The organism is Aeromonas ichthyocola (assembly GCF_046087985.1).
Lineage (GTDB): Bacteria > Pseudomonadota > Gammaproteobacteria > Enterobacterales > Aeromonadaceae > Aeromonas > Aeromonas rivipollensis.
Genome location: NZ_JBJSWH010000001.1, coordinates 913,900 through 970,623, shown reverse-complemented (window position 1 = coordinate 970,623; position 56,724 = coordinate 913,900). Strand labels below are relative to the sequence as shown.

Sequence of the window (56,724 nt, the reverse complement as noted above, 5' to 3'; positions counted from 1 at the left end):
GGGCGCTTTCGTTCCCCCAGGGTCAGAGTGCCGGGAACATGGGGTCTATGCCCTTGGCCGACTCAGGCGCGCCGAAGGCGGTGACGGCAGGCGCCTGTCCACTGAACTTCTCGATCTCCACCAGTGCTGTGTGGGCCGTGGTGGCCTGCGCCAGGCTGGAGGAGCCGATGTCGGCGGTCAGTACATTGGGATCCCCATAGGTACAGAGGGTGCCGACCTTACCGCCCTCCTGCGGGCCATACCAGGCCCCCTCCTGGATCCTGACCACCCCGGGGGCGTAGTCCTCGCTCACCACCAGACCGGCCAGCACCTGACCGCGACCGTTGAACACCCGCACCAGATCCCCGTCCTTGAGGCCACGGGAGTGGGCATCCTGCGGGTTCATATAGACGGGCTCGCGGCCCTGCACAGTGTAAGTGGCGCGGTAGTTGTCAGAGGAGCAGAGCTGGCTGTGCAGCCGCTTGTCCGGGTGGCAGGATTGCAGGTGCAGAGGATACTGCTTGCTGCCCGGCCCGCCGTGGGAGCGCTCGTAGGGTTCGATCCAGACCGGGTGGCCCGGGCAATCCCCATAGCCGTAGTCGGCTATGGTCTTGGAGTAGATCTCGATGAGGCCTGACGGGGTGCCCAGCGGTTCCAGATCCGGCTCCTGACGGAACGAGGCGTGACGCACCCAGGGCTGGCCCGCCGGGAAGGTGACGAAGCCTTCGCCGTGCCAGAACTGGCTGAAACGGGGCAGACGGATGCCGATGCCGCGACCCTGCAGGCGTGCGTCGTCATAGATGCTCTGGATCCACTCCAGCTTGCTCTTGCCGCCGGTGAACTCGGCCTCGCGACCGAAGCGACGGCAGAGATCGGCGAAGATGTCGTAGTCATCGCGCGCCTCGAACAGCGGCTCTACCACCTTGTACATGGCCAGAATGCCCGCGTTGGAGTGGGAGCCCCACTGCTCGATGTCATCCCGCTCATAGGTGGTGGTGGCGGGCAGCACTATGTCGGCGAAGCGGCAGCTGGCGGTCCACTGGTGATCGATGCTGACCACGGTTTCCAGCTTGCGCCAGGCCGCGACCATTTTGTTGCGATCCTGCTGGTGATGGAACGGGTTGTTGCCGCAGAACACCGCCATCTTCATGTGGGGGTAGGTGATGGTCTGGCCGTTGAAGGCGATCTGCTTGCCCGGATTGAGGATGCAGTCGACGAAGCGGGCCACCGGGATGAATTTGGAGTAACCCTTCCAGTCGCCGTCATGGATCGGCTTGACCCCGGGAATGACAGAGCTGAAACCGGACATGATGGGGCCGCTGGAGGTGATGGTGCCCGCCCCGTTGTAGTGCCAGCCAAAGCCGTAACCGCCCCCCGGCAGGCCGATCTGTCCAATCATCGAGGCCAGTACCACCAGCATCCAGGCGTACTGCTCGCCGTGGTGCATGCGCTGCACACACCAGCCGCCGATGAGCTGGGTACGGCCACTGGTCATGGCGCGGGCCAGCTCGCGTATGGTCTCGGCAGGGACGCCACAGATGGCGGCGGCCCACTCTGCATCCTTCACCTGACCGTCGCTGGTGCCCAGCAGGTAGGGCAGGAACTTGTCAAAACCTGTGGTGTAGTTCTTGAGGAAGGCCTCGTCGTGGCGCTTCTCGCTGTAGAGGGTGTGGGCTATGCCCAGCATCAGGGGCACGTCGGTCTGCGGGTTCAGGGTTATCTGATCGCAATTGAGGTACTTCTGGGTCTTGGATTTGACCGGATCGACGCTGATGACCCGGATCTCGCCCTTGGCCACCTTCTCTTTCAACTCTGCCCAGTAGTCGTAGACGCTGTGATCCGGCACCAGCCAGCCCACCTGCAGGTTCTTGATGGGGTCAGACCCCCAGATGACTATGGTCTTGCTGTGCTCCAGCACCAGTGGCCAGGAGGTCTGCTGCTCGTAGACTTCCATGGCCCCCGCCACGTGGGGCAGGATCACCTGGGCGGCGCCGGTGGAGTAGTCACCGGCCTTGGCCAGATAGGTGCCGTGCAGGTTCATGGCACGCCCCAGCATGGCGCCGGCGGAGTGCAGCTTGCCCACCGACTGCCAGCCGGAGTGACCGGCATAGAGGGCGCTCGGGCCATGGGTTTTCTGCACCCGTTCCAGCTCGTGATAGAAGAAGTCCAGCACCTGGGACCAGGTCACCCGCACGAAGCGGTTCTGGCCGCGCTCGCTGGTGTCGGACTGGTGGCCCTTGCGCAGCCAGTCCAGCCGTACCATGGGGTAGCGGATGCGGGAGGGGTTGTAGACCACTTCACTCAAGGCCTTGAGCATGTCGGTTGGGTGCTTGTCATGCTCGAACGGCAGGGTCTCGACCCAGCGGCCATCGACGACCCGGGCACGGAAGGCGCCCCAGTGGGAGCCGGACTGCACCAGCTTGTCGCCGGACTCGGCGGCCATCACGGCGCGACCGAGCAGGGAGGGGCCGATCAGGGCAGAGGCACCGCTGGCCAGCAAGCCACCCAGAAAACCACGACGGGAAATGTTGATCATCTTGTTATTCCTCTTTCGAATCCGGACTTAGTGGCTGCCCTGACCACCGGTATCGGCGGCATGGTTTTGCAGGTACTTGAGCAGGGTGCGCTCCTCTTCCTTGCTGAGGCGGTAGTAGGCAGACATCGCCTTGAGCCCCGAGATCCAGCCGTTGGCGGTGAAGTGAGCCGGGTCCGGCGCGCCGTGGCAGGAGTTGCAGGTGGACTTGTACATCTCGCCGGCATAATCCCAGATGGGCTTGAGGGAGGGCTCGAGCCCCTTGCCATCGACCCAGGCCTGCACCTGCACCTGCTCCCACTGGATATGGGTGGCGCTGTCGGTTTCCTGCTTGAGGACTTTCTCGTTCGCTTTCAGCTCGTCACGGACTGTGGCCACGAAGACCCGCTTGCCCATGTATTCGCTCAGCACCCGGCCTTTGCCTTCGCGCTCGCGCCAGCCCTCTATGGTCACCTTGAGGCGATCGCCGCTGCGGGCCACGACATCGATGCGGGAGGCGGGCAGCAGCTTGCCGACGGGATCAGTGCTCTGCTCGCTGGCGTAGAGATCCTTCTCACCCAGGGTGTAGAGGGTGTTGCCGGTCGGCGCCTGCTGGGCTTCGCTGGCCAGGGTGGCGTAGGTGGCCCTGAAGCCCCCCGCCATATTGGGCAGCTCGTGGGCTATGCCCTTGTGGCACTCGATGCAGTTCATGTTCTTCGCCGCCGCATCCTTCATGGCCAGGGCGGCGGCGGGGGATTGCTTGGCGTGATCCATGTTGTCGTAGCTGTGGCAGGACTTGCAGGTCTTGGAGTTCTGACTGCTCATCCGGGCCCACACCTTCTCGGCCAGGTGCAGGCGCCTGTCCTCGAACTTCTCCTGGGTGTCGATGCTGTGGCCTATGTACTCCTGATAGAGGTCGTTGGCCGCCTCCATCTTGCGGGCCACCTTGCCGACAAAGTCTTTCGGCTGGTGACAGTCGGTACAGACAGCCTGGACGCCGGAGGCATTCTTGAAGTGGATGGACTCCTTGTACTCCGGATAGACGGTGTCCTTCATGGAGTGGCAGGAGATGCAGAACTCGAGGCTGCTGGTCTTCTCGAAGCCGTAATGCAGGCCGACGGTACCGGCCAGGGTGACCCCGACGCCGGCCAGAACCAGCGCCAGCACCGACCAGCGGCGGCTGGGTGTGCGCAGGAAGTGCCACAGTTTTTTCATAGCTGTCTCTCATCATCATGACTTTTTGATGAGGGCCATGATAGGGAGAGGCTGTGAACAGGGTTGCCGCCACAAATTAACGAAATAGGGGTATTTATGACAAAATGTGAATAGAATAATCCTCCCTTGTCGACCTTCGTGAACCCTGCCCATGAGCTACCACATTCTGGTTGTTGAAGATGATGCGGTTACCCGCGAGAAGCTGACCGGCTATTTCGAGCGGGAGGGCTATCGGGTGACGGCGGTGGAAAACGGCCAGGAGATGCGTGCCGTGCTGGCACAGCAGGAGGTGGATCTGGTGATGCTGGACATCAACCTGCCGGGGGAGGATGGCCTGCTGCTGACCCGCGAGCTGAGGGCGCGCAGCACTGTCGGGATCATACTGGTCACCGGCCGCAGCGATGCGGTGGACCGGATAGTCGGCCTGGAGATGGGGGCCGATGACTATGTCACCAAGCCGTTCGAGCTGCGGGAGCTGCTGGTGCGGGTCAAGAACCTGCTGTGGCGGATCTCGTTGGCGGCGCCTGCCACCAGAGTCGCCGAGCCCCTCGACGACGCTGTCTATTTCGGCCCCTGGCGCTTCGATATTCCCCGCCGCCAGCTCAGCAAGGACGGGGTGCCGGTGCGCCTGACCAAGGCCGAATACGAGGTGCTGGTGGCCTTCGTCGCCCACCCCGGGCGGGTGCTGAGCCGGGAGCGGATCCTGACCCTCATCAGCCACCGTGGCGATGGCCCGAGCGATCGCACCATAGACGTGCTGATCCGGCGGTTGCGGGGCAAGATGGAGCTGGATCCCCGGGATCCCCAGCTCTTTGTCACCGTCCACGGGGAAGGCTATCTGTTTGCCGGCGAGCTGGCCCCCTGAGTCAGCTGGCGTTGCTAGCTGGCGGGTATCAGACCGGCGGGCGGGTATCAAATTGCGGGCAGTCGTCGCCAATCTGGTGCCAGGGCGCCTTGGAGCCGACAAAGATGTGAAACGCGGGTCGCTGGCTGTACATCGTCCAGGCGCACCCGCTGCTTAGCTTGCGCAGACGGCTGCTGCTCTTCTGGCTGAAAGGCTGGAGCCGCAGTGACATGGTCTGCTGGAGAGGGATGGCCTCTTCTCCCTTAACTTTTCAATGCCTTGGTCCAGTCGCCGCCAGGGGGCCATTCGCTGCAGTGGCAGTTCCCCAGAACTGATCCGGCAGGCCCCATCACCTTTCGCGGGCACTTTGCTGCTCGCCCGATAGACGGGACTCGGGGATGCGGGGTCGCCAGCGCAGACGGCCCCTGTGGGCCACGGCATCCGGGTGTTGCAGCAGGCTGGCCCTGCAAGGCGCCCTGCAGCCGCATCTGATCGCTGTTGGCGGCCAGCATCTTGCCCCGGCGCAGGCCCCGCTGCACCCCGTGACTGAAGTAGGTGCTCAGCACTTGGGGCCTGTCGAGATGGCGCTGCGCCAGCTCGTTGACCGCCACTTCGGCGGCGATGGCCCCCCCCACCAGATAGTCGAGGTCCGGGATAGCGGGCCAGACGTGCTGCTGCACCAGAGTGCGCTGGATTTCCCGGCTGTTGTCGCCGCGCTCGTGGTCACCAGCTTGATGGCGCTCCCCTTGATGGCATCGGCAAAGCCCGGCTCGACGAAGTTGTTGCCGCCGCTCGCCTGCGGGCCGGGGAAGAGGGCGACCGAGACCGGCTTGCTACCGGCCGGGTGGCGCTGCGCCAGCCAGTGGCCGATTTGCCAGCCCATCTGGTACCAGGAGACCCCCACCTTCGCCTGCACCTGCTCGCTTCGGGCAGGGCATTGACCAGGCCAAAGACCGGCAGCGGCGTGGCCTTGATGGCCTCGCGCAAGCCCTGATAGCTCACGGCGCCAAGCAAGATGGCGTCGCTCCCTCCTGCACGCAGCGCTGCAACTGGCGGCGCTGCTCGACGAGGGCGCCATAGCCCCCCGCTTCGTGGATCTGCAACCCGACCCCCAGCCGCTTCGCCTCGTCCACCATGCCCTGATTGACCGAGAGCCAGTAGGCGTCGCGCAGATGGGGGTAGAGGGCACAGAGGGTCAGCGGTTTGGTTGCGGCGGCGGGTTCCGGCCACTGCTGGCGCAGTGGCTGGCCGCTGAATTCGCCGCCGGGCCAGATATCGACCGCAAAGGCGAGGGCGGGTGCAGGTCGCATTAGCAAAGGTGAGCAACAACGGCAGAGATAGACGCTTCGCATGGTGGGGTTTTGTTAAAGTGTGAGGCCATATTATCCGGTCAAAGCCGTGACAACCAAGGGACTTCCCGTGCGAATCTTTTCCGGCCTGGGGTGGCAAGTTGCTGCTCGCCTTCTCCCTGATGGCCCTGCTGACCCTGACCGCCTCCCTGCTGGGCTGGGTGGGGCTTAGCCATCTGCGCCAGTTGGAGCAAGGGGTGCAGCAGACCTGCTGACCCTGGACGGTGCCCGTGACGCTGGCCCAGCCTCAGCGGCGACATCCAGAGCGCGTCGCGGCTGCTGGCCACCGCAACCAGCGAGGCGGAGCGGGAGCATCAGGGGCGCTTGCTCACCCTGCAGGGGCAGCAGATGCAGCGCCTGCTGGCAGCTTGGCGTGGGCAGGGTTCAGGAGCAGCTCTCGATCAGCTCAGTCAGAGCATATCGGGCAACCTGGGACAGCAGGGCTGGCTGGTGGGGGAGCGCCTGACCCTGATGGCGCAGGGGAGGCGCAGCGGGCCCGAACTGGTGGCGGCGGCGGGCGAGGTCGCCGAGCTGGCCCGCAGCCAGATGGAGAATGCCGAAACCGTGACGGTGGCCAACATCGGCGGCCTCTACCGCCTGAGGGGGGCAGGCCGCCCGCTCAGGACGCTTGATACCCTGCTGGAGCAGGATCTCGACTGGCTGGAGCAGATGACGGAGCTGCGTCATCGCACCCTGATGCAACAGCAGCGCATCGAAGAGTTGTGGCGTGCCGAAGTCCGGAACAATTGCAAACGCCTATTGGTTGAGGGGCAGCGGGAGCTGGCGGTGATCCAACTGCGGGCCGGGGCAGTGACCGATCCGGCCCGCCGGCAGGCGGTGGAGCAGGCGCTGACCGTGCTGGCGCAGAGTGCCAAGTTCGTGCAACTGCGCCGTCAATGGCTCGGCAAGTGGGGAGGCGCTGCGGGTGCTGGCCAGCCAATGAGGCCCTGATGAGCAGCCTCAACCAGCAGGTCGGTGAGCTGGTCGATGACGCCCGCGATTCACTGGGGCAGAGCCAGCAGGCGCTAAGCCAGCGCCTCAGGCTGCTGGAGCAGGCCCTGATGGGGATAGGCCTGCTCACCCTGGTACTGCTGATGCTGTTGATGTGGCGCATGGTCTACGGCCGCATCGTCTGGCCGCTGCAACACGCGGTGGCGGGGATGAGCCGGTTGGCGCGTGGGGATCTGGCCCCCCTTGCCCCTGTCGCCAGCACCGGGCGCGATGAGCTGGCGGAGCTGGGCCGGGCCCTGCAGGTGTTTCGTGACAACGCGGTCGAACTGGGTCGCTACCAGCGGGAGCTGGAGTCGCGGGTGGTGGAGCGCACCCGCCAGCTCAGCCATGCCAACCTGCGCCTCAACGAAGAGGTGGAGAACCAGCGCCTGGCCCGCGCCGAGGCGGAGCAGGCCAATAGGGCCAAGTCGGTCTTCCTCGCCACCATGAGTCATGAAATTCGCACCCCCATGAATGGCATTCTGGGGGGCCTGACCCTGCTGGAGGATACCCATCTCAGCGAGACACAGCGGCGCTATCTGGCCGCCATAGAGCACAGCGGCGAATCTTTGCTGGAGATCCTCAACGACATCCTCGACTACTCCAAGATTGAAGCGGGTCACGTGGAGGCGCGCCGGGAACCCTTCCCGCTGCATCAGTTGGTGGATGAGCTGAGCGCCCTGTTCAGGCCCAAGGCAGAGGCCAGGGGAGTGGCTCTGGTGCTGGAATATGCCCCCGGCCTGCCCCCCGTGGTGGAAGGGGATCTGGGCAAGCTGCGCCAGGTGCTCGGGAACCTCTTGGGCAACGCGGTCAAGTTCACCGCCAGGGGGCGGATCTGCCTCGAGGTCAGCCCCCTCCCATGCGGTGGCCCCTGCGCCGAGCCCTGCATCCTGTTCGTGGTGAGCGATACCGGCCCCGGCATTCCGGAGCATGAGCAGGAGGCGGTGTTCGAGGCGTTCCGCCAGCGCAAGCGGGACATGGGGCACCAGGGGGGCACAGGGCTCGGGCTTGCCATCAGTCGCAAGCTGGTGGCCGCCATGGGGGGCGAGCTGCGCCTCGACAGCCGGCCCGGGGAGGGTTGCCGCTTCAGCTTCAGCCTGCCCCTGCAACGCTCGGCCGCTCAGCTGCCGGCCGCGGCCCAGCCGCTGCATCTCGGCCAGCCTCGCGACATCCTGCTGGTGGAGGACAACGAGATCAACCGGCTGGTGGCGCAGGGCATGCTGGTGCGCCTAGGCCACAGTGTCACCCTGGCGGAAGACGGGCGTTCGGCCCTGGCGCGGGTGACAGAGCGGGGTTTCGATCTGGCGCTGCTCGACATCAACCTGCCGGACATGGATGGCCTGACCCTGCGCGAGGATCTGGCCGCCATCAGCGAGGAGGTGCACGAGCGTCCCCTGCCGGCCATCGCCATCTCGGCCCAGATGTACCCCGAGGATATCCGTCTCTGTCTGGAGGCGGGCTTTGCGGACTTTGTCGGCAAACCGGTGCGTCTGGCGGCGCTGGCCAGCGCCATCGACCGGCAGTTCCAGGGAGAGACAACGCAGGCCCCGCCGGGCGCGAGGGAGGGCACCGTCAACCCGCCCGCCCCGCAGGCCGCCAACCCAGTGCTGGACGCGGATCTGGCCTTGCTCGGCAGCCAGCGCATCCGTCAGCTCATCGGATTGTTTGAATCCCAGGGGGCGGCCCTGGTGGCCGCGCTGGTGCGGTGCGAGGGGGAAGAGCGCAAGGGGATGGCCCACAAGCTCAAGGGCAGTGCCCTGGCACTCGGGTTGGATGACTTTGCCGCGCAGTGCGCCGCCCTGGAGGCGGGGGAGGGTGATCCTGCGGGGCTGGCCGGGGAGTTTGATACGGCGGTGGCGACGCTCAAGGCGTGGCAGGAGAGGCAGCTGTCGGCCCCGGCATGAGCCTCAGCCTGGTCTGCTGCCGACGGTTTCTCCGCCGCTTTCTTCCTGCTCCTCGTCTCTATAGAGCGCCTGTTTGCAGCGGGGGCAGATGTGCTGGCGCCGGTAGTCGGCCTGGTGCACCACCCCCACCTCGAGCTGCTGATGGTGGCCGCAATGGATGCAGAAGATGATATCGCCATCGACGGCCTCGGGGTGGGCCGCCAGGTACTGCGCCCGGGTGGGCAGCGCCTCCCAGCTGGTGGGGCAGGCGCCCTTGCGACTGCCGGTGTAGTAGACCCAATAGAAGATGGCAAAGACAGCGACAATCACAAACAGCATCAGATGATCCATGGTGGAGTTCCCCCTTGTGGTGAGAGAGGCAAATGCAGGGCTCTGGTGTGACCCTGTGCGCCAAAGGGCCCTGCCGTTGCCAGCCCATGGCCGCTCGCCAGGCTTCGCAACCGCTGCGCTGTCTAAAGATGTTATCTGTTAGTAAATTCTATATCCATGATCTGGCTCTGGTTTTTGCCCTTCACTGGGGAAGACTCGGAGGGCGGGTCAGGCAGGAGCGTCGGGCGCCTGAGGAGGGGGCAAGTCGGCGCAGGGCGTACGGGCCCCGCGAGAGGCAAGGGGGAAGAGGGGCGTCCGGCTTCGAAAATTGCGACGTATTTTACATTTTATAAACAAGTTTTTGGGTGGTTGGACTGTCTCTTTGATCCAGCTCACGTTACAATGCGCGGGCCCACTTCACCTATCGCGCAAACGATTTTCAGGAGATAAACGGATGTTGAAACGTGACATGACCATCGCCGGCTATGATCCAGAGCTGTGGCAGGCCATCACAGACGAAACCCGTCGTCAGGAAGAACATATCGAGCTGATCGCGTCTGAGAACTACACCAGCCCCCGCGTCATGGAAGCCCAGGGCTCCCAATTGACCAACAAGTACGCTGAAGGCTACCCGGCCAAGCGTTACTACGGCGGTTGCGAGTACGTCGACGTGGTCGAAACCCTGGCCATCGAGCGCGCCAAGGAACTGTTTGGTGCCACCTATGCCAACGTGCAGCCGCACTCTGGTTCCCAGGCCAACAGCGCCGTCTACATGGCCCTGCTGCAGCCGGGCGACACAGTGCTGGGCATGAATCTGGCCCACGGTGGTCACCTGACCCACGGCTCCCCCGTCAACTTCTCCGGCAAGCTGTACAACATCATCCCCTACGGCATCGATGAGTCCGGCAAGATCGACTATGACGAGATGGAGCGCCTGGCCGTCGAGCACAAGCCGAAGATGATGATCGGTGGCTTCTCCGCCTACTCCGGCATTGTCGACTGGGCCCGCATGCGCGAAATCGCCGACAAGATCGGTGCTTACCTGTTCGTCGACATGGCTCACGTGGCCGGTCTGATTGCCGCAGGCGTCTACCCGAACCCGGTGCCCCACGCCCACGTGGTCACCTCCACCACCCACAAGACCCTGGCCGGTCCCCGTGGTGGTCTGATCCTCTCCGCCGCTGACGACGAAGATCTGTACAAGAAGCTGAACTCCGCCGTCTTCCCGGGTGGTCAGGGTGGCCCGCTGATGCACGTCATCGCCGGCAAGGCCGTGGCCTTCAAGGAAGCGTTGGAGCCAGGGTTCAAGACCTATCAGGCCCAGGTCGTGAAAAACGCCAAGGCCATGGCCGCCACCTTCATGGAGCGCGGCTACAAGATCGTCTCCGGCGGTACCGACAACCATCTGATGCTGGTGGATCTGATCGGCCGCGAGCTGACCGGTAAAGAAGCCGATGCCGCCCTTGGCAAGGCCAACATCACAGTCAACAAGAACTCTGTGCCGAACGACCCGCGTTCCCCCTTCGTCACCTCGGGTGTGCGGATCGGTACCCCGGCCATCACCCGCCGTGGTTTCAAGGAAGCCGAGTCCATCGAGCTGACCAACTGGATCTGCGACGTGCTGGACAACCACGACAACGACGCCGTGCTGGCCACAGTTCGCGAGAAGGTGCTGGACATCTGCCGCCGTTTCCCTGTCTATGCCTGATCGGCCAGACAGTCTGGTTTGAGACCAATGCCACCTTAGGGTGGCATTGTTTTTTCTGGGCTTTTACCGGCTTTGGATGGCCGTGCTACACTGGCCGGCCAAGATCCTGACCCCGCGGGGCAGGTGCCTTTTCCGTTAACGCCGGAGGTCAGATGCATTGCCCTTTCTGTAGTGCCGTTGATACCAAGGTGATCGACTCCCGTCTGGTGGCAGAAGGCCATCAGGTGCGCCGCCGTCGTGAATGCCTGCTCTGCCACGAGCGCTTCACCACCTTCGAGATGGCCGAGCTGGTGATGCCCCGAGTCATCAAGTCCAACGGCTCCCGCGAGCCCTTCAATGAAGACAAGCTGCGGGCCGGCATACTGCGGGCCCTGGAGAAGCGGCCGGTGAGCATGGAGGCCATCGAAAAGGGGGTCAATCACATCAAGTCCCGGCTGCGTGCCACCGGCGAGCGCGAAGTCGCCTCCCAGCTGGTGGGCAACCTGGTGATGGATGAGCTCAAGAGCCTGGACAAGGTGGCCTATATCCGCTTCGCCTCCGTCTATCGCAGCTTCGAGGACATCCGCGAATTCGGCGAAGAGATCGCCAAGCTGGAGAAGTAATGCTATCGGGTGGGCAAGGTGATATCCGCTTCGTTTCCACCTATCGCAGCTTCGAGGACATCCGCCTTGTTTATGACAAGAAGCGGTGAAGAGATCGCCAAGCTGGAGAAACAAGCTTCCCAATGTCCGATCACGCTGCGCTAATCGAACCTGCAACGCCCATTTTCTCGCTTTGAACGGGAGCCCAGATGTTTAGTCAAGATGATTACCAATGGATGAGTCGGGCCCTCGAACTGGCCCGCCGCGGCCGTTACACCACGGCCCCCAACCCTTGCGTCGGCGCCGTGCTGGTGAAGGCCGGCGTTGTGGTGGGGGAGGGCTGGCACCAGCGTGCCGGTGAACCCCATGCCGAGGTCTATGCCCTGCATGCCGCCGGTGAAGAGGCCCGCGGCGCCACCGCCTATGTGACCCTGGAGCCCTGCTCCCATCACGGTCGCACCCCTCCCTGCGCCGAGGCGCTGATCAAGGCCGGGGTGACCCGGGTGGTGGCGGCCATGGTGGATCCCAATCCCCAGGTGGGGGGGCGCGGCCTGCGCATGCTCTCCGAGGCGGGCATCAAGACCGACTTCGGCCTGCTCAGCGCCGAGGCCGAGGCCCTCAATCCGGGCTTCTTCAAGCGGATGCGCACCGCCTTCCCGCAGGTGACGGTCAAGCTCGGCGCCAGCCTGGACGGTCGCACGGCCATGGCGAGCAGCGAGAGCCAGTGGATCACCTCTCCGGAGGCGCGCCGCGACGTGCAGCGGCTGCGTGCCCGCCACGATGCCGTGCTCTCCAGCGCCGAGACTGTGCTGGCCGACGGCGCCTCCCTCAACGTGCGCTGGGACGAGCTGCCGGCCTCGGTCAAGGCAAGCTATCCCAGGGAGACCCTGCGCCAGCCGCTGCGGGTCATCGTCGATTCCCGGAACCGGCTCACCCCTGACCTGCCCCTGTTCCAGAGCGAGAGCCCCGTGCTGCTGGCCCGTCACAAGGTCGACGGGGACTGGCCTGCCTGGGTGCAGCAGCTGACCCTGCCGCTGCTGGATGGCAAGCTGGATCTGGTCAGCCTCTTCATGCTGCTGGCCAAGCAGAACATCAACTCTGTGCTGGTGGAGGCGGGCCCCAGGTTGTGCGGCGCCCTGCTGGCCAAGGGGCTGGTGGACGAGCTGGTACTCTATCAGGCCCCCAAGCTGCTGGGGGATGAGGGGCGCGGCCTGTTCCACCTGCCGGAGTTGACCAAGCTGTTCCAGGCCCCCAAGCTCCAGCTCAAGGATGTGCGCCTGGTGGGGCAGGACATTCGCATCACAGCGAAAATTGCCTGATTTTTCACTGTCTATCGGGGCCGGTTCGGCCCCGTCATCATCAAGGTGATCTGCATGTTTACCGGAATTATCGAAGCCATGGGCACCCTGGCCGCCCTGCGCCGCCAGGGGGATGACATGGCCCTCACCGTCCATGCACCGACCCTGGACTTTGGCGACGTCAAGCTGGGCGACTCCATCGCCACCAACGGCGTCTGCCTCACAGTGGTGGCCCTGGGGGACAAGAGCTACACCGCGGACGTCTCCCTTGAGACCCTCTCTCGCACCGGTTTTGCCGAGGCCAAGGTGGGGGATCCGGTGAATCTCGAGAAGGCGCTGATGCCGAGCTCCCGCCTCGGTGGCCACCTGGTCTCGGGCCACGTGGATGGCATAGGCGAGGTGAAGAGCAAGTCCAGCAGCGGCCGCGCCATCGAGTACTGGATCCAGGCGCCACAGGAACTTTCTCGCTACATAGCCGAGAAGGGGTCGATTGCGGTGGATGGCATCAGTCTGACGGTCAACGCCGTGCAGGGGGATCTCTTTCGCCTGACCATAGTGCCCCACACCGCCCAGGAGACCACCATAGCCCGCTGGAAACCGGGCCACAGGGTGAACCTGGAGGTGGATCAAATCGCCCGCTATCTGGAGCGGCTGATGCAGGGCAGGGCGCAGGAGCAGGGCGGATCCAGCCTTACCCTGGAGACCCTGGCCCGATCCGGTTTTCTGTGATGGTGGCGCTCGGCTGGCCACCAAAACGAGGTTCTGTGATCCCGCTCCGATTGAAATGGGGCCCCGCGCCCCCATCTAGCACACAATGATGCAGTATCAAGCCGAGCCGGCAGGCTCAATCCCCAAGCATGTTGATGGAGTAGCCCATGGCGCTGAGCACAACCCAGGAAATCATTGCCGATATCAAGGCGGGCAAAATGGTGATCCTGATGGATGACGAAGACAGGGAGAACGAAGGGGACCTCATCATGGCCGCCTCCTGTGTCCGTCCGGAGGATATCAACTTCATGGCCCGTTACGGCAGGGGCTTGATCTGCCTGACCCTGACCCGGGATCGCTGCAAGCAGCTGGCGCTGCCGCTGATGGTGGACAGGAACAACGCCCAGTTCTCCACCGCCTTCACCGTGACCATAGAAGCGGCCGAGGGGGTGACCACCGGCATCTCAGCCGCCGATCGTGCCGTCACCATACAGGCCGCCGTCGCACCGAACGCCAAGGCCGCCGATCTGGTGCAGCCTGGCCACATCTTCCCGCTGATGGCCCAGGATGGCGGTGTGCTGACCCGTGCCGGCCACACCGAAGCGGGCTGCGATCTGGCCCGTCTGGCCGGTTACGAGGCGGCCTCCGTCATCGTCGAGATCCTCAACGAGGATGGCACCATGGCGCGCCGTCCCGACCTTGAGATCTTCGCCGAGCAGCACGGCATCAAGCTCGGCACCATCGCCGACCTCATCGAGTATCGCAACCAGCACGAGACCACGGTGGAGAAGGTGGCCGAGTGCAAGCTGCCCACCGAGTTCGGGGAATTTGATCTGGTCACCTTCCGCGACACCATAGACAACCAGGTGCACTTCGCCCTCAAGAAAGGCGAGGTGAAAGCCGACCAGCCGACCCTAGTTCGGGTCCATCTGCACGACGTGCTGAGCGATCTGCTGCTGACGGATCGCCACAGCGCCCGCAGCTGGCCGCTGCCCAAATCCATGGCCCGCATCGCCGAAGAGGGCGGTGTGCTGGTGATCCTGGGGGCCGAAGCCCAGGGCGCCGAGCTGCTGGCCCGGGTCAAAGGCTTTGAAGCCGCCGACAAGGGACTGGCACCGGAAGGGGCCAAGTGGCAGGGCACCTCGCGCCGGGTCGGCGTGGGTTCCCAGATCCTCAAGGCGCTCGGGGTCGGCAAGATGCGCCTGCTGAGCTCGCCGAAGAAATACCATGCCCTAGGCGGTTTCGGCCTTGAAGTGGTGGAGTACGTCGGCGAGTAAGCGCCCTGGTACTCGCTAGATGAAGTACACCACCCTCTTACAGCGGCTTCGGCCTTGAGGTGGTGGAGTACGTCGGCGAACAAGTCCCTGATGGCTTGAATGACTATCATGGCCGCTCGTTGCGGCCATGGTTTTTTGTCGCGGCTCTGTTGTGCTAGAATGCGTGCACTTTTGGCCCCGGCCCCTATTGATTGCACAGAGACAGGATTTCCAATGAAGATTATCGAAGGGAATATCGCCGCTCCCGAGGCGCGTGTTGCTATTGTCGTTGCCCGTTTCAACAGCTTCATCAATGACAGCCTGGTGAACGGCGCGCTGGACGTGCTGAAGCGTCAAGGCCAGGTCCAGGACAGCAATCTCACCCTGGTGCGTGTGCCGGGTGCCGTCGAAATTCCCCTGGCAGCCAAGAAGCTGGCCAAGAGCGGTCAATACGACGCCATAGTCGCGCTCGGTACCGTCATCCGTGGCGGCACCTATCACTTCGAACTGGTGGCGAGCGAGAACGGCAAGGGGCTGGCCCAGGTGATGATGGAGTATGAAATTCCCGTCGCCTTCGGCGTATTGACCACTGAAAACATTGAACAAGCCATCGAGCGCGCCGGTACCAAGGCGGGTAACAAGGGTGCAGAGGCTGCACTGAGCGCGCTCGAAATGATCAACGTCCTGAAACAGCTGGACGTGTAACGAGGAGAAGTACATTGAAACCGTCCGAGCGCCGTAAGGCCCGCCATTGCGCCACCCAGGCCATCTACCAGTGGCAGATGACCCAGGCCAACGTGGGCGACATCGAAGAGCAGTTCAAGATCGATCAGGACACCAAGGGTGTGGACCTGAGCTATTTCCGCGATCTGCTGTTCGGGGTAGCGGTCCATTGCAACGAGCTGGACAAGGTGTTCTCACCTTTCCTCTCCCGTCCGCTGGAAGAAGTGGACATGGTGGACAAGGCGATCCTGCGTCTGGCGACCTACGAGCTGACCCGTCGTGATGATGTGCCGCCGCGTGTGGTGATCAACGAAGCGATCGAGCTGGCCAAAGCCTTCGCCGCCGATGACAGCCACAAGTTTGTCAACGGTGTACTGGACAAGGTGATCAAGACGCTGCCCAAGCGTTGATCCCGCCGTCCATCAGCATTCAGTGCTGATAGATGCTCTGTCGCGAGAAGTCGTCAGCAAGGTGAAGAGCAGCGCAGGGGCCGGAGTGTATAGAGATACATGAGGAGCCCGAGCAGCAGATGAGCCTTGATCACGATGTCGCAGCAAGCGCATCAACAGCATCTAAGAGAGGAGCCAGCTTAACCGCTGGCTTTTTACTGTATGGGTGAATTTGAGCTGATTGAGAAGTACTTCAAGGTCCCCCACGCCCGCAAGGACGTGGTGATGGGCCCAGGGGATGACTGCGCCCTGCTGACCCTGCCCGCCGATACCATGCTGGCGGTGAGCACGGATACCCTGGTGAGCGGCGTGCACTTCTTCCCGGACATGGATCCGGTGGATCTGGGCTACAAGGCGCTGGCGGTCAACCTCTCCGATCTCGCCGCCATGGGGGCCGAGCCGCGCTGGGTCTCCCTGGCGCTGACCCTGCCCGCCGTCAACGAGGCCTGGGTCGCGGGCTTTGCGGAAGGGTTCCTCGAGCTCGCCGAATATTACAATGTGGCCCTGGTGGGGGGGGACATGACCCGCGGGCCACTCTCCATCACCGTCTCGGTGAAGGGATCCGTGCCGACCGGCCGTGCCCTGATGCGCAGCGGCGCCAGGGTAGGGGACGGCATCTATGTCACCGGCACCCTGGGGGATGCGGCCCTGGCCCTCTCCCATCTGCTGGGCAAACGCACCCTCAACGAGAACCAGCTGGCGGCCGTGCTGCCCAGGCTCGATCATCCCCATCCCCGCATCCTGGCCGGTCAGGCCCTGCGCGGGCTGGCAAGCAGCGCGCTGGATCTCTCCGACGGCCTGGCTTCCGATCTCGGTCACATCCTCAAGGCGTCCGGTGTGCGGGCCCAGATAGATCTGGACCTGCTGCCCCTCTCGCCCGTGTTGCAGGACGCCGTGCCCGCACGGGATGCCTGGCAGCTGGCGCTGGCTGGTGGCGATGACTACGAGCTCTGCTTCACGGTGCCACAAGAGCATCACGGTGCGCTGGATACGGCGCTGGCCACAGCGGGGTCAAGTTCACCCGCATCGGCCGCATCGTGGCGGGTGAGCCGGGCATCGACTATCTGCGCGCGAACAAGTGGTGGAGCTGCAACTCAAGGGCTGGGATCACTTCGCATGAGCTTTTTCAAGATAAGGCCCGAGCTGAAAGGCCTGAGCCTGAAGAACCCGCTCCACTGCCTGGCGCTGGGCTTTGGTGCCGGTCTCTCCCCCAGGGCGCCGGGCACCATGGGGACCCTGGTGGCCATTCCGCTCTACCTGCTGGTGAGCGGTCTGCCGACCCTCTGGTTCATCGCCCTGCTGGCTGTGGGGTTCGTGGCGGGCATTCGCATCTGCCAGGCGGCCACCGATGCCATCGGCATGCCGGATCACGGTGCCATCGTCTGGGACGAGGTGATAGGCTTCGGCGTCACCATGATAGCGGCGCCCGCCGGCTGGGAGTGGGTGCTGGCCGGCTTCGTGCTGTTCCGGCTGTTCGACGTGCTCAAGCCCTGGCCCATCTCCTGGTTCGATCGCCGCATCCATGGCGGGCTCGGCATCATGCTGGATGACCTCATCGCCGGTCTGTTCGCCCTGCTTTGTATGCAATTGCTGGCATACTGGCTCGGTTGAGGGTCACAACTTCCGGGGGAGCGCCATGCTGGCATCCCCCGATATATATCTGCTTAATTTTCATTCATCGGCATATGCTGCCGTTAAAAAATCATTTCACATAAATATTCACTACTCATTCGAAGCCTTAAGACTGTTTGTCAATAGTGATAAATGCTGCTTGTTACGTTTTGTTGAAATTAAAAATGCACCAATCAGCATTTTATGGTCATATCTCTGTTTTTGTGATGATAGTCATCATTTATGCTGCTGGCGGTGCGTTATCTGCGCAAAGTATTGCGAAATTGTATAACTGGATCATTTACACCCGCGGGCAAACCGACTAACTTACTCGCGGGTTATTCCAAAAAAATGCAAAAAACCCGCCCGGATCGCTGGTTTGGCTGCCTCATGGATTGAGCGTTTATTACACAAGACAAGCTCTCAACATAAGTACCAAGGCACAACCAGCATCTGCGGCTGATTTACGGACGAATTATTTGGGACGGATGTCCCCCGCAGAGGTAACCATGTCCTTGCTCGAAGTGAAAAACTTGCGGATCGAGTACCCCTCCCGCTATGGGGTGCTGGCCGCGGTCAAGGATCTCTCTTTTTCCGTGGAAAAAGGCGAGATCGTCGGTGTGGTCGGTGAATCAGGTGCCGGCAAGTCCACCATAGGCAATGCCGTCATCGATCTGTTGAGCCCGCCCGGTCGCATCGCCCGTGGCGATATCTACCTCAACGGCGAGCTCATCTCCGGCAAGAGCCAGAACGAGATGCGGGCCATCCGTGGCTCCCGTATCGGCTTCATCTTCCAGGATCCCATGACCTCCCTCAATCCGCTGTTCACCGTTGAACAGCAGTTGGTGGAGACCATACTGGCCAACACTGATCTCAATCGCGAGGCGGCCTTTGCCAAGGCCCTCGAGCTGATGGGGGCGGTCGGGATACCTCAGCCGGAAATCCGCATCAAGCAGTACCCGCACCAGTTCTCCGGTGGCATGCGCCAGCGGGTGGTCATCGCCATAGCGCTGTCTGGGGATCCCGAGCTCATCATCGCCGATGAGCCGACCACGGCGCTGGATGTCTCCATTCAGGACCAGATCCTCCAGCTCATCCGCAACCTCTGCAAGGAGCGTCAGGTGGGCTGCATGCTGGTGACCCACGACATGGGCGTGGTCTCCAACGTCACCGACAAGGTGGCTGTCATGTATCGCGGGGACCTGGTTGAGTTCGGCACCACAGAACAGGTGCTGGGTCGCCCCAGCCACCCCTATACCCGCAGCCTCATCTCGGCGGTGCCCCGCTCGGATGTGAAGCTGGTGCGCTTCCCCCTGGTCTCCTACATAGAGGATGCCGGTGCGCCGGATCTCAGCATAGATCTCAAGACCCACTGGCTCGGCCAGAGTCAGGACGAGCGCAGCTATGAGGGTGCCCTGCTGCGGGTGGAGAATGTGGATCTGAAGTTCGTCACCAAGGATTCCATCTTCCCGAGCCGCCGCCAGTACGTGCGCGCCTGCAACAACATCAGCTTCGAGATCTTCGAAGGGGAGACCTTCGGTCTGGTGGGGGAGTCGGGCTCCGGCAAATCCACCATAGCCCGTGCCATCACAGGCCTCTATCCGCCCGATACCGGCAAGATCTTCTTCGAGGGGATCGACCTCACCGCCCTGAAAGGGGAGCATGAGCGCCGCCCGCTGCGCCGCCAGATGCAGATGGTGTTCCAGAACCCTTACTCCTCGATGAACCCGCGTATGAAGGTGCGTGACATCATCGCCGAGCCGATCCGCTTCCACAAACTGGCGAGCAGCGAGAGCCAGATCCAGGGCATAGTGAGCGATCTGCTGGATCACGTCGGCCTCGGCCGCGGGGCAGGGGTCAAGTATCCCCACGAGTTCTCCGGTGGTCAGCGTCAGCGCATCTCTATCGCCCGCGCCCTGGCGACCCGGCCGCGCTTCCTCATCTGCGACGAGCCCACCTCGGCGCTGGATGTCTCGGTGCAGGCCCAGATCCTCAACCTGCTCAAGGATTTGCAGCAGGAGCTTGGGCTCACCATGCTGTTCATCAGCCACGATCTGCCGGTCATCCGCCAGATGTGCGATCGCATCGGCGTGATGCAGCACGGCCACCTGGTGGAGGTCGCGGAGACCGAAAAACTGTTTACCAATGCCGAGCATGAGTACAGCCGCAAGCTGATCTCCCTCATGCCGGAATTTAAGGGAATGTCCCGCGAGGGGCTGGAAATCGCAAGCTAGGAAAGCACCGGTTCGCCGGTTTGTCTGTCAATAAAAAGCCAAAAGCATGGAGAAAGACATGAAGAAAGGATTATCCAAGATCGCCATGGCGCTGTTCGCCGCTGGTCTCGCGTTCAACGTTTCTGCCGCCGACATCAAGGTTGCCGTCGCCTCTGACGCCACCTCGCTGGACCCGCAGGAGCAGCTCTCCGGTCAGACCCTGGAGATGTCTCACCTGGTGTTCGATCCCCTGATGCGTTACACCCAGGATCTGCAATTCGAGCCGCGTCTGGCCGAGAAGTATGAGCGCATCGACGACAAGACCGTCCGTTTCCACCTGCGCAAGGGTGTCAAGTTCCACTCCGGCAACGACTTCACCGCAGATGACGTGGTATGGACAGTCAACCGTCTGAAGGCCTCCCCGGACTTTAAGGCGATCTTCGACCCCATCGCCGAAGCCAAGAAGGTGGATGACTTCACCGTGGATCTCGTCACCGCCAAGCCGTTCCCGCTGGTGCTGCAGACCGTCACCTACATCTTCCCGATGGACTCCAAGTTCTACAGCGGCAAGGATGAAGCCGGCAAGGACAAGGCCGCCATCGTCAAGAACGGCGACTCCTATGCCTCTACCCATGTTTCCGGTACTGGTCCGTTCAGCGTCAAGTTCCGCGAGCAGGGCGTGAAGCTGGAGTATGCCCGCAACGCCAACTACTGGGACAAGGCCTCCAAGGGCAACGTCCAGAACCTGACCGTGGTGCCGATCAAGGAAGACGCGACCCGCGTAGCCGCCCTGCTGGGTGGTGACGTGGACATGATCTACCCGGTTGCCCCGAACGATCTGGAGCGCGTGAAGAACGGCAAGGATTCCCAGCTGGTGACCCTGTCCGGTACCCGCGCCATCATCATCGAGCTGAACCAGAACACCAACCCGGCGCTGAAAGACAAGCGCGTGCGTCAGGCAATCAACTACGCCATCAACCAGGTGGGCATAGTCGACAAGATCAACAAGGGCTTCGGTACCCCCGCTGGCCAGCTGAGCCCGAAAGGCTATGCCGGTTACAACGAGGCGCTCAAGCCCCAGTATGATCTGGCCAAGGCCAAGGAGCTGATGAAGGAAGCCGGTTACGAGAAGGGCTTCAAGATGACCTTCATCTCCCCAGCTGCCCGCTACGTCAACGACGTCAAGATCGCCCAGGCCGTCTCCGCCATGCTGTCCAAGATCAACATCAAGGTGGATCTGAAGACCATGCCGGTTGCCCAGTACTGGCCCGAGTTTGACAAGTGCGCCTCCGACATGCAGTTGATCGGCTGGCACTCCGACACCGAAGACAGTGCGAACTTCTTCGAGTTCCTGACCTTCACCAAGGATGCCAAGACCGGCATGGGTCAGTACAACTGCGGCGGTTATGCCAACGCAGAAGCTGACAAGATGGTGATGGAAGCGAACACCGAAACCGATCCGGCCAAGCGTGCCGCCATCCTGCAGAAGGTGGAAGCCATGCTGATCGACGACGCTGCCTACGTGCCCTTGCACTGGGAAGACCTGGCCTACGGTGCCAAGAAGAACGTCGACATCAAGCCTGTGGTCAACGTGATGAACTTCCCTTACCTGGGTGACCTGGTGGTCAACAAGTAAGTGAAGCGCTAAGGAAGGACCTGGCGGGGCGCCCATGGGTGCCCCGTATTAACAGAAGCCTGTGCCAAGACACAGGCCACGTAGAAGGACAAGCATGTTTACATTCCTGCTGAAACGGTTCTATCAGGCCGTGATAGTGATGTTCGTCATCAGCCTGGTCGCCTTCTCCATCCAGGACAACCTGGGGGATCCGCTGCGCGAGCTGGTGGGACAATCCGTCTCCGAGTCCGTGCGCCAGGAGCTGCGCGACAAAATGGGCCTCAATGATCCCTTTTTGGTGAAATACAGCCGCTTCTTGCAGAACGCGGTGCAAGGGGATCTGGGCACCTCCTATTTCTTCAAGCGACCGGCCCTCGAGGTGATCCTCGACAAGCTGGTGGCTACCCTTGAGCTGGTGTTTGCTGCCGCGCTCATCATCGTCGTGGTCTCCATTCCGCTGGGGGTTTATTCGGCGATAAGACCACGCAGTTTCCTGACCAAGCTCATCATGGCGGTGAGCAGCATCGGCATCTCGATCCCGGTCTTCCTGACCGCTATCATGCTGATGTACCTCTTCTCCATCCAGCTGGGCTGGCTGCCGGCCTATGGCCGTGGTGAGACCTACAACCTGCTGGGCTGGGAGTCGGGCTTCTTTACCTGGGACGGTATCAAGCACCTGATCCTGCCTGCGGTGTCGCTCTCCTCCATCATGCTGCCGCTGTTCATCCGGCTGGTACGCTCCGAGATGCTGGAGCAGCTCTCCTCCGAGTACGTGAAGTTCGCCCGTGCCAAGGGGCTGGATAACAACAAGGTCTACTACAGCCACGCCCTCAAAAACACCATGCTGCCGGTCATTACCGTCGGCGGCGTGCAGATCGGCACCATGGTGGCCTACACCATACTGACCGAGAGCGTGTTCCAGTGGCCGGGGACGGGTTTCCTGTTCCTCGAGGCGATCCACAGGGTCGATACCCCGCTGATCACCGCTTACGTCATCTTCGTGGGCCTTATCTTCGTGGTGACCAATACCCTGGTCGACCTGCTCTACGGGTTCATCAACCCGACCGTCAACCTGACCGCCAAGGGGTAACAGATGACTAATGCTGTAACTGCAAGCCCAAGCCGTTGGGCGCGATTCAAGAACTCTGACATCGTCTACTACTTCCTGCGGGACAAGGTAGCCATGTTCAGCTTTGCGGTGTTTGTGGTGTTCGTACTGGCGGCGCTGCTGGCGCCCTGGCTGGCACCGCACAACGTCTATGACCAGACCAGCTTCGATCTGATGGATGCGGAGCTGCCGCCCTCCTGGCTGGAAGGGGGCGAGGCGCGCTTCTGGCTCGGCACCGACAACCAGGGACGGGACATCTGGAGCACCATCCTCTATGGCGCCCGCATCTCGCTGACCATAGGCCTGTTCGCCGTCGGTCTGCAGCTGGTGCTCGGCATCGTCATCGGCCTGATCGCCGGTTACTTCGGTGGTCGTATCGACAACCTGCTGATGCGCTTTGCCGACGTGCAGCTGTCGTTCTCCACCATGATGGTGGCGATCATCATCTCCGCCATCTTCCAGGCGACCTTTGGCTCAGAGTTCTACTCTAAGTTCGCCATCCTGATGCTGGTGGTGATCATCGGCATCGCCGAGTGGCCCCAGTATGCCCGTACGGTGCGCGCCTCCGTGCTGGCGGAGAAGAAGAAGGAGTACGTGGAAGCGGCCCAGGTGATGGGGTTCCGTGCCCCGCGCATCATGTTCCGCCACATACTGCCGAACTGCCTGTCGCCCATCCTGGTTATCTCAACCGTGCAGGTGGCGAACGCCATCATGAGCGAGGCGGCACTCTCCTTCCTGGGGCTGGGCATGCCGGTAGACCAGCCATCACTGGGGTCGCTGATCAGCGTGGGCTTCAACTACATCTTCTCCGGCTCCTGGTGGATCACCGCCTTCCCGGGTATCTGCCTGGTGGTGCTGGTGCTGGTCATCAACCTGCTGGGTGACTGGCTGCGGGATGTGTTCAACCCCAAGATCTACAAGGGCTGATAAAAACCTGTCCTCACACTTACTGCGAGGGCGTGATCAAGGCTCATGTGCTGCTCGCTTATGTGGAACCAAAGAGTGCTCACGTATGTCTATATGCTCCGGTTCCTGAGCAGCTTGTAACCTTGCTGACGCCCTTCTCGCGACAGTGTGTGCACAGGTTTGAAATAATGGATAACAAGAAGGGCGCCATCAGGCGCCCTTCTTTTGTTTGATCGCGTTAACCGCTTGATCAGGCTTGCAGCCAGGCCTCTATGCTGGCCTGAATGCCCGTGGCATCCAGCCCCAGCTGGGCATAGATCTCCTCCTGGGTGCCTTGTTCCACGAAGCGATCCGGCAAACCGAGGTTGAGCACAGGTTTGCACTGCTTGGCACGCATCAGCAGCTCGTTCACCGCAGAGCCAGCCCCGCCCATGATGGCGTTGTCCTCGAGAGTGACAAACTGATCGTGGGAGGCGGCAAGGGAGAGCACCAGCGCCTCGTCCATGGGCTTGACGAAGCGCATGTCCACCAGGGTGGCGTCCAGCGCCTCGGCGGCGGCCCTGGCTTGATGCAGCAGGGTACCAAACGCCAATATGGCGGTGCCCTTGCCTTCACGAACGATGCGACCCTTGCCGAGTGCCAGCGCTGTCATCTCGCTCTGGATCTCGGTGCCGCAGCCGCTGCCACGGGGATAGCGCACCGCCGCGGGCTGGTTGCACTGATAGCCGGTGTAGAGCATCTGGCGGCACTCGTTCTCGTCGGACGGCGTCATCACCACCATGTTCGGCACTGTGCGCAGGAAGCTGATGTCGAAGGCCCCCTGATGGGTAGGGCCGTCGGCACCCACCAGACCGGCGCGGTCTATGGCGAACAGCACCGGCAGGTTCTGCAGCGCCACGTCGTGGATCAGCTGGTCATAGGCCCGTTGCAGGAAGCTTGAATAGATGGCAACCACGGGTTTCTTGTCGGCGATGGCAAGGCCGGCGGCGAAGGTGACCGCATGCTGCTCGGCGATGGCCACGTCGAAGTAGCGATCCGGGTACTGCTGGCTGAACTTGACCAGCCCCGAGCCCTCGCGCATGGCGGGGGTGATGCCGACCAGCCGCTCGTCCTTGGCGGCCATGTCGCACAGCCACTGGCCGAAGATGGCTGAGAAGGTCGGCTTGCCGCCGGCGCTCTTGGGCAGGGCGCACTCGTCCGGGTTGAACTTGGGCACGGCGTGGTAACCGATGGGGTCTTTCTCGGCAGGCTCGTAGCCCTTGCCCTTCTTGGTCTTGACGTGCAGCAGCTGGGGACCCTTGAGGTTGCGCATGTTGCGCAGGGTCTCGACCAGAGCGTGGATGTCGTGGCCGTCGATGGGGCCTATGTAGTTGAAGCCGAACTCCTCGAACAGGGTGCCTGGCACCACCATGCCCTTGAGGTGCTCCTCGGCCCGCTTGGCCAGCTCCTTGACCGGCGGCAGCCCCGCCAGCACCTTCTTGCCACCTTCGCGGATGGTGGTGTAGAGCTTGCCGGACATCAGCCTGGCCAGGTGGTTGTTGAGTGCCCCGACATTTTCGGAGATGGACATCTCGTTGTCATTGAGCACCACCAGCATGTCCTTGTGGACGTCGCCGGCGTGGTTGAGGGCCTCGAACGCCATGCCCGCCGTGATGGCGCCGTCACCTATGACGGCCACCACCTTGCGGCCCAGCCCCTCGCTCTCGGCGGCAACCGCCATGCCGAGGGCAGCACCTATGGAGGTGCTGGAGTGGCCCACGCTGAGCACGTCGTACTCGCTCTCTTCCCGCCAGGGGAAGGGGTGCAGGCCATCTTTCTGGCGAATGGTGTGAATGCGCTCGCGCCGACCTGTCAGGATCTTGTGGGGATAGGCCTGATGGCCCACGTCCCACACCAAGCGATCGAAGGGGGTGTTGTAGACGTAATGCAGCGCCACCGTCAGCTCGACTGTGCCGAGGCCGGAGGCGAAGTGGCCGCTGGAGCGGCTCACCGAGCGCAGCAGATACTCGCGCAGCTCTTCGCACAGAATGGGCAGCCGCTCTTTGGGCAGGGATCGCAACTCGACCGGCGTATCCGCGAGGGCCAGGTTGGGGAAATCGCTAATATCAACGCTCATATTGTTACTGTTATCCAGCGTTTAGTGGGTTCGCTCGATGATGTAATCGGCAAACGCTTCCAGAATGTCGGTATTGTAGGGCAAGGATTGCAGGGCTGTTAAGGCCTTGTCATGCAGTTCGCGAGCCAGCTCACGGGCAGGGTCGAGACCGAGCAGGGCCGGATAGGTGCTCTTCTCCTGTGCCAGATCTGAACCTTGCGGCTTGCCCAGGGTCGCGGTATCGCCCGTGATGTCGAGGATGTCATCCTGCACCTGGAAGGCGAGCCCGATGGCGGCGGCATAGGTTTGCAGCGCGGCCAGGGTTGCAGGCGCCACGTCGGCCTTGCACAGGGCGCCGAGCGCCACGGCACATTCAATCAGCGCCCGGTCTTGTGGCGGTGTACCTGCTCCAGTTCGGCAAGCGTGATCTGGCGGCCTTCAGCCTGCAGATCCAGCGCCTGACCGCCACACATGCCGAGATAGCCGGAGGCGCGGGCGAGGGTACTCAGCATCCGGACCCGGTTGGCCATCAATGTAGTCTGGCATGGGGTGATCGGCCAGAATGGAGAAACGCCAGGGTCTGCAGCGCATCACCGGCCAGAATGGCGGTGCCTTCATCAAACGCCTTGTGAACGGTTGGCTGGCCACGACGCAGGTCGTCGTCATCCATGGCGGGCAGGTCATCGTGCAGCAGGGAGTAGGCGTGGATGCACTCCACTGCAGCGGCCGGGCCATCCAGCAGTTCGCTTCTTTACGCCCAGCATCTCGCCGACCGCGTAGACCAGAAACGGGCGTACCCGCTTGCCGCCCAGCAGCAGGCCATATTTCATGGCATCGCGCAGACGCGGCGCCATGGCGGGCAAGGATTCAAGTTGTGCTGACAGACAGTCGTCAATACGCTGACGATGCAGACGGGAAAAATGGTCCAGCGCCACTCACTCTTCTCCTTGTTCTGCTGGAAGGGGGCAAGCTTCACTGCCATCGGCTTGGCTGAGCAGGATCTGGATCTTTTGTTCGGCCAGTTCCAGCTTCTGCTGACCGGCCCGCACCAGATGGACGCCTTGCTCGAACTGTTTGAGCGCCTCTTCCAGGGGTAGGGAACCTTGCTCCAGCTGATGAACGATGGTTTCCAGCTCTTCCAGAGTGGCATCAAAACTCAGACGGTCGATTTTTTTACTGGCCATGTCCATCCTCGGGGATTGAAAAAAACGGCTTATATTAACATCGACCGTCCATGGGGGGGAGGCAGAAAAGCACTGCCCCTCAAACTCTCGCTAAACTGGCCGATAATGAGCCATCATTCTCAGTGGATGCATGCTTGCCGCTTGGGTCGCAATAGCAGAAAATTCAACAAACTATAAATAGACATAAGAACCGGTGACAGGAGTAGGGATGTGGATCTAGGCAGTCTGATCGGCATAGTGCTCGGTTTCGGGGTCGTGATTTACGGCATGCTGCTGGGTGGCCCCATGTCACATGTATGTGGATATGCCATCGGTCTATATCACCATTGCTTGGCTCCATCTTCATCGCCATGATGAAGTTCAACGTTGGCCAGTTTTTTATGGCATTCAAGGTCGCGGGCAAGGCCTTCATGTACAAGGGCGACAAGCTCGATGACCTGATTGCCAAGGCGGTGGAGCTGGCGGACGCGGCCCGCAAGGGGGGCTTTCTGGCGCTGGAGGCGGCAGAGATCCCCAATGCCTTCATGAAGAAGGGCATCGACATGCTGGTGGACGGCCATGATGCCGATGTGGTGCGCGCCGTGATGGAAAAAGACATAGAGCTGACCTCGGAGCGCCACGTCATCGCCATCAAGGTGTTTCGCTCCCTGGGGGATCTCGGCCCCGCCATGGGGATGATAGGCACGCTAGTGGGGCTGGTGGCCATGTTGGCGAACATGAGTGATCCCAAGTCCATAGGCCCGGCCATGGCGGTGGCCTTGCTGACGACTCTGTATGGCGCCATTGAAGCCAACATGGTGGCCATTCCCATCGCCGACAAGCTGGAGCTGCGCAGCGGTGAGGAGCAACTGAGCCGCACCCTGATCCTCGACGCCATCATGGGCATCCAGGACGGCCAGAACCCTCGCGTGATCCAGGCCATGCTGCAGAACTACCTCAACCAGTCCAAACGCAACAACGGGCTCGACTAGGAGGCCCCATGGCAAAGTGCAAGTGTCCGCCTCCCGGCCTGCCGGGCTACATGGGTACCTTCGCCGATCTCATGTCCCTGTTGATGTGCTTCTTCGTGCTGCTGCTCTCCTTTGCTGAGATGGATGTGCAGAAGTTCAAGCAGATCGCCGGCTCCATGGAGAAGGCGTTCGGGGTGCAGAACATCCTGGAGGTGAAGGATATTCCCAAGGGGACCTCGGTCATCGCTCAGGAGTTTCGCCCTGGCCGGCCCGAGCCGACCCCCATCGACACCATCATGCAGCAGACCATCGACATGACCCAGACCGAGCTGGATTTTCAGCCCGGGGATGCGGATCAGGCGGGGGGCCATGACAAGACCGAGGGTCAGCAGAGCGGTGGCGACACCGCCCAGCAGGCCCAGAAAGCGCAGGAGCAGTCCAACGAACTGGCCAAGGCGCTGGCCGAGCAGATGCAGGCCCAGATCCAGGACGGGGCCATAGAGATAGAGGCGCTGGGTCAGCAGATCATCATTCGCATCCGCGAGAAGGCGGCGTTCCCGGCGGGTTCCGCCTTCCTGCAGCCCCAGTTCTGGCCGGTGATCCGTAAAGTGGCGACCCTGCTCAAGGATGTGCCCGGGGAGATCACCGTCTCCGGTCACACCGATGACGTCGCCACCGAAGACGAGCTGTTCCAGTCCAACTGGGAGCTTTCGTCCCAGCGGGCGGTGGCGGTGGCCCACCAGATGATCAAGGTGCCCGGCTTTGACGGCAACCGTCTGGTGGTGCAGGGAATGGCGGACTCCCAGCCGTTGGTGCCGAACAACAGCCCGGAGAACAGGCGCATGAACCGGCGGGTGGAGATCGCCATCATGCAGGGCAAACCGACGGTATCTGCCCCTATCGGTGTGGCTGATCCCAAGTAGCGTTCGCAATAAAGCGCGATCCCGCAGGCAGCGGTTGTCTCCGATAACCGCTGCTTCTCTTTTTCTGTTGAGTCGGAGTTGCTTAGCAAAGGGCCTCCGCCGCCGCATGTTCAGGCAAATTGGGTGAGAACAGTGGCCGATTGAACCGCGCCTCTGCGGTTCGCCCGCCCATCAGTCACTCCCAATGCGCCGCCTGTCGCGCGGCAATGCGCTCTCATCTCCCCCCTGATCTCATGCCGCTCCCCTGTGGCCTTGTAGACCTCCCGCGTTATGTACGATGCCGTACAGAACTGCGCGCTGCCCCGTGTTACATCTTCGTCACGGCGAATGGATAGCACCCGGGCTGCCGGATGTGCGTTTTTTCAGCCCTCCAGGAAGGAACCACCATGAACCATATCTTCAGTGCCAGCTTGCTCCTCACCGGACTGCTGTTGCTCCCGTTAGCCAGCCACGGCGCCGAGCTCACCGACGACACCGATGCCGCACAGTCGATGCCATCTGAATCGTCGACCATGGAGTCCTCGACGCTGGAATATGTCGAGGACTCGGTCATCACCACCAAGATCAAGGCGGGGCTTGCGGCCGAGCAGATGTCCAGCCTGGTCAATATCCATGTCGATACCGATGATGCCGGGGAGGCTACCTTGAGTGGCGGCGCGGTGGATCAGGCGGCGCTGGACAAGGCCGTCGCGATTGCCATGGGCGTCGAGGGGGTGACCTCTGTCAAGAATGACATCAAGGTCGGGACCGAGCGCTAGGCAAACGCCCGACGAGCCCTCAGGCCCTGGCACTCTGCCCTGCTGGGGAACCCTTGACCCTGCGGATCCGGCACGCTGCCTGTGTGGCTACCGCCATCGGTCGATGGGGGCCCTTAGGCACGTCGCCCGTTCGGGGTTGCCACTCTGTTGTCAGGGTGGCCAGCCTTGAAGCCGACCACCACACCGGCGGCCATGAGCCGGGCGACGCCACAGGCGCTGGTGCTGTCGGGATCCTGGACTGCGCTCGGTATGGGCAGGCTGACAAGCGAGCTCGACGCCCTTGCCGCCCTGGCCGGAGAGAGTTGGGTCATCGACGCCTCTGGTATCGAGGCCCTCGATACGGCCGGGGCCTGGATCCTGCAGACACTGCTGCGCCGGCTGCGTGATGGTGCGGCCGGCGTCGAATTGCACCAACTGCGCCCGGAGTTCGCCAGGCTGTTCGATGCCCTGGCTCAGGAGTCCGCTCCGGGGCCCGCGCCTATACCCTCTCACCCTTTATCCCGCCTGGAAAGCCTGGGTCAGGGCACGGTGACCCTGCTGGCACAATGCTGCGCCCTGCTCGCCTTCATCGGCGAGTGCACCTTCGCCTTGGGTGGCTGGCTGGCCCATCCGACACGGATTCGCTGGCGCCCAATTCTTTACAACATCCGCAGCGCAGGTGTCGATGCCCTGCCCATCGTCGGTTTGCTCTCCTTTCTGCTCGGCATCGTCGTCGCCTATCAGGGGGCCGCGCAGCTGCGCCTCTATGGCGCCAACATCTTTGTCGTCGATCTGGTCGCGCTCTCGATGCTGCGAGAGTTCGCTCCGCTGATCACCGCCATCATAGTCGCCGGCCGCTCCGGTTCCGCCTACGCGGCGCAGATCGGCACCATGGCGGTGACCGAGGAGATAGACGCCATGCGCACCATCGGCATTGCACCACTCGACATGCTGGTGCTGCCCAAGGCGCTCGCTCTCCTGATCGCTCTCCCCCTGCTCACCCTCTTCGCCGATCTCTTCGGCGTCCTGGGGGGCATGCTGATGGCGCACATCCAGCTGGACGTCGGCACGGCCGAATTCCTCGATCGCTTCGTCAAGACGGTGAGCGTCACGGATCTGCTGATCGGCATCGGCAAGGCGCCGGTATTTGCCGCCATCATAGTGACCGTTGGCTGCTTCCAGGGGTTTCAAACCAAGGGAGGTGCCGACAGCGTCGGACGACAGACGACGCGTAGCGTCGTCCACTCCATCTTTATGGTGATAGTGGCCGATGCGCTCTTCTCGGTTGCATTCAGCGCCCTGGATCTTTGAGATGAAGGCGCCAGATGGCAGTGTCACTCCGGCCATCATCATCAGCCAGTTGATGACGCGCTTTGGCGAGCATGTGGTCCATGACGGGATCGATCTGGTGGTCAACCACGGCGAGATCTTCGCGCTGATCGGCGGTTCGGGATCGGGCAAGTCGACCTTGCTTCGGGAGATCATCCTGCTTCAGCAACCCGAGTCGGGCTCGATCCGGGTGCTTGGGGTCGATCTCGCCAACATCGAAGACGCCGACGCCCTTGCCCTGCGCCAGCGCTGGGGCGTCATGTTTCAGAGTGGTGGCTTGTTCGGCTCCCTGACCGCCAGGGAAAACGTGGGTCTGCCGCTGCGTGAGCACACCGAACTCGCACAAGGGCTGATCGACGACATCGCCGACCGCAAGCTGGCAATGAGCGGCCTGGAGCCGGTCGTGGGGGATCAGTACCCGGCCGAGCTGAGCGGCGGCATGTTAAAGCGCGTCTCGTTGGCACGTGCCCTGGCCCTCGATCCCGAACTGCTCTTTCTCGATGAGCCGACCGCAGGTCTCGATCCCGAGAGCGCTGGCGAGATTGACAGTCTGATCCGCAAGTTACGCGATCTGTTCGGCCTGACCATAGTCCTTATCACCCACGATCTCGATCTGCTGTGGCAGGTGGCCGACCGCGTCGCCGTGCTCGGCGACGGCAAGGTGCAGGGGATAGGGTCGATGACAGCGCTGGCAAAGATGGATCTGCCGGCAATCCGGCCATTCTTCGAGGGCCCGCGGGGGCGGGCCGCCGAGCAACGCAGCGAGGGGACATGATGGAAACCAAGGTCAGTTACGCCCTGGTAGGGGGTTTTGTCGTCATCCTCGGCACCCTGCTGGTGGCCGTCATCCTCTGGCTCGCCTCGGGAGGGGCTTTCCAGAAGGCATACGATCTCTATCTGGCGATCTCGGAGGAGTCGGTCGCCGGCCTCAATCTCAATGCACCGGTCAAATACAACGGTGTCGATGTCGGCAGGGTCAGGCAGATACGGCTCGATCCGGCCAATCCCGAGCAGGTCAATCTGCTGTTCGCCATCGAGCGAGGCACGCCGATCAGGCAGGACACTGTGGCCGTGCTCAAGACACAGGGCCTGACGGGGATCGCCTACGTCGAGCTGAGCGGCGGGGCCAGCGACATGCCCCTGTTGCAGGCCACCCCTGGCTATCAGTATCCGGTGATCCGCACCCATCCCTCTCTCGCTGCTCGCCTCGAGAACGTCCTCACCAGCGTGCTGGCCAAGCTGGACAGTACCTCGAACAGCCTCAACGCCCTGCTCGGTCCGGAGAATCAGGCCGCCTTCCAGAGCACCCTGACCGACATTGCCCGGGTGGCGCACACGCTGGCCGAGCGCAACGAGAGCATAGATGCCGGCCTGAAGGATGCGGCCAGGGTGATGAAAAACAGCGCGAGCGCGAGCCACGAGCTCGCCCCCCTGATCGCGCGTATCGGGCGGGCGGCGGATGCCGTCGAGAAGATGGGCAATGAGATCGCCGGCACCAGTGCCAGCGCAGGCAAGACCCTCAACGCGGTCGGCAGCGACATCAACCGCTTCACGGCGGAGACCCTGCCCGAGCTGGAACGCCTGCTCGGCGAGCTCAGCGTGCTGACGACCTCGCTGCGCCGTCTCAGCGAGCAGACCGAACGCAACCCCTCCGGGCTCCTGTTCGGCCGCAAGCCGGTGCCGGATGGCCCGGGAGAATCATCCGAAGGAGGGAAACAGCCATGATCCGCCAGCCAGCACCACCCTTCATCCGGCTCGCCGTCGCCGCGCTGTTGCTGCTCCTGCCCGCTGCCTGCAGCATGTTCGATGCGGCCAAGGTGCCGCCACCGGCCTTCTATTCGCTCTCCGGGGTGGGTGCATCCCCCCCGACCAAGGCCGCCGCGGCCAGACTGGACGCCGCGCCTACGCTGATCGTCAACCCGCCGCGGGCTGCCCCCGGTTTCGACAGCCAGCGGATCATCTACGTTCGCGAGCCCTATCAGCTGGAGTATTTCGCGCACAGTGAATGGATCGATACGCCCGCCCGGATGATAGCTCCTGGCATAGTCGCCGCACTCGAGGACACGGGGGCCTTTCGCGCCGTCGTCCTGGCTCCCAGTGCGGCTGCGGGGGATCTGCGCCTCGATGTCGAAATCATCCGCCTGCAGCAGGAGTTCGACAGATCACCCAGCCGTACCCGCTTCACGCTGCGGGCCTACCTGGTGGACAGCGACAGCCGCCAGGTGCTGGCCTGGCGCGAATTCGACGAGACAGTGCCAGCACCGCAGGCCAATCCCTACGGCGGCGTGATGGCGGCCAATAGTGCCGTTCAGCAGGCCGTGCAGCGCCTGGCCAGCTTCTGTGCCGGCGCCACAGGCAACTGGCGCCCCTCACCCGGGGCGCGCCGCTGAACCGCAGACATGGCAGGGAAAAGGGGGCAGGCACAGGCCGGGGAGCTGCAGGCTCCCTTGGTTCTGACATCTGGATGGGGCTTCATCTTGATGCCTGAGGCTCAGCCTCTCCTGTCGGCGGGTTGTGTCGCCTCGGGGCCTTGCCGGCGGTAGCCGGGGGAGGGGATCGAACAAGTGGTGCTCTGGCTTAACGCCGTATCAGCGAGCCATTGGTCAGGTGTCGGGCCCGTGCTCTATGTGGGTCAACGTACAGACCCCCTGCTGTGTGCGGCTTATTCTCACGATGGCTGGTGCGGGATCCCATTCTCGGTGCTCGCACCCTCATCCAACTGACTATCAGGAGTTCATCATGAACAAGGACCAACTCAAGGGTCGTACTGAAGAGACCAAAGGCAAGGACGACAAGGAATCAAAGGGGGCGATTCCAGTGTCCGCCGGCAAACACCAGGCAGCCCCCGACGATAGAAAAGAAGAGCGCAGGGACGCCAGAAAGGGGAAATAAATCGTTACCGCGTTGGTTAGCGTTCTGCCAACGCGCTTTTCCCCTCACTCTTTCTTCCAACAATGTCAGGAGTATCAAATGAACAATATCATTCCATCCAGCCGTCTTGGGTCAAGAGTACTCAGCGCCAGCACGCTCAGTGGCGACGATGTGTACGACCCGAGAGGTGAAAAGCTGGGCAGCATCAAGGAGCTCATGCTGGATATCGAAAACGGCAAGGTGTGCTATGCGGTGCTCTCCTTCGGCGGTTTCCTCAGTCTCGGCGAGAAGCTGTTTGCCGTACCCTGGAGCGCCCTGAAGGTCGATACTGAAAACAAGCGCTTCATCATGGATACCACAGAGGAACGCATGAAGAACGCCCCGGGTTTTGATAGCGACCACTGGCCCAACATGGCAGATACCTCTTGGGAAAAGAGCATCTACAGCTATTACGACACCAGGTACTGAGGTGGTTTTGCACGCTGGCTTGATGTTGGTCTGCCTTTTGATCCCCTCCGGCCGATGATCGCCAGCAAGGCATGGAAACGTGTCTGCAAGCAGGATTTCACCTAGGCAAGGCGAGGCTCGATGCGGTGGTGAGCCTGATCAGACAACCAAAACGAAAATATTGCAGCCAGGGTCAAGGTCGCCGTGGCTGCCTCTGGTCGCCTCATCCTCTCGATTTTCTTCAACCTCCCGGCAGGCCTCTGGTCATTCAAAGCGCGATCCCGCTCGCAGGGGCTGACATGGATTTTGTGGCGGCTTCATATTAAGATGCCTCATCCGAACCGATAGCTGCGGCTCTCTTTGATTGCCGCAGCTTCTCTTTTTCAAGCAACCCAGGTTTCGACTATGAATCATACTCCGATGACTGTTCGCGGCGCTGAAAAGCTGCGTCAAGAGCTCGACTATCTGAAGAGCGAGCTGCGTCCCCAGATTATCGAAGCGATTGCTGATGCCCGTGAACATGGTGATCTGAAAGAAAACGCCGAATACCATGCCGCTCGCGAGCAGCAAGGTTTCTGTGAAGGCCGCATTCAGGAGATTGAGAGCAAGCTCTCCAATGCCCAGGTGATCGATATCACCAAGATTGCCAACAATGGCCGCGTCATCTTCGGTGCGACCGTGACTCTGCTGAAAAGCGAAACGGAAGAGGAAGTGGTCTACCGCATCGTGGGTGACGACGAGGCGGACATCAAACAGAACATGATCTCTGTCAACTCCCCCATTGCCCGCGCCCTGATTGGCAAGGAAGTGGACGATGTCGCAATCGTCAAGACGCCGGGCGGTGATGTGGAATACGAAGTGCTGGAAGTCGCTTATATCTAAGCGAATGCTATAGCGCATGAAACAGGGGGGCTGGCGCTCCCCTCTTGTCTTTATCTATGTGATTATTGATAAAAATGGGACGGCGATACGCCTCGGTAAAGGCGTCCTGATGGTGCTGAAACAACCAGTGACGCAGCCGTTCCTGATGCTCTCGCTCATTTGAAAGCTCAGCGCCCAGTAGCATGGTCGGCATGGGCTTTGATGCGCCTTACCAGTCGTCCCTGTAGTGGAAGAGGGTCCTCTTCTCGATGCAGAGTTCGCCGTTGATGCTGGGTATCGGCCACCATGTTAGGTGGCTGGCAGTTTTCTCACGATGAGGCCGTTGAGGGAGAGGCTGGTGACCTGAAACAGGCCTCAGCTCAGCTGCAAAGCTTGGCTTTTTGGGTGAGACGCCAGGCGCGCGGACGCGCAAACCCCAGCTCCCCTGATGACGGGGGCTGCAGATACCGGGGCTCGACGAAGCCGTCTTCCCCTTGGGTAAATCAGAGGAAAGCGTAGCTGATGGCCTGCGAAGCGGGCTTCGAGTACCAGGTGTTCGGCTTTGTGCAGCAAGCCAAGCATGGGGGCATCCAGGTGACCACTCAGGACATGGGTGTCCTGATTGCTCCCCAAGTCCCGCAGCATGGCCAGCTCATCGTCGGTCAGAATAGGACGGTGAGCCATAATGCGTGTCCGGAAGTATTCATCGCAGGTTAAGGGCTTTGCGACTACTTTGGCAAGCGACTCGGGAAGAAGTGGAATAAGGAAAGAGCGATGCTCTTTCCTTTTACTTGCGGGGCAGCTGGATTTTGGGTTCGTTGGCTTGACGATAAATGGTCAGCACATGGCCCATGCTCTGTACCTTGATGGCGCCTGTCTCACGGACGATGGCTTCCATCACCAGCTGTTTCATCTCACGATCTTCAGACGACACCTTAACCTTGATCAGCTCGTGGTGGTTCAGCGCCAGATCGATCTCGGCCAGCACCCCTTCGGTCAGGCCGTGTTGTCCCAGCAGGACGACCGGCTTGAGGCTGTGGGCTAGGCCCTTGAGGTACTGTTTCTGTTTATTGTTGAGAATCATGGCAATTTCTTCATAAGTCAGGGTTGAAAGGGGCGTATTCTACCCCCACTTAGCCCTTAATACTAATAACCCTTGTGGTTTTTTAAAGTCGACAATCATGACCCAGAAAAAACATTCCCCCAGTTCAACCCGCTGGTTAAAAGAACATTTTGACGATCATTACGTCAAAAAAGCCCAGAAGTTGGGACTGCGTTCCCGTGCCGTGTTCAAGATCGATGAGATCCAGGGCAAGGACAAACTGCTCAAGCCGGGCATGACGGTGGTGGATCTGGGGGCGGCCCCCGGTGGCTGGTCCCAGTTTGCCATCGATCAGGTGGGTGACAAGGGGCGAGTGATTGCTTGCGATATTCTGCCGATGGATTCCATTGCCGGTGTCGATTTCCTGCAAGGGGACTTTCGGGAGGAAACTGTGCTTGCCGCCTTGCTGGCACGAGTGGGCCCGGACAAGGTTGATGTGGTCATGTCTGACATGGCGCCCAACATGAGCGGGACCCAGCAGGTGGATCAGGCTCGCTCCATGTATCTGATCGAGCTGGCGCTGGACATGTGCAATCAGGTCCTGCGCAGTAATGGCAGTTTCGTGGTCAAGGTATTCCAGGGGGAGGGGTTTGATGCCTATCTCAATGAAATTCGTAGACTTTTCTCTGTCGTCAAGATTCGTAAACCAGACTCCTCCCGTGCCCGTTCACGAGAAGTCTACATTGTGGCTACCGGTTTTAAACTGTAGTACCCTAACCCTCATCGTTAACTGTCAGTCTGCGAGGTCATTGATTTGAGTGACATGGCGAAAAACCTAATCCTGTGGCTGGTCATCGCCGTCGTGCTGATGTCGGTATTCAATAGCTTCAGCCCCAGCGATACCACCAGTCGCCAGCTGGACTATTCCAGCTTCGTGAAAGAAGTGACCCAAGAGCAGATCCGTGAAGTGCGGATGGATGGCAAGGTCATTAATGGCGTCAAGCGCACCGGTGAACGTTTCACTACCATCATCCCTGCGCCGGATCCCCAACTGCTCAACGACATGCTCAACCACAACGTGAAGGTGATGGGTGAGAAGCCGGAAGAGCCGTCTCTGATCACGTCCATCTTCATCTCCTGGTTCCCGATGCTGTTGCTGATCGGTGTCTGGGTCTTCTTCATGCGTCAGATGCAGGGCGGCGGTGGCAAGGGTGCCATGTCGTTCGGCAAGAGCAAGGCTCGCCTGATGAGTGAAGATCAGATCAAGACCACCTTCGTCGACGTGGCGGGTTGTGACGAGGCAAAGGAAGAGGTCAAAGAGCTGGTCGACTATCTGCGTGATCCGACCAAGTTCCAGAAACTGGGCGGCAAGATCCCCACCGGCGTGCTGCTGGTCGGCCCGCCCGGTACAGGTAAGACCCTGCTGGCTAAGGCCATCGCGGGTGAGGCCAAGGTGCCCTTCTTCACCATCTCGGGTTCCGACTTCGTCGAGATGTTCGTGGGTGTCGGTGCCTCCCGGGTGCGCGACATGTTCGAGCAGGCCAAGAAGTCTTCCCCCTGCATCATCTTCATCGATGAAATCGATGCGGTCGGTCGTCAGCGTGGCGCCGGTCTGGGTGGTGGCCACGATGAGCGTGAGCAGACCCTGAACCAGATGCTGGTCGAGATGGATGGTTTTGAAGGCAATGAAGGCGTCATCGTCATCGCCGCGACCAACCGTCCAGACGTGCTGGATCCCGCGCTGCTGCGTCCGGGTCGTTTCGACCGTCAGGTCGTGGTCGGTCTGCCGGATGTCCGCGGTCGTGAGCAGATCCTGAAGGTGCACATGCGCAAGGTTCCGTTGGCGGATGACGTCAATGCCGCTGTGATTGCACGTGGCACCCCGGGCTTCTCCGGCGCCGATCTCGCCAACCTGGTCAACGAAGCCGCCCTGTTCTCCGCCCGTGAGAGCCGTCGTGTGGTCTCCATGCTGGAATTCGAGAAGGCCAAGGACAAGATCATGATGGGTGCGGAGCGTCGCTCCATGGTGATGAGAGACTCCGAGAAGGAGATGACCGCTTATCATGAAGCCGGTCATGCCATCATCGGCCGTGTAGTGCCGGATCATGATCCCGTCTACAAGGTATCCATCATCCCCCGTGGCCGTGCCCTTGGGGTGACCATGTACCTGCCGGAGCAGGATCGCTGGAGCCACTCCAAGCAGCATCTGGAGTCCATGATCTCCAGCCTGTACGGCGGTCGTCTGGCGGAAGAGCTGATCTACGGTGCCGAGAAGGTATCGACCGGTGCTTCCAACGACATTGAGCGTGCCACCGACATCGCCCGCAAGATGGTGACCCAGTGGGGTATGTCCGAGCGTCTGGGCCCCATGCTCTATGCCGAAGAAGACGGTGAAGTCTTCCTTGGTCGCAGCATGGCCAAGGCCAAGCACATGTCCGACGACACTGCGCGCGTCATCGATGCCGAGGTCAAGCAGGTCATCGATCGCAACTATGCTCGTGCCAAGCAGATCCTGCAGGACAACATGGATGTGCTGCACACCATGAAGGATGCCTTGATGAAGTACGAGACCATAGATGCCAAGCAGATCGACGATCTGATGGCCCGTCGTGAGGTCCGTGCTCCCAGCAACTGGCACGATGAGCACGGTGACACCCCGCAAGGCGGCGCCAGCGTGAGCAGCGAGCCCGAGGTCAAGGCGCAGGCCGATGACAACAGCGCACCGCGCAATGACATCGACAAGGCGAACGATGTGCCGGCCAAATAAGCTTTCATGATCCAGACCCCGGGCTTGCCCGGGGTTTTTCTTTATGCGATACCCAGATTTTCTTGTGACAGGTAGATGTAAAGATGCAACTAATCAGCAAGGGGCGCAGCCTCTCCCTGGATCGTCCCCACGTCATGGGGATCCTCAACGTGACGCCGGACTCCTTCTCCGATGGCGGCCGCTTCAAGCCGCTTGAACTGGCCCTGGCCCATGCCCGCCAGATGATGGAGGAGGGGGCCACCCTCATCGACATCGGCGGCGAGTCGACCCGCCCTGGCGCCCCCGACGTGAGCGAGCAGGAGGAGCTGGACAGGGTCATCCCCGTGGTCGAGCGGATGGTGCAGGAGCTGGATGTGATGATCTCCCTCGATACTTCCAAGGCTGCCGTGATGAGGGCGGGCTGCGCGGCAGGCGCCCACCTCATCAATGACGTGAGGGCCCTGCTCGAGCCCGATGCTCTGGCTGCCGCGGCAGAGGCTGACGTGCCCGTGTGCCTGATGCACATGCAGGGACAGCCAAGAACCATGCAGTCCGAACCCCATTACGACGACTTGCTGGGGGAGGTGAGGGCCTTCTTCGACGAGCGGATAGCCGCTTGCCTGGATGCCGGGATCCCGCGCCAGCACCTGCTGCTGGATCCGGGTTATGGCTTTGGCAAGACGGTGGCACACAACTATCAGTTGCTGGCCGAGCAGCAGAAGTTGCTGGATTACGGTCTGCCGCTCTTGGTGGGGATGTCGCGAAAGTCTATGATAGGCAATCTGCTTGGCCGCCCCGTTGATGAGCGGCTGGCCGGCAGTCTGGCCTGCGCCCTGATCGGGTTGCAACATGGCGCCAGGATCATTCGGGTGCACGACGTGCGAGCCACCATGGACGCGCTGCGCGTAGGCTGGATGACCATGACGGGACAAGATTTCGTATCCAGATAAAATAACGAGAACAGACAATGACCAGAAAGTACTTCGGCACAGACGGTGTGCGCGGCAAGGTGGGTGAATACCCGATCACTCCGGATTTCGTGATGAAGCTGGGCTGGGCCGCCGGCAAGGTGCTCTCCAAGAAGGGCACCAAGAAGGTGCTGATCGGCAAGGACACCCGGATCTCCGGCTACATGCTGGAATCGGCGCTGGAAGCGGGCCTCTCCGCTGCGGGCCTCAAGGCCATATTGATGGGCCCCATGCCGACGCCGGCGGTGGCCTACCTGACTCGCACCTTCCGTGCCGAGGCTGGCATCGTCATCAGCGCCTCCCACAACCCCTATTACGACAACGGCATCAAGTTCTTCTCCGCCGACGGCACCAAGCTGCCCGATGAGGTGGAGCTGGCCATCGAAGCCGAGCTGGATCACGAGCTCAAGTGCGTGGAGTCCGCCGAACTTGGCAAGGCCCAGCGCATCGACGATGCCGCCGGCCGTTACATCGAGTTCTGCAAGAGCACCTTCCCCACCCATCTGAGCCTGGAAGGGGTGAAGATGGTGGTGGATTGCGGCCATGGCGCCACATATCACATAGCACCCTCAGTGTTCCGCGAGCTGGGCGCCGAGGTGATTGCCATAGGCTGCAGCCCGGATGGCCTCAACATCAATGATGGGGTGGGCTCCACCGCACCTGAGGCGCTGGCCGCCAAGGTGCTGGAGTGCAAGGCCGATCTCGGTGTCGCCTTCGACGGCGACGGCGATCGCCTGGTGATGGTTGACAGCACTGGCTACATCATCGACGGGGACGAGATCCTCTACATCATCGCCCGCGATGCCCTGCGCAACGGTCGCCTCAAGGGCGGCGTGGTCGGTACCCTGATGGCCAACATGGGCCTGGAGCTGGCATTGCAGACGCTCGGTATTCCGTTTGCCCGTGCCAAGGTGGGTGACCGCTACGTGCTCGAGATGATGAACGAGAAGGGCTGGCGCATCGGTGGCGAGAACTCGGGTCACATCATCTGCCTGGATCAGACCACTACAGGGGATGGCATAGTCGCCGCCCTGCAGGTGCTGACGGCGGTGTGCTCTGCAGAGATGCCGCTGGCCAAGCTGCGCTCCGGTATGAGCAAGTTCCCCCAGGTACTGGTGAACGTACGTTTTGCCGAGGGCAAGGATCCGCTGGCGGCCGAAGCCGTGCAGCAGGAAGTGGCCAAGGTGGAACAGGAACTGGGTGGCCGTGGCCGTGTCCTGCTGCGCAAATCCGGCACCGAGCCCCTGATCCGGGTGATGGTGGAAGGGGAGCATGAGCAACAGGTGCGTGACATGGCACAACGCATCGCCCAACAGGTCGAATCGGCGTTTTAATGAGCAACCAGGGCGGTTTTTTAACCGCTCTGGTTGTATCTTGTTCAAACGATTCGAAAATTTGAAAATAGCACTTGTCAGCTGATCATCCTCTGGATATTATCAGCCCCGCTTTCGCAAGGGAGTTGCCGATGGGACATCGCAAGCCGTTTGTAGCAGCCAACTGGAAGTTACACGGTAGTAGGTCGCAGTTAGAGCAGTTTACGAGTCAATGCCTGAAGGGTGTTGGTGATGATGTAGATGTTGTTCTCTGTCCTTCCCATGTGCATCTCGACTTTACCGCACGACTGCTCGATGAGCAGAAGGCGATAAGGTTGGGGGCTCAGAATGTGAGCCAGCACCGACAAGGCGCTTATACGGGTGAAGTCTCGTGTGAGATGCTGGTCGAGGCAGGGTGCCGATACGTACTGGTTGGGCACTCCGAGCGCAGGCGTCTCTTTGGTGAGACCAGCTTTATCGTCGCAGAGAAGTTTGCGGCAGTCAGAGCGGCAGGTTTGATTCCCATCCTTTGTCTGGGGGAGTCAGGTGCGGCGAGGCAGGCGAGAAGAACCTTCGAGGTGATCGCCGAAGAGCTGGATATCGTCATAGAGAAAAATGGCGCGATGGCTTTCGATAATGCTATCATCGCCTACGAGCCGATTTGGGCTGTAGGTACAGGTAAATGCGCCACACCCGAGCAGGCACAAGAGGTTCATTCCTTTATTCGTGGTCGCTTGGCGGAGGATACTCCGGTAATAGGTGAGAAAATCAGAATCATCTATGGTGGGAGCGTGACGCCGACCAACGCGAGAGATTTGTTTGCCCAGCCCGATATTGATGGCGGACTGATAGGTGGAGCAAGCCTCGACAGCGATGCGTTTTTAGGAATTGTTGAAGCGGCAAAGGGTGCAAGTTAAATGTACGAGATTCTTTTAGTCGTTTATCTGCTGGTGTCACTGGCTCTGATCGGTCTGGTGATGATTCAGCAAGGTAAAGGGGCTGATATGGGCGCCTCCTTCGGCGCAGGGGCATCGAATACTGTATTCGGCTCCGGTGGTTCAGGCAGTTTCCTGACCCGCACAACTGCAATTTTGGCCACTCTGTTCTTTTTGATCAGCCTGGTGCTTGGCTCCATGTCAAGCAACAAGGTAAAACAGGGTAGCGAATGGGAAAATCTGCAACAGACTCAGCAAGTTGAGCAGACCAAAGCGCCAGTGAAGAAAGACACTGACGTTCCCGAGTAAAGAGTTTTTGCCGTGGTGGTGGAATTGGTAGACACGCTATCTTGAGGGGGTAGTGCTCTAGGGTGTGCGGGTTCGAGTCCCGCCCACGGCACCAATTAAGCAGTGAGCCCGGGTAACCGGGTGTATTATAGTCACTCAGTCTTGTATGAAGAGAGTGAACTGGCTATAATCTCGCACGATTTCGGACGCGGGGTGGAGCAGCATGGTAGCTCGTCGGGCTCATAACCCGAAGGTCGTCGGTTCAAATCCGGCCCCCGCAACCAAATTTCACGCATTTCCTACGCTCAGGAAGGCGGTCGCTGCGAGGCGACAATCAGGGTAAAGCGCCAAGCCCCGATTTGACATCGGGGCTTTTTGTTATGTGCGATTTACTCTGAATCGATCTCTATCTGGGCTATATGCCCTTTTTTTGTTTTTCGGAGGGTGACTTTGGCTACGTTGGAACAACGTTTGACCGATCTGCTCGAGGCTCCGGTCGTTGCCTTGGGTTTTGAACTTTGGGGTGTCGAGTTTATCCGTGCGGGTAAGCACTCGACCTTGCGCGTCTTCATCGACTCAGAGCAAGGCGTGACGGTGGAAGACTGTGCCGAGGTGAGCCGCCAGGTTGGCGCCATCATGGACGTTGAAGATCCCATCACCGAGGAGTATTACCTCGAGGTTTCCTCCCCGGGCCTGGATCGTCCGCTGTTCAAGGTTGCCCAGTTCGAAAAATACGTTGGCCAAGAGGCGGCGGTTTCGCTTCGGATGGCAACAAACAACCGCCGCAAGTTCAAAGGCGTAATCAAAGCTGTGCAGGGGGACATGGTCACCTTGACAGTAGATGGTAAGGACGAGGTGTTGGCTTTCACCAATATCCAAAAAGCGAACATAGTGCCGAACTTTGGTTAACGAGGCTATCGGATATGAATAAAGAGATTTTGCTGGTCGTTGACGCTGTGTCCAACGAGAAGGCTGTCCCCCGCGAGAAGATTTTCCAGGCTCTGGAGACTGCGCTGGCGACTGCGACCAAGAAAAAATACGAAGGCGAGATTGAAGTTCGGGTCGAGATCGATCGCAAGACCGGTGACTACGACACCTATCGCCGTTGGGTCGTGGTGGCCGATCAGGCTTCCATGGAGAACCCGTACGGGGAAATCACCCTCGAAGCCGCTCAGATCGAGCAGCCGGATATCCAGATCGGCGACTATGTTGAAGACCAGATTGACTCTGTGACCTTCGACCGCATCACCACCCAGACCGCCAAGCAGGTCATCGTGCAGAAAGTGCGCGAGGCCGAGCGTTCCCAAGTCGTTGACCAGTTCAAGGACAAGGAAGGCACCATCATCAGCGGCGTGGTCAAGAAGAGCAACCGCGACAACGTGATCCTGGATCTGGGCAGCAATGCCGAGGCCGTGATCTTCCGCGACGACATGCTGCCCCGTGAGACCTTCCGTCCCGGTGACCGCATCCGTGGCCTGCTCTATGCCGTCCGCCCGGAAGCCCGTGGTTCCCAGCTGTTCGTCAGCCGCTCCAGCCCGGACTTCCTGAAAGAGCTGTTCCGCATCGAAGTGCCGGAAATCGGCGAAGAGATGATCGAAATCATGGGCGCCGCCCGTGATCCGGGTTCCCGCGCCAAGATCGCGGTCAAGACCAACGATCGTCGTATCGACCCGATCGGTGCCTGTATCGGCATGCGCGGTGCCCGCGTTCAGGCCGTCTCCGCCGAGCTGAGTGGTGAGCGTGCCGACATCGTGCTGTACGATGACAACCCGGCCCAATACGTGATCAATGCCATGGCGCCTGCCGATGTGGCCTCCATCATCGTTGATGAAGACAACCACACCATGGACATCGCCGTGGAAGCCGCCAACCTGGCCCAGGCCATCGGTCGCAACGGTCAGAACGTGCGTCTGGCCTCCCAGCTGACCGGCTGGGAGCTGAACGTCATGACCGTCGAGGACATGCGTGCCAAGCACCAGGCCGAGAACGATCGCATCCTGACCCTGTTCACCAGCGCCCTGGACATCGACGACGATTTCGCCGGTCTGCTGATGGAAGAAGGTTTCTCCACCCTGGAAGAGATCGCCTTCGTACCCGTCAATGAGCTGCTGGCCATCGACGGTCTGGACGAAGACATGGTGGAAGAGCTGCGCAAGCGTGCCAAGGATGTCCTGACCACCAAGGCCCTGGCCAAAGAAGAATCCTTCGACGGCGTAGAGCCTTCCGAAGAACTGCTCAATCTCAACGGCCTTGGCCGTGAAATGGCGTATGCCCTGGCCGCTCGCGGCGTCGGCACCCTGGAAGATTTGGCAGAGCAAGGTATCGACGACCTTGCCGACATTGAAGAGCTGACCGCTGAGAAAGCCGGTGAGCTGATTATGGCTGCTCGCAATATCTGTTGGTTCGGAGAAGAGCAGTCTGAATAAGATCAAACGGAGGAAAATGAATGGCAGAAGTATCAGTCAAACAACTTGCCACTGACATCGACACGCCGGTTGATCGTCTTCTCCAGCAGTTTGTCGATGCCGGTATCAGCAAGAGCAAGGCCGACGACCTCGTCAGCGAGTCTGAGAAACAGACTCTGCTGGCTCACTTGAAAAAACAGCATGGAGGTGACGAGATCACCGCACCAGCCCGCATGACTTTGCAGCGCAAGACCAAGAGCACCTTGAGTGTTCAAGGGACTGGCGGCAAGAACAAGGAAGTGCAGGTTGAAGTGCGCAAGACTCGCACCTATGTAAAACGTTCGGCGCTGGAAGATGAACAGCGTCAGGCGGAAGCCGAGGAAAAAGCGCGTTTGGAAGCAGAAGAAAAAGCTCGTCACGAGGCCGAAAACAAGGCCCGTCTCGATGCTGAAGAGAAGGCTCGCCGTGAGGCTGAGCAGGCTCGTCGTGAAGCTGAGGAAAAGGCGCGGATCGAGGCACAATCAAAGGCTCGACAGGCTCCACAGCCCGCCAAAGTAGCCGCTAGCACAGCTCAGCAAGAGGCAGAAAAGATGGCCAAGCGCGAAGCAGAAGAACTGAAGCGCCAACAGGAACAAACCGCTTTGCAAAAAGCAGAAGAACTCGCCGCGAAGAAAGCCGAAGAGGCTCGCGTCATGGCGGAACAGAACGGCCCTCGCTGGGCTGAAGAAGAAGCTGCTCGCGCCAAAGAGAGCAGTGATTACCATCTGACCACCAACAAGCATGCGCAAGCCGCAGAAGACGAGTTGGACCGGAAGGAAGAGACCAGTCGTCGCACTGCTGCTGCAGCTGTCAAGGCCCCGAAAAAGGCCACTCGCCGCGAAGACGACCGTGACTCCCGCAACCCTCGTGCTCGCAAAGGCAAGCGCGGCAAGGTCGCCATGCCCAACGCCATGAAGCACGGCTTCAACAAGCCGGCCGCCGTGGTGAACCGTGACGTCGTCATCGGCGAGACCATCACAGTGGCCGAGCTGGCCAACAAGATGGCCGTCAAGGGTGTCGAAGTCATCAAGGCGATGATGAAGATGGGCGCCATGGCGACCATCAACCAGGTGATCGATCAGGAGACCGCTCAGCTGGTCGCCGAGGAGATGGGTCACAAGGTATTGCTGCGTCGCGAGAACGAGCTGGAAGAGGCGGTACTGTCCGATCGTGACGAGACCTCCGAAGCCAAGCCACGCGCGCCAGTCGTGACCATCATGGGTCACGTCGACCACGGCAAGACCTCGCTGCTGGATTACATCCGTAAAGCCAAGGTTGCCGCTGGCGAAGCCGGTGGTATTACCCAGCACATCGGTGCCTACCACGTCGAGACCGACAGTGGCATGATCACCTTCTTGGATACTCCGGGTCACGCTGCGTTTACCTCCATGCGTGCCCGTGGTGCCAAGTCGACCGATATCGTCGTTCTGGTTGTTGCTGCCGATGACGGCGTCATGCCGCAGACCATCGAAGCCATCCAGCACGCCAAGGCGGCAGAAGTGCCCATCGTGGTTGCGGTCAACAAGATCGACAAGCCCGAAGCGGATCCGGATCGCGTCAAAACCGAGCTGGCCCGTTACAACGTCATGTCCGAAGACTGGGGTGGCGACAGCCAGTTCGTGCACGTCTCCGCCAAATCCGGCGAAGGCATCGACGATCTGCTGGAAGCCATCCTGATCCAGTCCGAAGTGCTGGAGTTGAAAGCGGTTGTCGATGGCATGGCCAGCGGCGTCGTGATCGAATCCTTCCTGGACAAGGGTCGTGGTCCGGTTGCTACCGTGCTGGTACAAGAAGGTACCTTGCGCCAGGGCGACATCGTGCTGTGCGGTCTGGAATACGGTCGTATCCGTGCCATGCGTGACGAACTGGGTCGCGAGATCAAGGAAGCGGGCCCGTCCCTGCCGGTGGAAATCCTGGGTCTGTCCGGGGTGCCGTCTGCTGGTGACGAAGCCACCGTTGTACGTGACGAGAAGAAGGCCCGTGAAGTGGCACTCTATCGTCAGGGCAAGTTCCGCGACGTCAAGCTGGCTCGCCAGCAGAAGGCCAAGCTGGAAAACATGTTCGCCAACATGACCGAGGGCGAAGTGTCCGAAGTGAACGTGGTGATCAAAGCCGACGTACAGGGTTCGGTGCAAGCTATCTGCGATGCGCTGGTTCAGCTCTCTACCGACGAAGTCAAGGTCAAGATCGTGGGTTCAGGGGTCGGTGGCATCACCGAAACCGACGCTACCCTGGCGGCTGCTTCCAGCGCCATCCTGGTGGGCTTCAACGTCCGTGCCGACGCTTCTGCGCGCAAGGTCATCGAGTCCGAGAGCCTGGATCTGCGTTACTACTCCGTCATCTATGATTTGATCGACGAAGTGAAGCAGGCCATGAGCGGCAAGCTGGCTCCTGAGTATCGTCAGGAGATCATCGGTCTGGCTGAAGTCCGTAGCGTCTTCAAGTCACCGAAGTTCGGCGCCGTTGCCGGCTGTATGGTTACCGAAGGTGTGGTCAAGCGTTCCAACCGTATTCGCGTTCTGCGTGACAACGTGGTTATCTATGAAGGCGAGCTGGAATCCCTGCGCCGCTTCAAGGATGACGTCAACGAGGTCCGCAACGGTTACGAGTGTGGTATCGCGGTCAAGAACTACAACGACGTACGCGAAGGCGACCAGATCGAAGTTTACGAGACCATTGAAATTCAACGGACTCTGTAAGCCGACAGTTAGACAAAATAGGGGGCTGCGGCCCCCTTTTATCGCAGGATAGAATATGGCCAGAGAATTCAGCCGGACCCGTCGGGTCGGGCAGCAGATCCAGCGCGAAATCGCGCTGATCCTGCAGCGCGAGGTGAAAGACCCGCGCATCGGCATGGTGACCGTCTCCGACGTGGAAGTCTCCAAGGACCTCAACTATGCCAAGATTTACGTCACCTTCCTGCAGCTGGAGAATGACGCCGAGCGCATCGCGGAAGGGCTCAAGGGCCTGACCGAGGCGGCCGGTTACATTCGCAGCCTGCTTGGCAGCGCCATGCGTCTGCGGGTGGTGCCTGAGCTGCGTTTCTACTACGACCAGACCCTGGTCGAGGGGATGCGCCTCTCCAACCTGGTGACCAACACTGTGCGTGAAGACAAGCGTCGCATGACCGAAGCCGGTCGTGAAGAAGACGAAGCCGCACCGGATGATACTACTGAGGACAAAGCCTGAGATGTCTCGAAGACGTCGTTTCAAGGGCCGTGACGTACACGGTATCCTGCTGCTGGACAAGCCGACCGGTCTGACTTCCAACGATGTGTTGCAGAGGGTCAAACGGATCTACAACGCGGCCAAGGCCGGCCACACCGGCGCCCTGGATCCCCTGGCGACCGGCATGTTGCCGATCTGCCTCGGTGAGGCCACCAAGTTCTCCCAGTATCTGCTGGAGGCGGACAAGCGCTATGAGGTGACCGCCAAGCTGGGCGAGCGCACCAACACCAGCGACTCCGACGGCGAGGTGGTCTCCATCCGTCCGGTGAACGTGGCCGTGGGTACCCTGATCGAGGCGCTGGACCAGTTCCGCGGCCCCATCATGCAGGTGCCGTCCATGTACTCCGCCCTCAAGCACAACGGTCGTCCGCTCTACGAGTACGCCCGTGAAGGCATAGAGATCGAGCGGGAAGCCCGCCCCATCACCGTATTCGAGCTCAAACTGCTGAGTTTCGAAGGGGATGAGGTGCGCCTCGAGGTGCATTGCAGCAAGGGCACCTACATCCGCTCCCTGGTGGACGATCTCGGCGAAGTGCTGGGCTGTGGCGCCCACGTCACCCAGCTGCGTCGCACCCAGGTGGCCAGCTATCCCTATGACAGGATGCTGACCCTGGATCAGCTCGAGTGCATCTTCGAGCAGGCCAAGGCCGAGAGCATTCCGCCGCGGGAGCAGCTGGATCCCCTGTTGCTGCCGATGGATACCGCAGTGGCGTCTCTGCCCGAGGTGAACATGCTGACGGCCGTGGCCGCCTATGTGAACCAGGGCCAGGCCGTGCAGGTGGCAGGTGCGCCGCAAAGCGGCCAGGTCCGCATGACGGTCGGTCCTGAGCGCGAGTTCATCGGCGTCGGCGAAATCGACGACGAAGGGCGGGTCGCCCCCAAGCGACTGGTGCGTTATCACGACGATAACAACGAGGAGTGATCCTCTGGCGGCATCGCTCTGGCTTACCGGTCAGGGTGCGTGCAGCTCGCTCCTCTTTATCGTTGCGAAAAGGGGCGGCTGCGATTATGATACCGCCCTCATTTCACGGCTGAATTAGAGATTGGCTGTGAACCTTTAAACACTCTACTGGAGTAATACCATGTCTCTAAATGCTGAGATCAAAGCTTCCATCGTTGCTGACAACGCTCGTTGCGCCAACGACACCGGTTCCCCCGAAGTGCAGGTTGCCCTGCTGACTGCCCAGATCAACCATCTGCAAGGTCACTTCAAGGAGCACTCCAAGGATCACCACGGTCGTCGCGGTCTGCTGCGCATGGTTTCCCAGCGTCGTAAGCTGCTGGACTACCTGAAGCGTAAAGACGTCCAGCGTTACGCTGCTCTGATCGCCAAGCTGGGTCTGCGTCGTTAATCGACCATCAGATTTTGCGAAAAAGGGGAACCGTGAGGTTCCCCTTTTTTATGGATCATTTTTATCGCGCGGCAAACCGTTGCCTGCCTCACAGAATGCGCGCCACCGCTTACCTTTTGATGCGAATCAAGTATACTTGCACGCGAATTTAAAGCGCCAAATTGTAAAAAGGAAATTCACGTGAATCCTATTGTAAAGTCATTCCAGTACGGTCAACACACCGTCACCCTGGAAACCGGTGTGATGGCCCGTCAAGCCACTGCGGCCGTCATGGTCAGCATGGACGATACCTGCGTATTTGTGACCGTCGTCGGCAAGAAAGAGGCCGATCACGGCCGTGATTTCTTCCCGCTGACCGTCAACTACCAGGAGCGTACCTATGCTGCTGGTCGTATCCCGGGTGGTTTCTTCCGTCGTGAAGGCCGTCCGAGCGAAGGTGAGACCCTCATCTCCCGCCTGATCGACCGTCCTATTCGTCCGCTGTTCCCGGAAGGCTTCCTCAATGAGGTTCAGGTGGTTGCCACCGTCATGTCCGTGAACCCGGCCGTGTCCCCCGACATCGTAGCCATGATCGGTGCCTCTGCTGCCCTGGCCATCTCTGGTATCCCGTTCGGCGGCCCGATTGCTGCTGCCCGCGTGGGTTACATGAACGGTCAGTACGTGCTGAACCCGACCACCACCGAACTGCCCCAGAGCGATCTGGATCTGGTGGTTGCCGGTACCGCCAACGCCGTGCTGATGGTGGAATCCGAAGCGGCCATCCTCTCCGAAGAGGTGATGCTGGGCGCCGTGGTCTATGGCCACGAGCAGATGCAGGTGGTGATCAACGCCATCAACGAATTCGCCGCCGATGTGGGTACCCAGCCGTGGGACTGGACCCCGCCTGCCGTCAACGAAGCGCTGAAAGCCAAGGTTGCCGAGCTGGCCACCGCCGAACTGGGTGAAGCCTACCGCATCACCGAGAAGGCAGTGCGTTACGCCGCCATCGGTGCCATCAAGTCCCGTGTGGTTGAGCAAGTCATCGCCTCCGGCGTGGAAGAAGATGCCAAGAAGATCGGCGAAGAGTTCCACAGCCTGGAAAGCCGCATCGTCCGTGGCCGTGTGGTCCGTGGCGAGCCGCGCATCGATGGTCGCGATCCGGAAATGATCCGCGCCCTGTCTGTCGGCACCGGCATCCTGCCCCGTGCTCACGGCTCCGCCCTGTTCACTCGTGGTGAGACTCAGGCCATCGTGGTTGCGACTCTGGGTACCGAGCGTGACGCCCAGAACATCGACGAGCTGGCTGGCCACCGTGCCGACCGCTTCATGCTGCACTACAACTTCCCGCCGTACTGCGTCGGCGAGACCGGCATGATGGGCAGCCCCAAGCGTCGTGAAATCGGTCATGGTCGTCTGGCCAAGCGCGGCGTTGCTGCCGTGATGCCGAGCGCCGCCGAGTTCCCGTACGTGGTACGCGTGGTGTCTGAAATCACCGAATCCAACGGTTCCTCCTCCATGGCCTCCGTCTGTGGTTCCTCCCTGGCGCTGATGGACGCGGGTGTGCCGATCAAGGCCTCCGTTGCCGGTATCGCCATGGGTCTGGTGAAGGAAGAAGAAGGTTTCGTCGTGCTGTCCGACATCCTGGGTGATGAAGATCACCTGGGCGACATGGACTTCAAGGTGGCCGGTACTACTCAAGGTATCACCGCGCTGCAGATGGACATCAAGATCGAAGGCATCACCAAAGAGATCATGGAGATTGCCCTCAAGCAAGCCCGTGGTGCTCGCCTGCACATCCTGAAAGTGATGGACGAAGCCATCCAGGCGCCGCGTGCCGAGATCTCCGATTTCGCCCCGCGCATCCACACCATCAAGATCAATCCTGAGAAGATCAAGGATGTCATCGGCAAGGGCGGTTCCGTGATCCGTGCCCTGACCGAAGAGACAGGCACCAACATCGAGCTGGATGATGACGGTACAGTCCGCATCTCCGCCGTTGCCAACGAAGCCGCCATGGAAGCCATCCGTCGCATCGAGGCCATCACCGCCGAGATCGAAGTGAACCGCATCTATGAAGGCAAGGTTGTGCGTCTGGCCGATTTCGGCGCCTTCGTCAATATCCTGCCGGGTAAAGACGGTCTGGTACACATCTCCCAGATCACCGATGCCCGCGTGCAGAACGTGGCCGACTTCCTGAAGATCGGTGACGTTGTGAAGGTGAAGGTACTGGAAGTGGACCGTCAAGGCCGTGTGCGTCTCTCCATCAAGGAAGCGAATGCACCGACCGAAGCCGCCGCCCCGGTTGCCGACGTGGCCGTTGCCGAAGAGCCGGCTGCCGAATAAGGCATCCGCTCTGTGAAAAGCCGACCTCAGGGTCGGCTTTTTTGTGCCTGTCTGCCTGAGGGGACCAGGGAGAAGATGCCTTGTTCCTTTTGGCGCCAGTTGCTATAAGGGACGACTCGCCGTCACGTTGTCAAAAGGAAGTGCAGCATGTCATGGGCCTATCTCAGGCAGTTTCCCCCGCTGGTCTGGATCGTCATCCTGGGCACCTTCATGGTGCGCACCACCTTCTTCATGGTCTGGCCCTTTCTCTCCATCCTGCTCTACCGCGACTATGGGCTTTCGGCGACCCTGATCGGCCTCATCCTGGGGGCCACGGCGGCCCTCTCCACCCTGGTCAGCTTCTACGGCGGCTGGCTGTCGGACAAGTGGGGGAGGCGCAACATACTGCTGTTTGGCTGCCTGGTGTCCGCCCTGAGCGTCGCCCTGCTCGGCCTCTCCCATCAGGTGATCTGGCTGGCGATGGGGGTGATCGGCAGCGGGCTCTCCTACGGGCTCATCGATTCGCCGGGCAAGGCGCTGATGGCCGATAGCCTGGCCGAGCCCAAAGCCCGCGAGTTGGCGCTGCACCTGCGCTATTTTCTGCTCAACCTGGGGGCAGCCATAGGCCCCCTGCTCGGGGTCAGCTACGGCCTGAGCGCCCGCCAGGAGACCTTCCTGCTGCTCAGTGTCAGCTATCTGCTGCTGGGCTTCATCTTCTTCGTCGGCTTTCGGCTGGCCGCCTGTCAGCCAAGCCATGCCGCCGGCCCCGGCATGCGCGCCGTGCTGCGGGTGCTCTGGCAAGACAGGGGCTTCCTGCTGCTGACGATGGCCAACTTGCTGCTGATGCTGGTCTATGCCCAGTTCGAGTCACCGCTCATCCAGTACCTGACCCGGGCGGGGACCCCTGAGGTGGAGCGGCTCATCGGCTGGCTGGTGAGCACCAATGCGTTGACCATAGTGATCCTGCAGTTCCCGCTGCTGCACCTGACCGCCAACTGGTCTATCAAGCGCCGACTGCAGCTCGGGGTCGCCTTCTTCCTCAGCGCCCAGCTGCAGTTCGCGCTCGGGGATACCGCCATCTGGTGGCACTGGATAGTGGCGGTGATCCTGCTGAGCGTCGGCGAGTGCATCCTGTTCCCCTTGCTCAACGTGCTGGTCGATCAGATGGCGCCGGAGCACCTCAAGGGCAGCTACTTCGGGGCGGCCTCCATGTCCGGGCTCGGGATCGCCATCGGTGCCCTGCTGGGAGGCTGGATCCTGGCCAACTGGGGGGGCAGCTGGCTCTATGCCCTCATGGCTCTGCTCTGCCTGGCGATTCTGATGCTGGCGCATGCTTTATGATGGCGCTCACTTCATCCACCGAGGCACATGGTCGGACAGGGCCAGCTCGCCAAGTGCCCGGTTGAGTTTGCCGCATCGAGTCCGGCGGCCCAGATACCCACCGGCAATCAGCTTGGTCTGCTTGGCCAGCAACACGATAGTAGCCGGGTCAGCAGAGTGGCAAAGGCGATGACCAGCAGTATGCCGATGGTGAGGGTGATGAAGATGCTGGTGCGGGCGCTCTCATAGGCGCTTTGGGACTCCTCGCGTCCGAGCTTGGCATAGTATTGGTTCCTTCATGGAGCGCGACATAGGTTGGGGCGCCTGCCAGGAACTGCTCCGTACCAGCGGCGTGTTCCCCTCGCGCCAGTTGTGCCATGACGGCATCGTGCAGTGCAGCCTGCCAGGGTCCATAGCGGCGTGGGCCGAACAGCATCGGTCCCGTGAGCTGGTGCCGACCTTCTCATCGACCAGCAGGTAGCTTAGTTCGAAGCGACGCAAGTTGGCTACCGTCTGGCCCATGTTATTGACGCGATTGATGCAATGATGGCGGGTCAGCTCCAGGGAGCGGCTGTTGATACGGCGACCATCATCAGGGCGACGCTCAGTTTCTTACCGATATTCATGTTCATCAATGACATAAGTGTTCCGGAACATCGACGTGCAGGGAGTGCTGTTTTGCTTATTCATCCCGAAATAGCCAAACGGTCAGCCCTGGCATCAATGACGGATACCGAGGGCCAGGAAGTCATTCTGCTTGGCGAATGGTGACGCCTTTATGTACGCCACATAGCGAAATAATTATGGATTAGTCATTGTTGAATTGTTTTTTGGACGGGCAATACCAAGGAGGCATCTGGGGTAAGTGATGACGCGATCTAGAAGGTCAGCACCTTGTCGGCAGCGAGTGTCCATTGAGCCAGGGTCGGCAGGTGGTCGATGCGGATCCCTTCGATCAGAGGCAGGGCACCAATGCCACGGGCATCGCAGCAGCTCTGGCACAGGCGCACCTCCGCCCCCTGTACCAGCAAGATGTCCAGCATCTGGCGCAGGTGATAACGTGGCAATGGCCATCGGATAAGAGAAACAACCTGCTGGCCCCCTCTTCCTGCCAGGGCGGGAGCACACTTTGCTGAATTTTTAACCAAAGAATAACTGTGCCCGATAATTGTCATCCCAACTTGCTTTTTTTAGCTTGTTTCTCTGGCTCGGCGCGCCGCAATCACTCTGTTTTACGATGTTCAGAACATCGGAATAGCGCCATATTCTCGACCGCATCCTCCATCGCAATCCTTGATGCATCCTCGTTGAACACCACATCAAGAATGTAATGCTGACGTTCCACCCTGCTCTGACGAATATAGTGCCCGAGCAACTTGTGCTTGGGGGATAACGAGCTGACATAGTAGGAGGTATCTACCGTTCCTTTCCCGTTGGCACTACGGTGGCGCTCAACGGCAATGATGAACAGGGATTCGCTGCCATAGGGGGCGCCGTTGGCTTCTCTTTCTGATGTGCCTGGATGACAATCTTGGTACTTGATTCATGTACCACCACATGAGCCTTCCTGATTTTCTCGAGTGTTTCTCTCTCGACAATGCAGGGCATCGAGCGTGACAAGCACCTTTGAGTTCAAGAATGTCCAGTCTCTTTGAGAACCAATCGTAGGCCGTGACGATTGCATTTCCCCGATGTTGCACAAAGGCAATTCTGATCGCACCTTGCTTTCAAGCAGGGAATCGATGACAATGCAGCGCAGAATGCGGGCAATGGTGTGACGACGCGGGATGCCATTGACGAAGGGGCGATACTGGCGCAGCCAATCGGCCTTTAAATTGCCATAGGTTTTATGCCCTCGGCACCACTCATGATGGCGCTGATCATGACATCAACAAGGTCATGTTTACGATTGATGTCAGAGCGAGTTTCTTCGACAAGGGTAAGATGTTCAATCAAGGTCATAGAGTGTCCTGCATGAAAGTAAATTTCATTAACAAAGTGCGATCCCCGCCCTGCTCTTCCTGCAGTGCCAAGCCGAGGCGCAAGGCATTGAACAGGGACTTGCTGCTGATCAGTATCTGTTGGCGGGTCTCCTGAGACAAAGCCTTTAGGCAATGGCCCCCATGAGTTGCGCAAACCATGTCGCACCACTTTCGTTGACCTGCGAGGTGACCTTGGCCACGGTGGTGAATGAGCAGTGTGCTTGAAGTTGGATGAGCATCATTCACGGAACAACGGTGAACGAGAGGTTGAAAATGAACAAGAGCATAGCCGTGCTGGCATTGTTTGCCTGTGATGGCGGCTCCTGCGGTGGGTTGCGCTGCCAAGCGTGACGCCCTGCCGGGCAGATTGCCGGGCCCATGACACAGCCAAGTCGCTGGTTTGCAGCAGGCACTCAATAATGTTGAGGCTTATTGTGACGATGGCGGTCTTTGCTCAAAGAGAGCAGAAAGAGCGGGTTAACAAAAACCCGGCGAGGTGGATGAACGCCTGCGAGTTGCAGAGTGCCCGGGTGGAGGGCAAACCGGAGAATATTGCCAAGAAGCAGGCCAAGCTTGATGAGGCGCAGGCCAAACTGCAGGAGGCCCAGCGGGAGCCTTGCGCGCCCTGGTTGATGACAGGAGTAAGTAAACGCTAACCTTATCCGGCCCCTGTATTCGCTGGCACCCTGTTTCGAGTCGAGGCCCTGGTCGCTCCGTTCACGTCGGCATGGCGATGCCGTATTGGCTGGGGTTGCCGCGAGGCAGACCAGCTTGGCTGCGGATAGCAATGAGCCGGGCATAAGCCCGGCCTCATTGTTTGACCATCTCTGGCAAGTCAGCTGCGATGCAGCTTCACAAACTTCTCCATCAGCTGCTCTTCGGTCTCCACGTGGGCGGGATCCCAGATGATGCAATCGATGGGGCAGACGCTGATGCAGGTGGGCTTCTCATAGTGGCCGACGCACTCGGTGCAGCGACTGGGATCTATCTCGTAGATCTTGTCCCCCAGGCTGATGGCCTGGTTCGGACACTCGGGATCGCACATGTCACAGTTGATGCACTTGTCGGTGATGAGCAGCGCCATCTCAGGCCGCCGAGTGCGGCTGACGGGTGTCCTGCCGATCGCCCAGGTTGCGCAGCAGTATGCCGTAGTTGATGTCGATCTCTTTGGGGACCGGCACATAGACCACGTGGCCGTTGCCCGGCGCCGTGTCGATAAGCTCCCCTTTGCGGTTCTGCATCTGCTCCAGGTTGAAGCTGACATTGCCCTGGGGTGTCATCAGCTCCAGGCTGTTGCCCACCAGGAACTTGTTCTTCACTTCCACTTCCACCATATCGCCCTGGCGACCGGTGATCTCGCCGACGAACTGCTGGGTGTCGGAGACGGAGTAGCCGTAGTCGTAGTTCTGGTACTCGCTGTGGTTGTGACGACGCAGGAAGCCCTCGGTGTAGCCACGGTGAGCCAGGTTCTCGAGGGTGCCCATCAGGGTCGGATCGAACGGGCGACCGGCGACCGCATCGTCGATGGCTTTGCGATAGACCTGGGCGGTGCGGGCGCAGTAGTAGAAGGACTTGGTACGGCCTTCGATTTTCAGGGAGTGCACGCCCATCTTGGTCAGGCGCTCCACGTGCTCGACGGCGCGCAGATCCTTGGAGTTCATGATGTAGGTGCCGTGCTCGTCCTCGAACGCCGTCATGTATTCACCGGGACGGTTGGACTCTTCCAGCAGCACCAGGGCATCGCTCGGCTTGCCGAGCCCAAGGGTGTTGTCCGGGCGCACGGCAATGGGCTCCTGACGGTGCACAATCTGGCCCACGTCATCTTCCTTGCCCTCGTGCACCTTGTACTCCCAGCGGCAGGAGTTGGTGCAGGTACCCTGATTGGGGTCACGTTTGTTGATGTAACCGGAGAGCAGGCAGCGGCCGGAATAGGCCATGCACAGCGCCCCGTGGACGAAGACTTCCAGCTCCATCTCCGGCACCTGCATGCGGATCTCTTCGATCTCGTCCAGGGACAGTTCGCGGGAGAGGATGGCGCGGGTCAGGCCCATCTGATGCCAGAACTTCACCGTGGCCCAGTTGACCGCGTTGGCCTGCACCGAGAGGTGAATGGGCATGTCCGGGAAGGCT

51 protein-coding genes, 2 tRNA genes and 6 pseudogenes (1 of these 59 only partly in view) are annotated in these 56,724 nt (G+C 60.8%); 45 read left to right on the top strand and 14 right to left on the bottom strand.

What is annotated here, in order from left to right:
• Nucleotides 1–22: 22 nt before the first annotated feature.
• Both torA and torC read right to left on the bottom strand, forming a co-directional pair.
• A complete protein-coding gene (gene torA / locus ACF2JD_RS04665; protein ID WP_440986851.1) occupies nt 23–2,515 on the bottom strand; it encodes a trimethylamine-N-oxide reductase TorA in 2,493 nt (830 codons plus the stop codon).
• A 27-nt stretch (nt 2,516–2,542) separates the two neighbouring features.
• Nucleotides 2,543–3,706 carry a pentaheme c-type cytochrome TorC gene (gene torC, locus ACF2JD_RS04660; RefSeq protein WP_440986850.1) on the bottom strand — a complete coding sequence of 388 codons (1,164 nt, stop codon included), beginning with the start codon at nt 3,704–3,706 and terminating at the stop codon, nt 2,543–2,545.
• A gap of 151 nt (nt 3,707–3,857) precedes the next feature.
• Between torC and torR the strand changes: the two genes are divergently transcribed.
• On the top strand, nt 3,858–4,571 hold the full coding sequence (gene torR / locus ACF2JD_RS04655; protein WP_139745181.1) for a two-component system response regulator TorR: 714 nt from the start codon (nt 3,858–3,860) through the stop codon (nt 4,569–4,571).
• A 28-nt stretch (nt 4,572–4,599) separates the two neighbouring features.
• On the opposite strand, the gene ACF2JD_RS04650 is transcribed toward torR, so the two are convergent.
• The 3 genes from ACF2JD_RS04650 to ACF2JD_RS04640 all read right to left on the bottom strand — a co-directional run bounded on the left by ACF2JD_RS04650 (nt 4,600) and on the right by ACF2JD_RS04640 (nt 5,860).
• Nucleotides 4,600–4,782: a hypothetical protein gene (locus ACF2JD_RS04650; RefSeq protein WP_440986849.1), complete on the bottom strand. Its 183-nt coding sequence runs from the start codon at nt 4,780–4,782 to the stop codon at nt 4,600–4,602.
• 327 nt (nt 4,783–5,109) lie between these two features.
• On the bottom strand, nt 5,110–5,466 hold the full coding sequence (locus ACF2JD_RS04645) for a hypothetical protein (protein WP_440986848.1): 357 nt from the start codon (nt 5,464–5,466) through the stop codon (nt 5,110–5,112).
• An 82-nt stretch (nt 5,467–5,548) separates the two neighbouring features.
• Nucleotides 5,549–5,860, bottom strand: coding sequence for a hypothetical protein (locus tag ACF2JD_RS04640; protein ID WP_440986847.1), 312 nt, complete (start codon nt 5,858–5,860; stop codon nt 5,549–5,551).
• A gap of 109 nt (nt 5,861–5,969) precedes the next feature.
• Here ACF2JD_RS04640 and torS point away from each other — a divergent pair.
• Nucleotides 5,970–8,793 (top strand): annotated as a pseudogene (gene torS / locus ACF2JD_RS04635) (TMAO reductase system sensor histidine kinase/response regulator TorS).
• 3 nt (nt 8,794–8,796) lie between these two features.
• Here the strand turns inward: torS and ACF2JD_RS04630 are convergent.
• Nucleotides 8,797–9,123: a hypothetical protein gene (locus tag ACF2JD_RS04630; protein ID WP_262108544.1), complete on the bottom strand. Its 327-nt coding sequence runs from the start codon at nt 9,121–9,123 to the stop codon at nt 8,797–8,799.
• A gap of 433 nt (nt 9,124–9,556) precedes the next feature.
• On the opposite strand from ACF2JD_RS04630, the gene glyA reads away from it, so the two are divergent.
• The 13 genes and pseudogenes from glyA (at nt 9,557) to ACF2JD_RS04565 (ending at nt 23,299) form a co-directional block, all read left to right on the top strand.
• Nucleotides 9,557–10,810 (top strand): serine hydroxymethyltransferase, encoded by a 1,254-nt coding sequence (gene glyA, locus ACF2JD_RS04625; protein WP_106887638.1) that lies wholly within the window; start codon nt 9,557–9,559, stop codon nt 10,808–10,810.
• Between the two features lie 152 nt (nt 10,811–10,962).
• Nucleotides 10,963–11,412, top strand: a complete 450-nt coding sequence (nrdR, locus tag ACF2JD_RS04620; RefSeq protein WP_025326027.1) for a transcriptional regulator NrdR — start codon at nt 10,963–10,965, stop codon at nt 11,410–11,412.
• Between the two features lie 188 nt (nt 11,413–11,600).
• Entirely contained in the window at nt 11,601–12,710 is a 1,110-nt protein-coding gene (ribD, locus tag ACF2JD_RS04615) for a bifunctional diaminohydroxyphosphoribosylaminopyrimidine deaminase/5-amino-6-(5-phosphoribosylamino)uracil reductase RibD (protein ID WP_440986846.1), read from the top strand.
• A 54-nt stretch (nt 12,711–12,764) separates the two neighbouring features.
• Nucleotides 12,765–13,418, top strand: a complete 654-nt coding sequence (locus ACF2JD_RS04610) for a riboflavin synthase (protein ID WP_440986845.1) — start codon at nt 12,765–12,767, stop codon at nt 13,416–13,418.
• Between the two features lie 146 nt (nt 13,419–13,564).
• On the top strand, nt 13,565–14,674 hold the full coding sequence (gene ribBA, locus ACF2JD_RS04605; protein WP_440986844.1) for a bifunctional 3,4-dihydroxy-2-butanone-4-phosphate synthase/GTP cyclohydrolase II: 1,110 nt from the start codon (nt 13,565–13,567) through the stop codon (nt 14,672–14,674).
• A 213-nt stretch (nt 14,675–14,887) separates the two neighbouring features.
• Nucleotides 14,888–15,358 carry a 6,7-dimethyl-8-ribityllumazine synthase gene (gene ribH, locus ACF2JD_RS04600; RefSeq protein WP_106887633.1) on the top strand — a complete coding sequence of 157 codons (471 nt, stop codon included), beginning with the start codon at nt 14,888–14,890 and terminating at the stop codon, nt 15,356–15,358.
• A 14-nt stretch (nt 15,359–15,372) separates the two neighbouring features.
• Nucleotides 15,373–15,786 carry a transcription antitermination factor NusB gene (gene nusB, locus ACF2JD_RS04595; protein WP_025326032.1) on the top strand — a complete coding sequence of 138 codons (414 nt, stop codon included), beginning with the start codon at nt 15,373–15,375 and terminating at the stop codon, nt 15,784–15,786.
• Between the two features lie 201 nt (nt 15,787–15,987).
• Nucleotides 15,988–16,945: pseudogene (thiL, locus tag ACF2JD_RS04590) on the top strand (thiamine-phosphate kinase).
• The gene (locus ACF2JD_RS04585; RefSeq protein WP_440986843.1) at nt 16,942–17,436 is read left to right on the top strand and encodes a phosphatidylglycerophosphatase A; all 495 of its coding nucleotides are present in this window, start codon (nt 16,942–16,944) and stop codon (nt 17,434–17,436) included. The pseudogene thiL and the gene ACF2JD_RS04585 overlap by 4 nt, the downstream one beginning before the upstream one ends.
• Before the next feature lie 509 nt (nt 17,437–17,945).
• Complete coding sequence (locus ACF2JD_RS04580) at nt 17,946–19,670, top strand: dipeptide ABC transporter ATP-binding protein (RefSeq protein WP_106887630.1); 1,725 nt, start codon at nt 17,946–17,948, stop codon at nt 19,668–19,670.
• 58 nt (nt 19,671–19,728) lie between these two features.
• Nucleotides 19,729–21,285, top strand: coding sequence for an ABC transporter substrate-binding protein (locus ACF2JD_RS04575; protein WP_106887629.1), 1,557 nt, complete (start codon nt 19,729–19,731; stop codon nt 21,283–21,285).
• Between the two features lie 94 nt (nt 21,286–21,379).
• A complete protein-coding gene (locus ACF2JD_RS04570; protein WP_106887628.1) occupies nt 21,380–22,354 on the top strand; it encodes an ABC transporter permease in 975 nt (324 codons plus the stop codon).
• 3 nt (nt 22,355–22,357) lie between these two features.
• Nucleotides 22,358–23,299, top strand: coding sequence for an ABC transporter permease (locus ACF2JD_RS04565; RefSeq protein ID WP_025326038.1), 942 nt, complete (start codon nt 22,358–22,360; stop codon nt 23,297–23,299).
• A 229-nt stretch (nt 23,300–23,528) separates the two neighbouring features.
• Here the strand turns inward: ACF2JD_RS04565 and dxs are convergent, their stop codons facing one another.
• The 3 genes and pseudogenes from dxs to xseB form a co-directional block, all read right to left on the bottom strand.
• Nucleotides 23,529–25,394, bottom strand: a complete 1,866-nt coding sequence (gene dxs / locus ACF2JD_RS04560) for a 1-deoxy-D-xylulose-5-phosphate synthase (RefSeq protein WP_429098950.1) — start codon at nt 25,392–25,394, stop codon at nt 23,529–23,531.
• Nucleotides 25,395–25,415: 21 nt separating this feature from the next.
• Nucleotides 25,416–26,308, bottom strand: a pseudogene (ispA, locus tag ACF2JD_RS04555) ((2E,6E)-farnesyl diphosphate synthase).
• Nucleotides 26,309–26,557 (bottom strand): exodeoxyribonuclease VII small subunit, encoded by a 249-nt coding sequence (gene xseB, locus ACF2JD_RS04550; RefSeq protein ID WP_440986842.1) that lies wholly within the window; start codon nt 26,555–26,557, stop codon nt 26,309–26,311.
• Between the two features lie 210 nt (nt 26,558–26,767).
• Here xseB and pomA point away from each other — a divergent pair.
• The 12 genes and pseudogenes from pomA to ACF2JD_RS04490 all read left to right on the top strand — a co-directional run bounded on the left by pomA (nt 26,768) and on the right by ACF2JD_RS04490 (nt 35,392).
• Nucleotides 26,768–27,528, top strand: a pseudogene (gene pomA / locus ACF2JD_RS04545) (flagellar motor protein PomA).
• Between the two features lie 8 nt (nt 27,529–27,536).
• On the top strand, nt 27,537–28,430 hold the full coding sequence (locus ACF2JD_RS04540) for a flagellar motor protein MotB (RefSeq protein WP_163154262.1): 894 nt from the start codon (nt 27,537–27,539) through the stop codon (nt 28,428–28,430).
• 386 nt (nt 28,431–28,816) lie between these two features.
• Entirely contained in the window at nt 28,817–29,188 is a 372-nt protein-coding gene (locus ACF2JD_RS04535) for a BON domain-containing protein (protein ID WP_440986841.1), read from the top strand.
• 165 nt (nt 29,189–29,353) lie between these two features.
• Complete coding sequence (locus ACF2JD_RS04530; RefSeq protein WP_440986840.1) at nt 29,354–30,478, top strand: MlaE family lipid ABC transporter permease subunit; 1,125 nt, start codon at nt 29,354–29,356, stop codon at nt 30,476–30,478.
• A gap of 1 nt (nt 30,479) precedes the next feature.
• Nucleotides 30,480–31,271, top strand: coding sequence for an ABC transporter ATP-binding protein (locus tag ACF2JD_RS04525; RefSeq protein ID WP_408752440.1), 792 nt, complete (start codon nt 30,480–30,482; stop codon nt 31,269–31,271).
• The gene (locus ACF2JD_RS04520) at nt 31,268–32,221 is read left to right on the top strand and encodes an MlaD family protein (protein WP_440986839.1); all 954 of its coding nucleotides are present in this window, start codon (nt 31,268–31,270) and stop codon (nt 32,219–32,221) included. Before ACF2JD_RS04525 ends, ACF2JD_RS04520 begins: the two co-directional genes overlap by 4 nt.
• A complete protein-coding gene (locus ACF2JD_RS04515; protein ID WP_440986838.1) occupies nt 32,218–32,886 on the top strand; it encodes an ABC-type transport auxiliary lipoprotein family protein in 669 nt (222 codons plus the stop codon). The genes ACF2JD_RS04520 and ACF2JD_RS04515 overlap by 4 nt, the downstream gene beginning before the upstream one ends.
• A gap of 349 nt (nt 32,887–33,235) precedes the next feature.
• Nucleotides 33,236–33,388, top strand: a complete 153-nt coding sequence (locus tag ACF2JD_RS04510; protein WP_163154255.1) for a hypothetical protein — start codon at nt 33,236–33,238, stop codon at nt 33,386–33,388.
• A 78-nt stretch (nt 33,389–33,466) separates the two neighbouring features.
• Complete coding sequence (locus ACF2JD_RS04505; RefSeq protein ID WP_106887621.1) at nt 33,467–33,835, top strand: PRC-barrel domain-containing protein; 369 nt, start codon at nt 33,467–33,469, stop codon at nt 33,833–33,835.
• A gap of 384 nt (nt 33,836–34,219) precedes the next feature.
• On the top strand, nt 34,220–34,696 hold the full coding sequence (greA, locus tag ACF2JD_RS04500; protein ID WP_440986837.1) for a transcription elongation factor GreA: 477 nt from the start codon (nt 34,220–34,222) through the stop codon (nt 34,694–34,696).
• Nucleotides 34,697–34,712: 16 nt separating this feature from the next.
• Nucleotides 34,713–34,859 carry a hypothetical protein gene (locus ACF2JD_RS04495; protein WP_440986836.1) on the top strand — a complete coding sequence of 49 codons (147 nt, stop codon included), beginning with the start codon at nt 34,713–34,715 and terminating at the stop codon, nt 34,857–34,859.
• A 338-nt stretch (nt 34,860–35,197) separates the two neighbouring features.
• Nucleotides 35,198–35,392, top strand: a complete 195-nt coding sequence (locus tag ACF2JD_RS04490) for a hypothetical protein (RefSeq protein WP_440986835.1) — start codon at nt 35,198–35,200, stop codon at nt 35,390–35,392.
• Nucleotides 35,393–35,462: 70 nt separating this feature from the next.
• On the opposite strand, the gene yhbY is transcribed toward ACF2JD_RS04490, so the two are convergent.
• The gene (yhbY, locus tag ACF2JD_RS04485) at nt 35,463–35,759 is read right to left on the bottom strand and encodes a ribosome assembly RNA-binding protein YhbY (protein ID WP_440986834.1); all 297 of its coding nucleotides are present in this window, start codon (nt 35,757–35,759) and stop codon (nt 35,463–35,465) included.
• 97 nt (nt 35,760–35,856) lie between these two features.
• On the opposite strand from yhbY, the gene rlmE reads away from it, so the two are divergent.
• The 17 genes from rlmE (at nt 35,857) to ACF2JD_RS04400 (ending at nt 52,861) form a co-directional block, all read left to right on the top strand.
• On the top strand, nt 35,857–36,486 hold the full coding sequence (gene rlmE, locus ACF2JD_RS04480; RefSeq protein ID WP_005326622.1) for a 23S rRNA (uridine(2552)-2'-O)-methyltransferase RlmE: 630 nt from the start codon (nt 35,857–35,859) through the stop codon (nt 36,484–36,486).
• Between the two features lie 45 nt (nt 36,487–36,531).
• Nucleotides 36,532–38,484 carry an ATP-dependent zinc metalloprotease FtsH gene (gene ftsH, locus ACF2JD_RS04475; protein ID WP_111910384.1) on the top strand — a complete coding sequence of 651 codons (1,953 nt, stop codon included), beginning with the start codon at nt 36,532–36,534 and terminating at the stop codon, nt 38,482–38,484.
• Between the two features lie 83 nt (nt 38,485–38,567).
• A complete protein-coding gene (gene folP / locus ACF2JD_RS04470; RefSeq protein ID WP_303810140.1) occupies nt 38,568–39,413 on the top strand; it encodes a dihydropteroate synthase in 846 nt (281 codons plus the stop codon).
• A 17-nt stretch (nt 39,414–39,430) separates the two neighbouring features.
• Complete coding sequence (gene glmM, locus ACF2JD_RS04465; RefSeq protein ID WP_106887617.1) at nt 39,431–40,765, top strand: phosphoglucosamine mutase; 1,335 nt, start codon at nt 39,431–39,433, stop codon at nt 40,763–40,765.
• A 131-nt stretch (nt 40,766–40,896) separates the two neighbouring features.
• Entirely contained in the window at nt 40,897–41,661 is a 765-nt protein-coding gene (gene tpiA / locus ACF2JD_RS04460; RefSeq protein ID WP_408849292.1) for a triose-phosphate isomerase, read from the top strand.
• Nucleotides 41,662–41,988 carry a preprotein translocase subunit SecG gene (gene secG, locus ACF2JD_RS04455; RefSeq protein ID WP_025326063.1) on the top strand — a complete coding sequence of 109 codons (327 nt, stop codon included), beginning with the start codon at nt 41,662–41,664 and terminating at the stop codon, nt 41,986–41,988.
• A 9-nt stretch (nt 41,989–41,997) separates the two neighbouring features.
• Nucleotides 41,998–42,082: transfer RNA gene (locus tag ACF2JD_RS04450), tRNA-Leu, on the top strand.
• A 92-nt stretch (nt 42,083–42,174) separates the two neighbouring features.
• Nucleotides 42,175–42,251: transfer RNA gene (locus ACF2JD_RS04445), tRNA-Met, on the top strand.
• A 166-nt stretch (nt 42,252–42,417) separates the two neighbouring features.
• Complete coding sequence (gene rimP, locus ACF2JD_RS04440) at nt 42,418–42,876, top strand: ribosome maturation factor RimP (protein ID WP_106887615.1); 459 nt, start codon at nt 42,418–42,420, stop codon at nt 42,874–42,876.
• Nucleotides 42,877–42,890: 14 nt separating this feature from the next.
• Nucleotides 42,891–44,393 (top strand): transcription termination factor NusA, encoded by a 1,503-nt coding sequence (gene nusA, locus ACF2JD_RS04435; RefSeq protein ID WP_106887614.1) that lies wholly within the window; start codon nt 42,891–42,893, stop codon nt 44,391–44,393.
• 20 nt (nt 44,394–44,413) lie between these two features.
• Nucleotides 44,414–47,110, top strand: coding sequence for a translation initiation factor IF-2 (gene infB / locus ACF2JD_RS04430; RefSeq protein ID WP_106887613.1), 2,697 nt, complete (start codon nt 44,414–44,416; stop codon nt 47,108–47,110).
• 55 nt (nt 47,111–47,165) lie between these two features.
• Nucleotides 47,166–47,600: a 30S ribosome-binding factor RbfA gene (rbfA, locus tag ACF2JD_RS04425; RefSeq protein WP_005326642.1), complete on the top strand. Its 435-nt coding sequence runs from the start codon at nt 47,166–47,168 to the stop codon at nt 47,598–47,600.
• 1 nt (nt 47,601) lies between these two features.
• Entirely contained in the window at nt 47,602–48,561 is a 960-nt protein-coding gene (gene truB / locus ACF2JD_RS04420; RefSeq protein ID WP_111910381.1) for a tRNA pseudouridine(55) synthase TruB, read from the top strand.
• 160 nt (nt 48,562–48,721) lie between these two features.
• Nucleotides 48,722–48,991, top strand: a complete 270-nt coding sequence (rpsO, locus tag ACF2JD_RS04415; protein ID WP_005326646.1) for a 30S ribosomal protein S15 — start codon at nt 48,722–48,724, stop codon at nt 48,989–48,991.
• Between the two features lie 180 nt (nt 48,992–49,171).
• Entirely contained in the window at nt 49,172–51,313 is a 2,142-nt protein-coding gene (gene pnp / locus ACF2JD_RS04410; RefSeq protein WP_106887611.1) for a polyribonucleotide nucleotidyltransferase, read from the top strand.
• Nucleotides 51,314–51,460: 147 nt separating this feature from the next.
• The gene (locus ACF2JD_RS04405; RefSeq protein ID WP_440986833.1) at nt 51,461–52,633 is read left to right on the top strand and encodes an MFS transporter; all 1,173 of its coding nucleotides are present in this window, start codon (nt 51,461–51,463) and stop codon (nt 52,631–52,633) included.
• A gap of 27 nt (nt 52,634–52,660) precedes the next feature.
• On the top strand, nt 52,661–52,861 hold the full coding sequence (locus tag ACF2JD_RS04400) for a hypothetical protein (RefSeq protein ID WP_440986832.1): 201 nt from the start codon (nt 52,661–52,663) through the stop codon (nt 52,859–52,861).
• Nucleotides 52,862–53,490: 629 nt separating this feature from the next.
• Here the strand turns inward: ACF2JD_RS04400 and ACF2JD_RS04395 are convergent.
• Both ACF2JD_RS04395 and ACF2JD_RS04390 read right to left on the bottom strand, forming a co-directional pair.
• Nucleotides 53,491–53,775, bottom strand: a pseudogene (locus ACF2JD_RS04395) (DsrE family protein); the annotation flags it as partial.
• Nucleotides 53,753–54,574 (bottom strand): annotated as a pseudogene (locus ACF2JD_RS04390) (transposase family protein). The pseudogenes ACF2JD_RS04395 and ACF2JD_RS04390, both read right to left, overlap by 23 nt.
• Before the next feature lie 439 nt (nt 54,575–55,013).
• On the opposite strand from ACF2JD_RS04390, the gene ACF2JD_RS04385 reads away from it, so the two are divergent.
• A complete protein-coding gene (locus ACF2JD_RS04385) occupies nt 55,014–55,250 on the top strand; it encodes a DUF1090 family protein (protein WP_440986831.1) in 237 nt (78 codons plus the stop codon).
• Nucleotides 55,251–55,429: 179 nt separating this feature from the next.
• Here the strand turns inward: ACF2JD_RS04385 and ACF2JD_RS04380 are convergent, their stop codons facing one another.
• Both ACF2JD_RS04380 and trhP read right to left on the bottom strand, forming a co-directional pair.
• Nucleotides 55,430–55,678, bottom strand: a complete 249-nt coding sequence (locus ACF2JD_RS04380) for a YfhL family 4Fe-4S dicluster ferredoxin (RefSeq protein WP_440986830.1) — start codon at nt 55,676–55,678, stop codon at nt 55,430–55,432.
• Between the two features lies 1 nt (nt 55,679).
• Nucleotides 55,680–56,724, bottom strand: partial view of a prephenate-dependent tRNA uridine(34) hydroxylase TrhP gene (gene trhP / locus ACF2JD_RS04375; protein WP_033130937.1) — the 3' portion only. 317 nt of this gene lie beyond the right edge of the window; the window shows 1,045 of its 1,362 coding nt (coding positions 318–1,362); the start codon falls outside the window, past its right edge; the stop codon is at nt 55,680–55,682.

Coding starts and splice junctions, on each gene's coding strand:
- torA (WP_440986851.1), bottom strand. CDS start 2,515: ATGATCAACATTTCCCGTCGTGGTTTTCTGGGTGGCTTGCTGGCCAGC.
- torC (WP_440986850.1), bottom strand. CDS start 3,706: ATGAAAAAACTGTGGCACTTCCTGCGCACACCCAGCCGCCGCTGGTCG.
- torR (WP_139745181.1), top strand. CDS start 3,858: ATGAGCTACCACATTCTGGTTGTTGAAGATGATGCGGTTACCCGCGAG.
- ACF2JD_RS04650 (WP_440986849.1), bottom strand. CDS start 4,782: ATGTCACTGCGGCTCCAGCCTTTCAGCCAGAAGAGCAGCAGCCGTCTG.
- ACF2JD_RS04640 (WP_440986847.1), bottom strand. CDS start 5,860: ATGCGACCTGCACCCGCCCTCGCCTTTGCGGTCGATATCTGGCCCGGC.
- ACF2JD_RS04630 (WP_262108544.1), bottom strand. CDS start 9,123: ATGGATCATCTGATGCTGTTTGTGATTGTCGCTGTCTTTGCCATCTTC.
- glyA (WP_106887638.1), top strand. CDS start 9,557: ATGTTGAAACGTGACATGACCATCGCCGGCTATGATCCAGAGCTGTGG.
- nrdR (WP_025326027.1), top strand. CDS start 10,963: ATGCATTGCCCTTTCTGTAGTGCCGTTGATACCAAGGTGATCGACTCC.
- ribD (WP_440986846.1), top strand. CDS start 11,601: ATGTTTAGTCAAGATGATTACCAATGGATGAGTCGGGCCCTCGAACTG.
- ACF2JD_RS04610 (WP_440986845.1), top strand. CDS start 12,765: ATGTTTACCGGAATTATCGAAGCCATGGGCACCCTGGCCGCCCTGCGC.
- ribBA (WP_440986844.1), top strand. CDS start 13,565: ATGGCGCTGAGCACAACCCAGGAAATCATTGCCGATATCAAGGCGGGC.
- ribH (WP_106887633.1), top strand. CDS start 14,888: ATGAAGATTATCGAAGGGAATATCGCCGCTCCCGAGGCGCGTGTTGCT.
- ACF2JD_RS04585 (WP_440986843.1), top strand. CDS start 16,942: ATGAGCTTTTTCAAGATAAGGCCCGAGCTGAAAGGCCTGAGCCTGAAG.
- ACF2JD_RS04580 (WP_106887630.1), top strand. CDS start 17,946: ATGTCCTTGCTCGAAGTGAAAAACTTGCGGATCGAGTACCCCTCCCGC.
- ACF2JD_RS04575 (WP_106887629.1), top strand. CDS start 19,729: ATGAAGAAAGGATTATCCAAGATCGCCATGGCGCTGTTCGCCGCTGGT.
- ACF2JD_RS04570 (WP_106887628.1), top strand. CDS start 21,380: ATGTTTACATTCCTGCTGAAACGGTTCTATCAGGCCGTGATAGTGATG.
- ACF2JD_RS04565 (WP_025326038.1), top strand. CDS start 22,358: ATGACTAATGCTGTAACTGCAAGCCCAAGCCGTTGGGCGCGATTCAAG.
- dxs (WP_429098950.1), bottom strand. CDS start 25,394: ATGAGCGTTGATATTAGCGATTTCCCCAACCTGGCCCTCGCGGATACG.
- xseB (WP_440986842.1), bottom strand. CDS start 26,557: ATGGCCAGTAAAAAAATCGACCGTCTGAGTTTTGATGCCACTCTGGAA.
- ACF2JD_RS04540 (WP_163154262.1), top strand. CDS start 27,537: ATGGCAAAGTGCAAGTGTCCGCCTCCCGGCCTGCCGGGCTACATGGGT.
- ACF2JD_RS04535 (WP_440986841.1), top strand. CDS start 28,817: ATGAACCATATCTTCAGTGCCAGCTTGCTCCTCACCGGACTGCTGTTG.
- ACF2JD_RS04525 (WP_408752440.1), top strand. CDS start 30,480: ATGAAGGCGCCAGATGGCAGTGTCACTCCGGCCATCATCATCAGCCAG.
- ACF2JD_RS04520 (WP_440986839.1), top strand. CDS start 31,268: ATGATGGAAACCAAGGTCAGTTACGCCCTGGTAGGGGGTTTTGTCGTC.
- ACF2JD_RS04515 (WP_440986838.1), top strand. CDS start 32,218: ATGATCCGCCAGCCAGCACCACCCTTCATCCGGCTCGCCGTCGCCGCG.
- ACF2JD_RS04510 (WP_163154255.1), top strand. CDS start 33,236: ATGAACAAGGACCAACTCAAGGGTCGTACTGAAGAGACCAAAGGCAAG.
- ACF2JD_RS04505 (WP_106887621.1), top strand. CDS start 33,467: ATGAACAATATCATTCCATCCAGCCGTCTTGGGTCAAGAGTACTCAGC.
- greA (WP_440986837.1), top strand. CDS start 34,220: ATGAATCATACTCCGATGACTGTTCGCGGCGCTGAAAAGCTGCGTCAA.
- ACF2JD_RS04495 (WP_440986836.1), top strand. CDS start 34,713: ATGAAACAGGGGGGCTGGCGCTCCCCTCTTGTCTTTATCTATGTGATT.
- ACF2JD_RS04490 (WP_440986835.1), top strand. CDS start 35,198: ATGGCCTGCGAAGCGGGCTTCGAGTACCAGGTGTTCGGCTTTGTGCAG.
- yhbY (WP_440986834.1), bottom strand. CDS start 35,759: ATGATTCTCAACAATAAACAGAAACAGTACCTCAAGGGCCTAGCCCAC.
- rlmE (WP_005326622.1), top strand. CDS start 35,857: ATGACCCAGAAAAAACATTCCCCCAGTTCAACCCGCTGGTTAAAAGAA.
- folP (WP_303810140.1), top strand. CDS start 38,568: ATGCAACTAATCAGCAAGGGGCGCAGCCTCTCCCTGGATCGTCCCCAC.
- glmM (WP_106887617.1), top strand. CDS start 39,431: ATGACCAGAAAGTACTTCGGCACAGACGGTGTGCGCGGCAAGGTGGGT.
- tpiA (WP_408849292.1), top strand. CDS start 40,897: ATGGGACATCGCAAGCCGTTTGTAGCAGCCAACTGGAAGTTACACGGT.
- secG (WP_025326063.1), top strand. CDS start 41,662: ATGTACGAGATTCTTTTAGTCGTTTATCTGCTGGTGTCACTGGCTCTG.
- nusA (WP_106887614.1), top strand. CDS start 42,891: ATGAATAAAGAGATTTTGCTGGTCGTTGACGCTGTGTCCAACGAGAAG.
- infB (WP_106887613.1), top strand. CDS start 44,414: ATGGCAGAAGTATCAGTCAAACAACTTGCCACTGACATCGACACGCCG.
- rbfA (WP_005326642.1), top strand. CDS start 47,166: ATGGCCAGAGAATTCAGCCGGACCCGTCGGGTCGGGCAGCAGATCCAG.
- truB (WP_111910381.1), top strand. CDS start 47,602: ATGTCTCGAAGACGTCGTTTCAAGGGCCGTGACGTACACGGTATCCTG.
- rpsO (WP_005326646.1), top strand. CDS start 48,722: ATGTCTCTAAATGCTGAGATCAAAGCTTCCATCGTTGCTGACAACGCT.
- ACF2JD_RS04405 (WP_440986833.1), top strand. CDS start 51,461: ATGTCATGGGCCTATCTCAGGCAGTTTCCCCCGCTGGTCTGGATCGTC.
- ACF2JD_RS04400 (WP_440986832.1), top strand. CDS start 52,661: ATGGTCGGACAGGGCCAGCTCGCCAAGTGCCCGGTTGAGTTTGCCGCA.
- ACF2JD_RS04385 (WP_440986831.1), top strand. CDS start 55,014: ATGTTGAGGCTTATTGTGACGATGGCGGTCTTTGCTCAAAGAGAGCAG.
- ACF2JD_RS04380 (WP_440986830.1), bottom strand. CDS start 55,678: ATGGCGCTGCTCATCACCGACAAGTGCATCAACTGTGACATGTGCGAT.